A 56,117-nucleotide genomic window follows, 5' to 3' on the forward strand; every position below is an offset into this window, starting at 1 on the left:
TCCGGCGTCACGAAGATCAGGCAGCGCGCCGTGGTTGGCTGACCATCACGCACGGCCGTGTCGAAATCGACCCCGGTCGCGCGCAAGTCATGCGCGAACACTTCGCCAAGCTGATCGTCGGCGACCTGACCGATGAACGCGCAACGGCTGCCCAAAGCGGCCATCCCCGCCACCGTGTTCGCCGCCGATCCGCCGGAAACCTCACGCCCCGGCCCCATTTTCGCGTATAGCGCGTCGGCCTCTTCGGGCGAGAACATCAGCTGCATCGAACCCTTGGCAACGCCGATTTCCTCGATGAAGCTGTCCTCGGCCTGCGCCAGAATGTCGACGATGGCGTTACCGATGGCGACGACGTCATGGGTGATTGCGGTCACGTTGCTCTCCGAAAATGCCGAAAATGCTGAAAATGGATTGTCGCGCGCCTAGTGTAGGGCGCGCGTCGGCGCAACTGCGTTGACTTGGCGGCCCACCCCGGCCCATCCATGCCGCAATGCTGAATGCGCTGCTCCTTTCGATCCGCCAGCTGGGCGACCGACGCATCGTTGCGGTGTTTGCCAAATCGATGCTGGTGACGCTGGCGATCTTCGCGGCGCTCGGCGCGGGCTTGTGGCTCGGGACGGAAGCCCTTGTCGCGCGCTACTTCGCCGCCAGCCAGAGCACCGCCAGCCTCGCCGCCGCCGCCGCGCTACTCGTTGCCCTGCTCGGCGCGTGGCTGCTGTTCCGCGTCATTGCCATCGCCGTGATCGGTGTGTTCGCGGACGAAGTCGTCCACGCGGTCGAGGCGAAACATTATCCCGAACGCTTCGCCGCCGCCCGCGATGTCTCCTTTGCCCGTTCCGCCGCAATGGGCGCACGATCGGCGGCGCGCGCGGTCCTTGCCAACCTCGCTTTCTCCCCCGTCTATATCCTGCTGTTCGTCACCGGCGTCGGCACACCGATCGCGTTCTTTCTGGTCAACAGCTGGCTGCTGGGCCGCGACCTGGGCGACATGGTCGCGGTGCGCCACATGCCCGCCGCAGACCTGCGTCGCTGGCGCGCCACCACCCGCGTCACCCGTTTTGCCACTGGTGCCGCCGGAACCGCGCTGTTCTTCTTGCCCGTAGTCAATCTGATCGCGCCCATTGTCGGTGCGGCGATGGCGACGCATCTGTTCCACCGGAGAACCAAGTGAAACTGTTCGCAAGTGCCGCCGCGCTCGTCCTGCTCGCAGGCTGCACCGCCGGCAACACGCCCCCGCCCGGCCGCGCCGCGCCGATTCCAGTGCCACAGGGGATGTCGGCGCTCACCGGCGTGCTGGGTCAGAACAGCGCCGGTCTGGTCGCCCAGTTCGGCAAACCCACGCTCGACATCAGCGAGGGTTCGGCGCGCAAACTCCAGTTCACCGGTCCGATCTGCGTGCTCGACGCCTATCTCTACCCGCCCAAATCCGGGCGCGGCGACTCCACCGTCACCTTCGCCGAAACCCGCCAGCGCGACGGCTCGCCCATCGACCAGTCCAGCTGCGCCGCAGCGCTCAGGGCCAGCCGGGCGGGAAAATAATCGTCAGGCGTTAACCCCAAGCATCACGCGCCGAACATCGCCGCCTTCGCGCACGCTCAGCCACAGTAGATAGGGCAACAGAAATCCCGCCCCGCCCAGAAGCGCGACCGGTGCCAGCGCCAACCCAACCGCTGAAAAGCCGTTGCGCCACGCCGTCCACAGCGCCGACAGGATCAGGAAGCACAGAAAATCCAGATTGAACTGCCCGGGCCATACCAGCTGCGCGATGTCGCCGAAGAAGATCGGCAACAGGTTCAACCCATGCTCGCCGATCACCACCGCCGTATAGCCCGCCAGCACGATCCACAGCAGTACCAGCAACATTTGAAATCCACGCATCATCGCTCTCCCGATTGCAGCCGCATCATCGCCCATTCCGCCGCTTCGCGCACCACCGCATCGGGATCGCCCAGCAACCCCTCCACCACCGGCAACAATGCTGCATCCCCACTGTTCCCCGCCGCGATCAGGCAGTTGCGCACCATCCGGTCGCGTCCGATCCGCTTGATCGGTGATCCCGAAAACACCTGCCGGAATGCGGCATCGTCCAGCGCCAGCAAATCCGCCAGCGCGGGTGCAGTCAGCTCGGCGCGCGGCGCAAACGCGAGATTCGCCGCCGCCGCACTGGCGAACTTGTTCCACGGGCACACCGCCAGACAATCGTCACAGCCATAAATCCGGTTGCCGATCCGCTCGCGGAACTCGTGCGGGATCGGCCCTTTATGCTCGATCGTCAGATACGAAATGCACCGCCGCGCATCCAGTCGGTAGGGCTCGGGAAAGGCATCGGTCGGGCACGCACGCTGGCACGCATCGCATGACCCACAGGTATCGCTGCCCGCCACATCCGGCGCCAGTACCAGCGTCGTATAAATCGCTCCCAGGAACAGCCAGCTGCCATGTTCGCGGCTCACCAGATTGGTATGCTTCCCCTGCCACCCCAGCCCCGCCGCCTCAGCCAGCGGCTTTTCCATCACCGGCGCAGTATCGACGAACACCTTCAGATCGCACCCGGCCTCGCTCGCCAGCCATCGCCCCAGCGCCTTCAGCGCCTTCTTCACGACATCGTGATAGTCGGCCCCTTGCGCATAGACCGATATCCGCCCGCGATCCCCGACCCCTTCCAGTGCCAGCGGATTGACCGCAGGTGCATAGCTCATCCCCAGCGCGATCACCGACCGCACCTCCGGCCACAATCCGCCCGGACTTTCGCGGTGATGCGCGCGTTCCTCCATCCAGATCATGTCGCCATGCCGCCCCTCGGCCAGCCATTGCCGCAGTCGCTCGCCCGATCGCGGTGCCGCGTCCGCGCGCGCAATTCCGCACGCAGCAAAGCCCAACTCCACCGCCTTTTCGCGGATAGCGTCTTCGAGTGGCTTGCCTTCATACATCACCCCCCGCTACCACGGACGGACAATCGAGGGGATTCCTGTTGCGTAGTGAAATGGCGGTCACCGCCTCCGGTCTGGTGAAGCGGTTCGGGGACCGGCGCGTGGTCGATGGCGTGAACATCGCCGTCCCCACCGGCATGATCTATGGCGTCCTCGGTCCCAATGGCGCGGGCAAGACCACGACGTTGCGGATGCTGCTCGGCATTATCGAGCCGGATAGCGGCACCCGTACCCTGCTCGGCAACGCCAATCCCCGCGATGTCAGCGACCAGGTCGGCTATCTGCCCGAGGAACGCGGCCTATACCCATCGATGAAGACCGTGCAGGCGATCGCCTTCATGGGCGCGCTTCGCGGCCTCGACTGGAAGACCGGGCGCAAGCGCGGCGCGGAACTGATGGAAGCCGCCGGTCTCGGCCACGCCATCGACCAGAAGATCAGGAAACTGTCCAAGGGCATGGCCCAGCTCGTCCAGCTGCTCGGCTCGATCGTCCATCAACCCGACCTGCTCGTCCTCGACGAACCCTTTTCCGGCCTCGACCCCGTAAACCAAGAGCGCCTCGAAAAACTGATTCTGGCCGAGCGGGATCGCGGCGCGACGATCCTGTTTTCCACACATGTCATGGCGCATGCCGAGCGGCTGTGCGACCGCCTTACCATTATCGCCGGTGGCAAAGTCCGCTTCGAGGGCAGCATGACCGACGCCCGCGCCACGCTCCCGTTCAAGGCGCATTATGTGCCGCACCACCCGGACGAGAATATCCGCGCCCTCCTCCCCGCCGATGCCGACCGCGACGGCGACGGCTGGCGCTTCATCATGCCGGATGGCGGCATCGAATCCTTGCTGACCAAACTCATCGCCGCGGGCTATGGCATTTCCGGCCTGTCGATCGAGCGACCCACGCTCCACGACGTGTTTGTCAAGATCGTCGGCGCCGAAGCACTCGAAGCCGCCGCGCAGGAGACCGCAGCATGAGCAGCCTGCGCCGCCTCACCCGCCAGACCATGACCATCGCCCGTCGCGATTTCGTGGCAACGGTATTCACCCCCACCTTCCTGCTCTTCCTGCTCGCCCCGCTGATGATGCTGGCATTCGGCACCGTCGGTGGCATGGGTGCTGCGACGATGGCCAAGAGCGGCAACGAAAAGGCCCGCATCGTCCTGATCGGCAGCGGCGAGCGAACGCGCACCGCCATTCTGGTCGACCGCGACTTGCGCCAGATCTATCGAACCAGCGAACGCCCGCCTCAGCTGATCGTCGAGGCACCGGGCGAAAATGCCGAGCGACAGGCCCGCGCCTTGTTCGAGCGCAAGGATATCGAGGCGTCGGCGGTGCTCTACGGCCCGCTGGAAAAGCCGCAAATCCTTTATGGTCCCGCCGGGTCACGCACCGCCGATTACATGATCGTCCTCGCCGAACAGGTGCTGCTCGCCGAAAAAGCCGGGTCCACCGCCGCGCTCAGCGAGCCGACGAAAACCGCCGTCGTCCGCACTGGCACCTCCGCCAGCGGACAGGGGCAGGCCGGCTTCTTCACCGTGTTCGGCCTGTTCATCGTGTCGCTGATGCTCGCGGGGCAGGTCGTCGGGACGATGGCCGAGGAGCGCTCGAACAAGGTCATCGAAATCCTCGCCGCCGCCGTTCCGCTCGAAAGCGTGTTCTTCGGCAAGCTGCTCGGCATGTTCGGCGTGGCTTTGCTTTTCCTCCTGTTCTGGGGAACGGTCGTTCTCAATGTCGGCGCTTTGCTGCCCGCCAATTTCGCGCGCGCCTTCGCCGATGTCGGTCCGGCTGTCGGCCTGCCGACCTTCGCGCTGCTGTTCCTCGCCTATTTCGTGATGGCGTACATGCTGCTCGGCGCCGTCTTCCTCGGCATCGGCGCACAGGCATCGACCCAGCGCGAACTGCAAATGCTCTCGCTGCCGATCACGATCTTCCAGGTCGCCATGTTCGGCTTTGCCTCTGCTGCCGCCGCACAACCTGACAGCTGGGTCGCCACCGCCGCCGAACTCTTCCCGTTCAGCTCGCCCTTCGCCATGGCCGCCCGCGCCGCCAACTCCGCCGAACTGTGGCGTCACGGTCTCGCGCTCGCATGGCAAGCCCTGTGGGTGGTGATCACCGTCACCATCGCCGCCCGCCTGTTCCGCCGCGGCGTGCTGCAATCGGGCAGCCCGAAACTGTTCCGGCGGAAGAAGACCGCGGCCGCATAGCAACCCGCCGCACCACTATTGACATAATTGTCAGTTAAGGCACTCTCCAGTCAAACGACATCCGGAGAGTGGCAATCATGGCAACCCTTGCAAGCGAAGCGGCGACCACCGCCGACCCGCTCGACGTCACCCTTGCAAGCCTCTACCGCGACGACACCTGGCACGAACCCTTCCGCCAACTCCGCGCCACGGCACCGGTCTATCGCTGCGAAAACTCGCCCTTCGGCGCATACTGGTCGATCTCTTCCTATAAGCCGATCGTCGAGGTCGAATCGCTGCCAGAACTCTACTCGTCACAGGCGGGCGGCATCACCGTCGCCGATCTGGTCGAGGGAGATATCGCCATGCCGATGTTCATTGCGATGGACAGGCCCAAGCACACTGGCCAGCGCCGCACGGTCGCGCCCGCCTTCACGCCGTCCGAAATGGTGCGGATGAGCGCCGATATCCGCACCCGCACTGCCGAACTGCTCGACTCGCTCCCCGTCGGGCAGACCTTCGACTGGGTCGATACCGTCGCAATCGAGCTGACCACGCAGATGCTGGCGCTTCTGTTCGACTTCCCCTGGGCCGATCGCCGCAAACTGACCTATTGGTCCGACTGGGCCGGCGATATCGAGATCGCCAAGGACCCGGTGCGCAAAGAGGAACGTCGCAACATCCTGTTCCAGTGCGCCTCCGAATTCGGCGCGCTGTGGAATGCCAAGCTGGACAAGGAACCGACCCCCGACCTGATCTCGATGATGATCCATTCGGACGCTATGGCGGAAATGGACCAGATGGAGTTCCTCGGGAACCTCATCCTGCTCATCGTCGGCGGCAACGACACCACGCGCAATTCGATGTCGGCCTATGCCTGGGCGCTCGAACAATTTCCCGACGAGCGCGCGAAGCTCGAAGCCGATCCGTCACTGATCGCCAACGCGACTCAGGAAATCATCCGCTGGCAGACGCCGCTGGCGCATATGCGCCGCACGGCCACCGCCGATGCCGAACTGATGGGCCAACACATCCGCGAGGGCGACAAGCTCGTCCTGTGGTATCTTTCCGCCAACCGCGATGAGAGCGTATTCGAGAATGCCGACCGTATCATTGTCGATCGCCCGAACGCCCGCCGCCACCTCGCTTTTGGCCACGGCATCCACCGCTGCGTCGGCGCGCGGCTGGCCGAGCTTCAGATCGGCGTGCTGATGGAGGAAATGGCCAAGCGCCGTCTGCGCGTGAATGTCGTCGCGGAGCCGGAGCGCGTCGCTGCCTGCTTCGTCCACGGCTACAAGAAGATGCCAGTGGAACTGAGTCGCTATTGAGTGGCACCGGGCGGCATCGTGCCACATGATTTCGCCTTAGCTTCTTCGATCGCCGGTGGCCGCTTGCGCCCCATCGTCCAGTTGCCGTGCATCCGTACCAGCGGATTGGGCGCGCACCAGATCTCACCACTCTCGTCCAGCGCGGTGACCCAGATCAAATTATGCTCCTGCCCATAATCGATTACGGCAAAAGCATAGCCCGATCCCTTGTCGATGACATGGACCGGCAATGGTGGATCAAGTTGCTGAAAGGCCATGGATTTCGTCCTGGTTGCAATGATCGCATAAAGCGGCTGCGCGCCGAAGGTTCCGGCCCGTGAAACCAAAAGCGGCTCTCCGACGTATCTCAAGCAGCACGCTACAAGGATCGCCCTCATGCCCGTCACCCGCCGCCATCTGCTCGCCCTGACCGGCACCGGCGCGCTTGCCGTCACATTCGGCTGCACGGCGGAGGAAAGCGAGGCCGCCCAGCGCTTCGAAATCACCCGCACCGACGCCGAATGGCGCAGGCAGCTCACCCCGGCACAATATCGCGTGCTGCGACAGGAAGGCACCGAACGCCCCGGCTCCAGCCCGCTCGACAAGGAAAAGCGCACCGGCATCTTCGCCTGCGCCGGATGCGCGCTCCCGCTGTTCAGTTCGCGCACGAAGTTCGAGAGCGGCACCGGCTGGCCCAGCTTCTACGCGCCGCTTAAAACTGCCATACTCACCAAGACGGATCGCTCGCTCGGCATCGCTCGCACCGAAGTCATCTGCCGCCGCTGCGGCGGCCATCTTGGCCATGTGTTCGACGACGGCCCGAAACCGACCGGCAAGCGCTATTGCATGAACGGCGTGGCAATGACTTTCAGGGCCGCGTGATCAACTCGTCCCGCACCGGGGAGGGGAGAACTGATCCTCTTACTTCTGCAGCGAAGTTTCGATCCCGAACTGCGACAAGTCCACCGACGCGATCGTAATCGGCCCGAACGGGGCAACCTCAGGCTGAACCTCAGGCACGTTATTCGGTGCCTGGCCCGAATAAATGAAACCGTTCACCGGAAACGTCGAAGTCCCCAGCCCGCCATTGCTGGCGAACCATACCTTCACCCGGCTCCAGTCGCCGCGCTCGGACACGTCCACCGCGATCACATTCTTCTCGACCCCGCCGCGGCGCGACCAATTGGCATGGGTCAGCAGCACCTGGCGGTCGTTCAGCACCTTCGACACCATTGCGACATGGCCCAGCCGCATGCGCTGCGTCGGCGCGAACGACATCACCGCGCCCTCGACCGGCTCGTTGCCACGCTCGTAACGACCGGCAGCCTGACCCCACCAAGTATGGGCATTGCCGAAAATCTTCACGCCGGAAATCGCGCGGGCATAGGGCGCGCACTGCCAGAATTGCGCGTTGGCTGGGGCGATCGTCGCAAGGCAAAGCGCTGCCACCAGCGCAAATCGCGCTGTGAAATTACCGATTGTCATGTGGTCCCCTCGACCCCGAATCTCGTTGAGGGGGTGTTGGCAGAATGGTTCCGCCACTCCTACCCCACCGCGCCGGTTATCCGACGAAGCGTTTGATCGCGGCGATGACTGACAATCCGTTCATGTTCAACGTCCGCAAACCGGCCTTGTTGCCGAAATGACGCGCCCGCCTTTGGTTTCATCTGCAACAATTCCACTCGTCGCAACGCATGTTGCAACGCAACACTAACTATGATTCGATGCTGAACGGCGGACGACGCGGGGTTCAGGATGATGTTAACCATCCTGTGGCACGTTCGCAGTGAAGGGGAATTATCCGGGGTGGGAGTGTGGGACGATGAGTGCAAGGAGCAAGCCGGCTGAAGGGGCAATGACCCTCGCCGAGATGAAGGAATTCGCAGGATTCGCCGCGGCGACGCAGCGCTATATCCGCCGCTCGCTCGATGTCGGGCTGGATCGCCACGACGCGATGGAACTCTGGTCGCGCGACACCGTCGAGACCGCCAGCATCCGTGCCCAGGCGCACATGTACGACCGCATTCCCGAGATCCGCGCACTGATGCCCGACGACAGCGGTCTGGACGCGATGGAGCCGTTCATGGCCCCGCTCGTCACGATCTCCGCCTTCGATCTGGGACAGGGTCGGCTGACCAGCTTCTCGGCCTATCGCTTTCTCTATGAGCGCCTGATCGGTGCCGAGGCGCGTCCATGGCTGCCCGCCGCGTTCTGCGCCGCCGCCGCGCTCCCGCATCTTCATCCGGACCTGCGCCGCAAGCTGCTCCAGTCGATCAGCGAAGCCGCAGCAACCGCCTCCGGCTGGTCCAACCGCCAGCCCGTCTTCTTCCCGCAATGGGTCGAAAAGGTCGAAGCGAACGCCGCCTAAGCGTTTTTCCCGGCGGGCCTGCCCTAGCGGCAGGCCCGCCACCCCATTTCGCCGCGCGATGCCTGGTCGAAATGGAAATGGTCGCGGTGCGCCGCGTTATAGTCCGGCGACAGCACGGTTGCGAACACCCCGCATGCATCGTCCCGCACCGCTCGCAGGAAGCGCGCTTGCTTGTCATCCCCCGCCCAGTCGCCGACGACCGTGATCCGCGTGCCGTCGACCAACCGGAACGCCGCGATATCCACCGCGTCGGCCGTCGAATGCTCGCTCCAGCTGGCACCCTCACGATTATACATCCGGCGGCAGTTATAGCTGCCGAAATGCTCGATCTCCGCCACCCGCTGGCCCAATATGCGCTGAGCTGCCGGTTGCACCACCTCCCATTCCCACGCCGTCAGCGCCGCCGCGACCGGGCACGACACGCCCAGATCGGCGGGCGCAAACCCGATCCGCCGTGGCCCGCCCGCCGCGAACCGCACCGCATCGGCATAGCCACATTCGCCACCCTCACGTCGCTCTGGCAACACCGTGTAGCGCACCCCGGCCTTGTCCAGCACTGCCCGACACGCCGGAAAATCTCCGGTCAGCCCGGCCAGTTTCCGCCCCGTGAACAGCCCCACCGGCTGCCCCAGATCGAGGTCGGTCCAGGGCAAGTCCTGCGGCCGGTTCTTCGCCAGCGCATAGAGCAGCAACGCCAGCGTCAGCAGCAGCCCGGCAACCACGATCGCCCCCGCCCCGTGCCGCACGATCTTCATGCGCGCCCCGTTCTCATGCCCGCAGCGCCGCCTCGATCGGCTGAGAGGTTACCGGGTAACCCAGCCCCTCGGGGATGCACAGATGCTCAACCCCGGCGCGTTGCTCGGCCCAGGGCGTGATCGTCTGGACCGCGTGCGCCCGCGCATCCGCCACCGCCTCGGCGAAGCTGCCATATTGCGCCAGCCGTTCCAGATTGCGCCGCGTCGGAAAGATGATCCGCACCCGCCCCGCATCGGCATCGTCGAGCACCTGCTGCGCCGTCGCCCAGAACAGCTTGGCGCTCTCGTTCCCGTCGGCCACCGGCTCCCCCGCCCCCTCCGGCCAGCGCGCCAGATAGAATCGCGTGTCGAATACCCGATGCGCCACACCCGAATGCGGGAGCCACCGCGCAAACGGCACCAGCGCTTCCAGATCGAGATCGCATCCCGCCAGCACGACGCCTGGCGCTTCGCCCGCATAGAGCGCCGCCCGCGCGCGTTCGATGTCGAGGTCTCCACGCACCCCGATCGCCAGCCCCGCTTCCTCGATCGTCTCGCGGATCGCGGCGATGCGCGCGGCAATGTCGTCGGGATCGCCCGGATACCGCGCCGCCAGCGCCTTGTCCCCCGGATCGACTCGCCCGCCGGGAAACACCAAAGCCCCACCGGCAAAGCGCATCGCGGCGGACCGCTCGACAATCAGCAATTCGGGCGGTCCGGCGGCTCGCTCGCGCATCACCACCAAAGTCGCGGCGGGGATCGGCGGGGCTGGCGTATCGGTCATTGCGACAGGACTTAGGGGGCGGGCGACAGCTTTGAAAGCGCATCCACCGCTACGACGCGCTTAAAACAGTTTCTCCTGCGCCTCCGTCGCCTCGCGCGGGGCATTGCGAAACGCTGCGCCGCTATCGATCAGCGGGATATCCGGCCGCCGCCCACAGAACAGTTCGTCCACCGTCAAAATCTGCAGCCGCGCATAGCTCTTGCCGGTCGCCTCCGAATGAAACCGCCCCACCGCCGCCGCCTCGCGCAACATCGGACCAGAGGGTTGCGAGCGGCTGACGATCACCCCGATCGGTGCCTTTTCCCGCTCCATCACCGAATGCAGGTCTCGCACCATGCCCACGCCGACATGCTCGCCGCCCATGTGTCCTCGAACGCCGCGACCTGCGCATCGGACTCCGCACCGGTCGGCGAGCGGAACAGGATGTTATAGTTGGCATTGGAGTTGAACGGCGGGTCGAGGTAGATCAGATCGACGCTCTCATCCGGAAAATGCGCCCGCATTCGCAGACCGGGATTTGATCGGTTCTGGCGCGGTCTGCGAAGTACCGCCGTTGCATATCCGAAACGGCTTGTATTTTGAGTGGGTTAGTTCGATCCACAGTGGATCAATTGTGGCGCCATTACCGCGATAGCCATCCTACGCGGCGGCGCTTTGCTCGACACTGCCGCGCCCGCGCCGTTTCGCCCGGTACAGCGCCTGATCGGCCTCCATCAGCAACTGCTCCAGATCGCGGGTGCGATCGGTGGCGATGACGGTGCCGATACAGGTCGAGATTTCGATGACATGCCCGCCGATCGTGAACGGTCGCCGCAGCGTGGCGACAAGACGCTGGGCGAGCAGTTCGGACTCTTCGCTCCGCCGCAATCCGCTCTGGATGATGGCGAACTCGTCCCCGCCCAGCCGCGCGGCTATGTCCGCAGGCCGCAGTGCGTCGGACAATCGCTCGCCCACCGCCCCCAGCAACGCGTCGCCCACCGGGTGGCCGTAACGGTCGTTGACCGGCTTGAACCCATCGAGATCGAGATAATGGACGGCGATCGCGCCAGTGTCAGGCCCCAGCGTGAATGCCGCCTCGAACCATTCGCGCAGGCCCAGTCGGTTAGGCAACGCCGTCAGCCCGTCCTGTCGCGCCAGCGAGGCAAAGGTCACGCGCTTGCCGATTTCGGCCATCGTCGTGCGGTTTCGCGCGATCACATTCTGGGCGCCGCCCGCCAGCAATGCCGCCGCCGCGATGCTCATGCCCAGATAGAGTATGTCGCCCTTTATCGCCGCGATCACGATCGTCGGGCCGATCGCCAGCAACATGCTCGGGATGGCAATGCCCGGACGCAGCCCCACGCCGGCCGCCGCACCCGCGCAATAGCCGACCATCACACACACCGCGAGGACATGCGCCTCGGGCAGTGCGAGCGTAAAGACGCGCGCGCCGAACACCCCCAGACAGGCGGCAAAGGCGAGATAGGTCACGGCAAAGCGCCGCTCGATCAACCGCGCGCGCAACGGGGCAAGATTATCCGAAAGCGCCTCGCGCCGATACCATCCCACCGTCACCAACCGCGCCAGACTGGCCGCGATCCCGGCGACACCGGTGGCGATATGGACCGCGTCCAGATGGCGCGTGCCGATCAGCACGAACGCCAGCGTGAACACGGACGACATAATCAGCGGGGCCAGCGGAGTAGCGAACAGGCTGCGCACCAGTTCGACATAGACCACGTCATTCAACTTCTGCGCACGTTCAACCACCGCGCGGCTTCCTCCTGCGATCCGGCACCTTCATGCCATTCAGGAGGTTAACGTTATGGTGGCGTATCGATTGGAGGAGCGTTCGGGTTAGACTGAGCATGTTGCCTGCGCTACGCATGCTCATATGCGAGAACATGTTTGGCCCGCGTTTCCGCTGATGATCGCCGATCCCGCATGCGCATGTGAAAGCGGAATGCAGCCCAGCCGGGGAAAGCATCGTTGAGCGCGTTGCCTGGTCACTTGCGGACCCTGTTGCGCGACGCCCGCCAGCAGATCGCCGACGGCAATACAGCTGCCGCCCGGTCCCAGCTACGTAGCGCCGAAGCATTGGCACCCTCCCCCACCGCATGGCGAGCGATCGCCGACTTGTGGCATGCGGCAGGCGACGCCATAGCGGGCGGCGCGGCGCATTTGCGTGCGCTCAAGGCATCGACCGGCGACCCCGATCTGGTCACGGCGGCGGAAGCGTTGCGCCGCGACGAACTGGGCATCGCCGAACCGCTGCTCCGCGCGCGACTCAAGGCGCAGCCCACCGACGTCGCCGCGATCCGCATGCTCGGCGAACTGGCGACCCGGCTGGGGCGATATGGCGATGCGGAGAAGCTGCTGGTGCGCGCGCTGGAGCTGGCGCCCGCCTTCACCCCGGCGCGCCATAACCTCGCCGTCGTGCTGCACCGGCAGGCGCGATCGGAGGAATCGCTCGCCCATGTCGAGCAATTGCTCCACGAGGACGCGCGCAACCCCGCCTATCGCAATCTCAAGGCCGCGCTACTGGTGCGGATCGGCGATTACGACGCCGCGATCGATATTTATCGCGCCGTGCTGGCCGAGCTTCCGCGCCAGCCCAAGGTCTGGATGAGCCTTGGCCATGCGCTCAAGACGGTCGGTCGCGTGCCCGACAGCATCGCAGCGTACCGGACGAGCATCGAACAGCTTCCCACGCTGGGCGAAAGCTGGTGGAGCCTCGCCAACCTCAAGACATTCCGCTTCACGACGGACGATATCGCAGCGATCGAAGCGCAGCTCGCCGGTGCCGCGCTGACCCCCGACGATCGCTTTCATTTTGAGTTCGCGCTGGGCAAGGCGCTCGAGGATGCTGGCGACTACGCCGCGTCCTTCTCCCATTATGCGGCGGGCAATCGTCAGCGGCGCGCGCTGATTGAGTATGATCCCGAAGAACTGAGCGATCAGCGTCGTCGCGGCGAAGCGCTGTTCACCCCGGATTTCTTCGCGGCGCGGCCGGGGGGCGATCCCGCGCCCGACCCGATCTTCATCGTCGGATTGCAACGATCGGGATCGACGCTGGTCGAACAGATCCTCTCCAGTCATCCGCTGGTCGAGGGCACCATGGAACTGCCCGACCTGCCCGCCATCGCGCGCAAGCTGGCCGGCCGCAAACGCAAGGGCGAGACAACGCAATATCCCGAAATTCTCGCCGACCTGAGCGTCGAAGAACGCACCGCGCTCGGCCGCGAATATCTCGAGGCGACGCGCATTCAGCGCAAGACCGATCGCCCCTATTTCATCGATAAGCTGCCCAATAATTTCGCGCATGTCGGGCTGATCCGGCTGATCCTGCCGCATGCGAAAATCGTAGATGTGCGGCGGCATCCGATGGCGTGCTGTTTCTCCTGCTTCAAACAGCATTTCGCACGGGGTCAGGCGTTCAGTTACGACCTGACCGAACTCGGCCGCTATTACAGCGACTATGTCGGCATGATGGACACGATCGACCGTGCGCTCCCCGGCCATGTCCACCGCGTCCTTTATGAGGAACTTGTCGCGGATCTGGAGGGCCAGGTGCGCCGTCTGCTCGATTATCTCGCGCTGGAATTCGACCCCGCCTGTCTCGCCTTCCACCGCACCGAACGGGCGGTGCGAACGCCAAGCGCCGAGCAAGTCCGCCAACCGATCTATGCCGACGCGGTCGAACAATGGCGGCATTTCGCGCCGTGGCTGGGGCCGCTTGAAACCGCGCTGGAGCCGGTGCTGCGGCAGCGTTGATGCAGGCGCGCAACAGGTTCTGTACGATCGTATAGTTGTGTTGTGCGTCGCACAAGAATCCGCTTGACAGCATAACGGTAGCGTAACAGCTTTGTAACACAGCTTAACGGGGGGCCGTGTGATGACCGCTACTGTGGTGTCGAAATCGCTCTGGATGGCGGGGCTTCTCGCCTCTACCGCAATGGTCCCGGCAACGGCGCTGGCGCAAAGCGCACCGCCTGACGATGACGACGAGATCATCGTCACCGCGCAAAAGCGTGAGCAGAACCTCCAGGACGTCCCGCTCTCGATCACCGCGATCGGGACCGAGAAGCTTGAACAGCTCAACGTTTCCGACTTCGACGATTATGCCCGCTATTTGCCGTCGCTATCCTATCAGACCGCCGGCCCCGGCGCGTCGGCCGTGTACTTCCGCGGCATCGCCTCGGGCGAGACGATCAACCATTCGGGCCAGTTGCCCAGCGTCGGCACCTATCTCGACGAAGCGCCGATCACCACGATTCAGGGCGCGCTTGACATCCATGTCTATGACATCGCACGGATCGAGGCGCTGGCCGGACCGCAGGGCACGCTTTACGGTGCCAGCTCGCAGGCCGGCACCGTTCGCATCATCACCAACAAGCCGGACACCAGCGGCTTTTACGGATCGGCGGCCGGCGAGGTGAACTTCGTCGCGGATGGCGGCATCGGCTATGTCGGCGAAGGCTTCGTCAACTTACCCGTCAGCAGCAACATCGCGCTGCGCGTCGTCGGCTGGTACGAGAAAAAGGCCGGTTTCATCGACAACATCCCGGGCACGCGCGTCTTCCCGACGCTCAGCCCCGGCGGCGACATCCCCGGCACCAACACGGTAACCAACACCGCCTTTGTCGAGGATGACTATAACGAAGTCGAAATCTATGGCGGCCGCGCCGCGCTGAAGATCGACCTCGACGACAGCTGGACCGTGACCCCGCAGGTGATGGGACAGGTGCAGAAGACTCAGGGCACCTTCGCCTATGAACTCGGTCTGGGCGCGTACAAGGTTCAGCAGTACAATCCCGAATCCTCGCGCGACAAATGGATTCAGGCCGGGCTGACGATCGAGGGCAAGATCGGTAGCTTCGACGTCACCTATGCCGGCACCTATCTCGACCGATTGGTGACCAGCGCCAACGACTATTCGGACTATGCCTATTATTACGACGCGCTGTTCGGTTATGGTGCTTATTATGTCGACAACGCCGGCAATCCGATCTCGAACCAGCTGTTCGAGGGCCGCGACGCCTTTACCAAGCAAAGCCACGAGCTGCGCTTCAACTGGGAAAGCGGTCCGGCCCGGCTGATCTTCGGCGGCTTTTATCAGCGCCAGACGCATAATATTCAGCAGGTCTACAAGATTCCGGGCTTTGCGGACGCTTATGAAGTGCCCGGCTGGACCGACACGATCTGGCTGACCAAGCAATATCGCGTCGATCGCGACTATGCCGTGTTCGGCGATCTGACCGTCGATATTTCGCCAAAGGTCAGCGCGACGCTCGGAACGCGCGTGTTCAAGTACAAGAATTCGCTGGTCGGCTTCTTCGGCTATGGCGCAGGCTTCTCGAGCGGGACCGGCGAGGCGGCGTGTTTCGCGCCTTCCGTGGTCGCGGGCAGCCCGTGCACCAACCTCGACAAGGTGTCGGAGGATTGGGGCTTCATCCACAAGATCAACCTGACCTACCGACCGGTCGACGACGTCATGCTCTATGCCACCGCTTCGCGCGGTTTCCGACCCGGTGGCATCAACCGGCGCGGCACGCTGCCGCCATTCGGTGCCGACTTTATCGACAATTATGAGATTGGCTGGAAAACGAACTTCGGGCCGCTGCGCTTCAACGGCGCAGTGTACCAGCTCGACTGGACCAATATGCAATTCTCCTATCTCGGTGCCAACGGGCTGACCGAGATCAAGAATGCCGGCAATGCCCGCGTGCGCGGCGTTGAGGTCGAGTTTGCCGGTCGTCCGGCACCGGGTCTGACCTTCTCGGTCTCCGGCGCATATAACGACGCCAAGCTGGTCGGACCCTATTGCCTGATCTCAGGCATGGCGACCTGTACCGGGCCGGGCAATGTCGAGCTGGCCCCTGCGGGCACGCGACTGCCGATCACGCCGAAGTTCAAGGGCAACGCGCAGGTCCGCTACGAAATGCCGGTGGGCGGCGATGCCAAAGCCTATGTTCAGGGCGCGTTCGTCTATCAAAGCGAGGTTGTGTTCGACCTGCGCACCGCGGCGCGCGCCGCGTTCGGCACGCAAAAGGGCTATGGCACCTTCGACTTCTCGGCCGGGGGTGAGGTCGCCGGTCTAAAAGTCGATGTCTATTTGCGCAATGCGTTCGACGTCGTTGCCGGGGTCTATCGCACTGCGCAATGCGGCGTCGGCACGTGCGGCGGGACGCTCTATAATTACCCGATCCAGCCGCGAACCATCGGCATCAAGGTCGGCAAGGACTTCTAGGATTTACGCCACCGCCCCACCGGGCCATTCTCGGCGCGGGGGATAGAGATGAGCGCGGACAAGCGACCGTTTGGCATCTGGACCGCGACCGCGATGGTGGTCGGCGGGATGATCGGCGCGGGCATATTTCAGCTGCCCGCGCTGATCGCGCCCTATGGCTGGATCGCGGTCATTGCGTGGGTCATCAGCATCTCCGGCGCGCTCGCCATCGGCTATGTGATGGCCATGCTCAATCGGGCGATCCCCGACCAGACGGGCGCGGTTGCGGTGACCGGCGCAGTCTTGGGACCCGCCACAGGCGCGTTGGTCGGGTGGAGCTACTGGATTTCCAACTGGACCGCGGTGGCGGCGATTGCCGGATCGGCAGTCGGCTATCTGGGGGTGCTGGAGCCGTGGTTCGTGGCATCGCCGCTCAACAGCGCGATTGCGACGGCCGCGCTGATCTGGCTGTTCACCCTGACCAACATGGCAGGGGCTCGCCTGGCGGGGCGGATTCAGGTCGTGACGACCGTGCTGAAGCTCATCCCGCTGATCGTCGTGATCGGGATCGTGCTGTGGCTCGCCGGATCGGGTCGGGCGAGCGCACCGGTCTGGCCCGGCACCGGACCGGGCTATGGCGGGCTGACCGCGGCGGTGACGCTGACGCTATTCCCGCTGGTCGGCTTTGAAGCGGCGGGGCTGATTGCCTCGCGCGTCAGGGATCCGGCACGCAACGTGCTGCGCGCGACGATGATCGGCACGGCACTGGTCGGGCTGCTTTATATCGTCGTGAGCACGGGCATTGCATTCGGCCTTCCTGCCGACAAGGTTGCCGGATCGACCGCGCCGTTCGCACTGTTCGTCGAGACCTATTTGGGGAGCGGAGCGGGCAAGTTCATCGCTGCGTTCGCCGCGATCTCCGCGATTGGTGCGCTCAATTGCTGGGTGCTGGTGCAAGGCGAGTTGCCGCTGGGCATGGCGCGCGCGGGGCTGTTGCCGTCGTGGTTCGGCCGGGTCAATTCAAAGGATGCGCCGGTGGTGGGGCTAATATTGGCGAGCATCCTCGCCACGCTACTGGTCGCCTCCACCGCCGATCGGAGTCTCAGCAAAGCGCTGGAGTTTGCGATCCTGCTGACCACATCGTCGGCACTCTGGTTCTACCTCGCAATTTGCGTCGCCGGCCTGGTGCGCCGCGTGGCGCCAGTCCCCGCCGCGCTCGCTTTGCCCTTCTGCCTGTGGGCGCTGTGGGGCGCGGGGATCGAGGCAAGCGCATGGAGCCTCGCGCTGATGCTGACGGCGGTGCCGTTATACTGGTGGGCGCGGCGAGCGACTTGACGCTGCGGTAACACGGTGGCATTGGCCGCCCCGCTATGAACATCGTCCGCGCCACCAGCTATCGATATTACCGCGTCATCTGACGGGGCGATGTTGCGCGCCCCGGATATGGGGCGATCTTGCGTGAAATATTTCAGCTAAATTCCAGCATATCCGGTCGCTAAGCGCGCTCGCCCCGAACTTGTATTCGGGAGGGTAAAGCCAGTAGTTCTGGCAGCGGGACTGTAAATCCCGCCCTTCGGGGAGTGGAGCGTAACCACACCCTCCCACCAGTTTACCCAAACAACCGCCTCAACACTGACCGGTCCCGCAATATCTCATGCGCCGCATTATGCCCCGGCGCGCCGGTGACGCCGCCGCCGGGGTGCGTGCCCGATCCGCACATATAAAGCCCCTTGATCGGCCCGCGATAATCGCCGTGGCCCAGCATCGGGCGTGCCGCCCAAAGCTGATCCAGCGACATATGGCCGTGCATGATATCGCCGCCGATCAGCCCGAACTTGCGCTCCAGATCGAGCGGCGAATGGATTTGCGTCGCAATGATCGCCTTGCGGAAATTGGGCGCGTGCTTCGTGACCGTATCGATAATGACATCCGCCGCCTTTTCGCGCTCGTCGTCCCACGACCGACCGTCAGGCAGTACCGGCGCGAATTGCTGGCAGAACAGCGACGCGATGTGCATCCCCGGCGGCGCTAGGCTATCGTCGACGCTGGTCGGCAGCTTCATCTCGACGATCGGTTCGTCCGACCAGCCCTTGGCCTTCGCGTCGATGAACGCCTTGTCCATATAGTCCAGCGTTGGCGAGATGATGATCCCGGCGGTGTGATGCTCGGCTTTTTCCTTGCCGGGCAGCACGGTGAAATCGGGGAGTTCGGACAACGCGACGTTCATGCGGAACGTGCCCGATCCGGCCTTGAACCCGTCCATCCGCCGCGCGAACGCTGGCGCGAGGTCAGCGCGATCGATCAGTTGGCGATACAGCAACGCCGGCCCGACATTGGCCGACACGATATCTGCGACGATCTCCTCGCCGCTCTCCAGCCGCACGCCCGCGACCTTGCTGCCATCCACCAGCACCTTCGCAACCGGTGCGTCCACGCTGATCTCGACGCCAGCCTCGACACACGCCTCGGCCATATATTGCGTGATCGCGCCCATCCCGCCGACGCTGTGGCCCCACATGCCCTTCTTGCCGTTGATCTCGCCGAACACATGGTGGAGCAGCACATAGGCCGACCCCGGCGTGTCCGGGCTGGCATAATTGCCGACGACCGCGTCGAAGCCGAACGCGGCCTGGATGAACGGATGTTCGTACCAGCCGTCGAGAAACCCGCGCGCCGATTTGACGAACAGGTCCATCACGTCGCGCTGCGCCTCGATATCCATCCCCGCCAGCCGCTTGCCCTGAACCGCCGCCGCCAGCAGCGCACGCAGCCCGCCCCCGGCATTGGGTGGCGTCTTCAGCGCCATGTCGCGCAGCACCTCGGCCACCCGCTCCAGCGCTTCCTCATATTTCGGGAAGGTCTCGGCGTCCTTCTGCGAGAAGCGCGCAAACTCCGCCTGCGTCCGCGCGGTGCCACCGCCCAGCTTCAGATAGCCGCCTTCATGCGGAAAGAAATTGCTGATCGTCCGCTCGATAATCCGCCAGCCGCGCTCGTGCAGCCGCATGTCCTTGATGACCTTGGGCCGCAACAGGCTGACCGTGTAGCTGGCGGTCGAGTTGCGGAAACCGGGATGGAATTCCTCGGTCACCGCAGCGCCGCCGACGATCCCGCGCCGTTCGAGCACCCGGACCTTCAGCCCCGCGCGCGCGAGATAAAAGGCGCAGACCAGTCCGTTATGCCCGCCACCGATGATGAGTGCGTCGTATCTTTTGGTCATGCTTTCCCGCCCCTCAGATCAATCAATGCCGCGCGGCCGCCGCGACCACCCCGGTGCCGGCGCACGGTGCAGCCGCGCCTCCGGGATCAGCCCGCGAATCTTTCGTGCAAAGCTGCGCAGGCACACCTCGCTGTCGCCGATCGGCCCGACCGTGTAGCTTTTCGACGCCATGCCGCGCTGCACGTTGGTGATGAGCCAGGTATCCTCGGCATTGACCACGCGGTTGATCCGCCAATTGGCATAGCGGACCAGCTTCATCGTGCGATCCGCACCCGGCAGCGCGAACGCCATTTCGCGCAGCACGCAGCTGTTCGGCCCGGTCGGCAGCCACTGCATGAAATCGATCTGGTCGGCGTAAATGTCGAACGCCTGGTTCGGCCACAATTTATAATAGAGCCACAGCCGCTGATGGCTGTCGGGCAGATGCTCCACGCGCGGCAGATACTTCTGATAGACTGCTTCCCAGAAATTCGAGCGCGGGCTGTCGGCCAGATAGCCCGACATCTTGTCGACCCAGGGCTGCGCCTCGATTCCATAGCTCTTGCCGAACAGCCGGGTGAGGCCGGCGTGCGCGACCGGGATGTGCAGCCCGTCGGAATAATTGTCGCCGACATTCTTCCAGTTCACCTCGCGGTCGCGCAGCTTGACGGGACTGATCGTGCGCATGTCAGCGAACCGGTACGGCGCGATCTCGGCATCATAGGGCGCCATCATCGCCGCCACCGAAGGCCCACCGCGATCCTCCAGCCGAACAAACACGAACCCCTGCCACACTTCGACCTCGACCGGGGCCAGACCATTGTCCTTCAGCTCCAGGGTTGAATAATCGCCGCGCATCGGCACGCCGGTCAGCCGCCCGTCGGTCTCATACGACCAGGCGTGATAGGGGCAGATCAGCTTCTTCGCGCACCCGCTCGGCCCATCGACCAGCCGCATCGCGCGGTGGCGACAGACATTGGCAAAGGCGCGGATCAACCCGTCCTGCCCACGAATGGCGATCACGCTCTCGCCGATATAATCCAGCGTATGATAGTCGCCCGCGCCCGCGATATCGCTCTCGTGGCAGACGATCTGCCATGACGGGCGGATAACGCGATCGACCTCGACCTCGAAATATTCGGGGTCGGTATAGAGCCATCCGGGCAGGCTCAGATTGTCGTCGGGGTCGGTCCCCGCAGCGTCCGCGAAGCGATGGGCCATGGGTGGCTCCCGATGTTGTTGTACGATCGTATAACAGGGGCACGTGCAACGCAACCCGCATCTGCTATGGGAAGGACATGACCAGCCCCGCCTTTCGCCGCGCCGAACCCGATGCGCGCCGCCAGAGCCTGATCGAAGCCACCGCGCGCGTCCTCGCCGATCGCGGTGCGGCCGGCGTGTCGGTGCGCACGATCTGCGCGGAAGCCGCTGTCTCGCCGGGGCTGCTGCGGCATTATTTCGACGGCATCGATGCGCTGATCGCCGAAACCTATGCCTGGACCGGCGATGTCGTGGACGCAGCATTGCAAGCGGCGGTGGATTCGGCCGGAACCGACGCCCGCGCACGGCTGATGGCTTATGTCACCGCGAGTTTTCGCGCCCCAATCGCCGATGGCGGTTTGCTCGCTACCTGGATCGCCTTTTGGAGCCTGACGCGATCGAACGCGCGGATGGAGGCGATGCACCGCCAGGTCTATGCCGAATATCTGCAAGGGCTGGAGCGGTTGCTGGCCGAATGCGGCGTCGCGCGTGCCGACACGCGGATGAATGCGGTGGCGATGACCGCACTGGTCGACGGCCTGTGGCTGGAGCTGTGCCTCGCCCCCGGCACGTTCACGCCCGAGGAGGCCAGCGCCGCCGCCGAACGCTGGATCGCCAAGCTGCTGGACTAAGGGTCGCTTATTCTCTCCTTATTCTTAGCCCTCTCCCGCTCTTCGCGGGAGAGGGTTGGGTGAGGGCCTTCTTCTTGAACCTCGCCGCATGAAAAGAAAGAAGGAGACCCTCCCCAACCCCTCCCGCGAAAGCGGGAGGGGCTAAAGATTACTTCGCTAACTCCCGCAACACCGTCTCGAAAAACACGATCGACGGCCCGATCTCGCTCACCGGCGTGCGCTCGTTCAGACCATGCGCGAATGAGTCCGACGTCTTCATGAACCCCGGGCTGACCCCATAGCTCGGCACGCCGCGCGCGCGGAAATGCATCGAATCGGTCGCACCCGCCGACATGCTCGGCACCACCGGCACGCCGGGGAAGCGCGCATGGATCGCCTTCGTCACGACCTTCATCAAATCGGGACGCAGCGGCGAAGCGTCGCTGGCGACCGACCCGCTCCCGATCTCGCGGATCGTCATCGCCGGATCGCCCGCCACCTCGGCCAGCTTGGCCATCACATCGGCGACCTTCACGCCGGGAAAGATGCGACAGTTCACATTGGCGCTCGCCCGCTGCGGCAGCGCATTGGGCGCATGCCCCGCACTCGCCATCGTCGCAACGCAGGTGGTGCCGACCTGCCCGACATAGGCCGGGTCGGCGCGCAGCACCTTGAGCGCCTCCGGGTCAGCGGGGTTCGCAACAAAGCGCCGCATCGCCTCTCCTTTCGCCCCGCCGGTCTGGTCGGCGGCCGCCAGCAGCGATGCTTTGGTGATCTCGTTCAGCTGGCCGGGGAATTTATACGCCTCGATCTTTTCCAGCGCGCGGGCCAGCGAATAGATCGGGTTGGTCGCATCCGGCGCGCTCGAATGGCCGCCGGGATCGGTAAAGCCCAGCTCGAAATCGGCATAGGTCTTCTCCGCACCCTGCAACCCGAACACTTCCGGCTTGCCATCCTCGGCATATTTGCCGCCGCCGCCGTCGATATTGAGCAGCAATTCGGCCTGGTCATACTTCGCCGCGAGCATCGCCGTCGTCTTCATGCTCGTCTCTTCGTCGCCCGACAGCAGCATTACGATGTCGCGGCCGGGCTTGAAGCCCTTCGCCTTCAGCTGGATCAGCGTGGCAACCATGATCGACAGATCGGCCTTGTTGTCGCTCGACCCGCGTCCCCAGACGAAGCCTTTCTCGACCACGGCGGTGAACGGATCGCGCTCCCAATCGGCCGGTTTGGCCTCCACCACATCCATATGCGCGGAGATGAGGATCGGCTTGGCGCCGCCCTTCGCCTTGCCCGTCCCGCGATAGCGCGCCGCGAGCCAGGCCGTGTCGCCCACCTTCTCGATGATGATATCTTCCGGAGCGAACCCGCCTGCGACCAGCACCGATTTGAGGTAGGTCGCATATTCAAAGGTCTGGTTGCCCGCTCCGGCCACGGTGCGGAAACCGATGCTGCGCTTTAGCACGTCGAGCGCCTGCGCCTCGCCTGCTACTGACTTGTCCTGTGCGACGGCGGGTGTGGCGAGCGCGACCGCGAAAATGGCCGTCATTGCGATGCGCTTCATGCCCTTGCTCCCTTGTTACACGACTGTAAAACTAGCCGCGTCCGACGACAGGTCAACGGGGAAGCCAGATGACAGCACGATTCATTTACTGCGTCACGGCCTTCCTCCTGCTTCTCGCCACGCCTGCAGCGGCGCAGACCAGTTATGTCCATGCGGGCAAGCTGATCGACGTGCTGACGGACGCAGTCCGCACCGACCAGCTTATTACGATCCGGGACGAACGCATCGTCGCGGTCGGCCCGTGGACTGGCGCGCCGAGCGATGGCCCGGTGACCGACTGGTCGAAACTCACCGTCCTGCCCGGCCTGATCGACATGCACACCCATCTCGCCGACTTCGCCGACTCGAACCCCGGATCGGTGCTGATGCATTCGGCGGCAGAGGCGGCGCTGAAGGGGGCAGACAATGCGCGCGCGACGCTGCGTGCCGGCTTCACCACCGTCCATGACGTCGGCGCTTATCGCGGCCTGACCGATGTCGCCCTGCGCGATGCAATCAACGCCGGTTGGGTGCCGGGTCCGCGCATGAACGTCGTCGGCGCATACATCACCGTGCCCGGCGGCGGCGGCGACATCACCGGCTTCGCGCCCGATGTCGGCGTGCCCTCCGACATGCGCTTCGGCGTGTCCGCGACCCCCGACGATGTCCGCCGCAACGTCCGCTTCCTGCTCCAGAAGCGCGTCGATTCGATCAAGCTGATCGCCAGCGGCGCAGTGCTGGCGGTGGGCAGCGAGCCGGGTCGGCTGGAACTGTCCGTCGAACAGATCCGCGCTGCCGTCGAGGAAACCCGCGCGAACGGCGGCTACGTTACCGCGCACGCGCACGGGGCCGAGGCGATCAAGGTCGCGCTGCGCGAGGGCGTTCGCTCGATCGAACATGCCAGCCTGATCGATGCCGATGGGATCGCGCTCGCCAAGGCCAAGGGCGCGTGGCTGGTCATGGACATCTATAATGGCGACTATATCGACACCGAAGGCCGCAAGGCGGGTTGGCCCGCCGAATATCTGCGCAAGAATCTGGAAACCACCGACGCGCAGCGCGTCGGCTTTCGCGCGGCGGTAAAGGCGGGGGTGAAGATCGCCTATGGCACCGACGCCGGCGTCTATCCGCACGGCCAGAACGCTCGGCAATTCGCCTATATGGTCCGCTATGGCATGACGCCGATGCAGGCGATCCAGTCCGCCACGACCGTCGCCGCACAGGCGCTGCGCTGGGAAAAGGATATCGGTGCCATTACCCCGGGACGGTTCGCAGACATGGTCGCCGTAGCCGGCGATCCGCTGGCCGATATCGGTGTGCTCGAGGATGTGGCGGCGGTGATGAAAAGCGGTGTCGTGGTGCGCTGAAATCATCGCAGAAAACGCGAAAACCGCGCCGCATCCCGCGCATTTCTGCGGCTTGCATGATTCTCAACATGAAATGGTGCCGCTTACAGGACTCGAACCTGTGACCCCCGCATTACGAATGCGATGCTCTACCAACTGAGCTAAAGCGGCATACCCGGCGCGCCGCCGGGGAAGGTGGCGGCGCTTAACAGCCTCTTTGTTAGCTGACAAGCGTTGCCGAAGCGTTGAGATGCACCGCGCCTTTACGCAACATTTACCATGGCATGCGCAGACTCGCAGATGTTCAAGGGCAATGGCCCTTAGTGGAGCATGTGCATGGATACCGCCCGCGGACTCGACGACCGCCTCGATACCGGCCCGGATGACACCGAAGCGGACGATTCCGGCGTCAACGAACACCGGCTCGATATCGGCACCGATGAGCGGCGCATGCATGTGCGCGCGTATAATCATTGGGTGTCGCTGCTGCGCGGTCGCGCCTATCCGGCGATCGAAGATCTCGATCCCGAAAGCATTATCGATTTCGGCCCGCACAGCGTGCTGCTCGACTTTTCGGGCGGAATCGAGAACCCGGCAATTCGCTATCTCGGCCGTTCGCTGCGCGAGGAATGCGGCGTCGGTGCCGACATTGTCCATGTCGGCGAAGTGCCCAGCCGTTCTTTGCTGTCGCGGCTCACGGACCATTATCTTCAGATCATCGCCAACCGCGCACCGATCGGCTTCGAGGCCGAATTCGTCGGGCAACGCGGCCACAACACCCTCTATCGCGGCATCCTGATGCCCTATTCCTCGGACGAGGATGCCATCGATTTCATCTATGGCGTCATCAACTGGAAGGAAATGGTCGATGCCGAGACCCAGGCACGGCTGGAGCGTGAGGTCGAGGCGGCCCGCCGCGCCGTCCCGCTGCCGACCAGCGCCACGCCGGTATGGGCCGACGGCCCCAGCGCCGGGATCAGCGCCGACGTGCCTGAACCCGCGTTCGAGCATGACCTGGTGCCGCATGACGACGTCACCACGGTCCCGGAAACGCTCGCCGCCCGTCTGATGCTCGCGCGCGAAAGCGCCGCCGCCGCCCGCGCCGCCGATACGCGCAGCCGCTCGTCGCTCTATCGCGCACTGTCCCGTGCTTATGATTTCGCCTGCGCCGCCGACACCGATGCCGACAGCTATGCCGTGCTGCTTGCCGACGCCGACATCACGGTCCAGGCACGCGCGCCGATGACGGCGGCGGCCAAGCTCGTTTTCGGCACCGGCTATGACAAGACCCGCCTCACCGAATTCGCCGCCGTGCTCAGCCATGCGCAGCGTAACGAAGTACCGGAAGGCAGCCTCGACGCCTTCCTCACTGCCGCACCCGGCGGGATCAAGGCGGTGGTCAAGGCCGAACGCGCGCTGCGCAAGCCCGCTGTCCAGCCCGATCTGTTCGAGCGTGCACGCGAGGAATTGCGGTTGCGCCCCTCGCTCGGTCATGTCGAGATCGCGGCGGGCGACCATGAATTCGTGGTCCTGCTCGCGCGAGCCGGAACCGACGGCATGCTGGAGGTCGTCGCCAATCTCGACGACGACACCGCGCTGGCCGAGCGAGCAGTGCGCAAGGCGGCGGCTTGAACCTACAGCGCGACGCAGCTTTGTGACGGCACAAGCGACTTCACCGCAATTTAGTCTCAAATGTTACGGTGCGATGCAGCAAGCCTTGAGCCTTCGCGCGCACAGGCGCATAGCGCGGCACGATGAGCAAGACCCCGATCAAGTCGCTTGCCGAGGCTCTGAAGACCCGGCTTACCGATGGTGCACTCCCCGGAGAGCTTGAAGGCTTCGACGACGCCGCGCGCGCCGCCGCCGCCCGCTTTGTGGCGGAGGCCGCCGCCACCCGCGCCCCCGGCACCCCCGGCATCGCGCTGGAAACCGGCCTGAATGAAGACGGTCGCGCCATGCGCCTCGCCATCGTCAATGACGACATGCCGTTCCTGGTCGATTCGATCTCCGCCACCATCGCCGCGCACGACATCGCGATTCGGCGCGTGATTCATCCAGTGGTCGCGGTTGAGCGATCCGGCGACGGATCGCTCGCGGGCATCGGAAGCGGCGGAATGCGCGAATCGATGGTCTATATGGAACTGGAGCGCGCCGACGCCCGCGACCGCACCGGCCTCGTCCGCGATCTCGAACGCAACCTTCGCCATGTCCGTGCCGCCGTCACCGACTGGCCGGAATTGCGCCGCGCGATGAGCGAGGACACCAACCGCGTCGGCGATCCGGAGGGCGCATCGCTGCTGCGCTGGTTCCAGGGCGGCAGCATGACGTTGGTCGGGCATGAGAACTGGCACCGCGACGGCAGCATCACCGAACCGTCCGGCATTTGTCGCGCCGACCTCGATATGCCGTTGCTGGCGGAAGGGTCGCGCCAGCTCGCACTCGACTGGTTCGACAAGGGCGGTCAGCCACCGCTGTTGCTGAAGTCCAACGTCATTTCCACCGTCCATCGCCGCGCGCCGCTCGATCTGATCATCATACCGCTGCGTGACGGGGGTACGATCACCGGCCTGTCGATCCATGCCGGGCTGTGGACCAGCGCCGCGCTGCATTCGACGCCGGAGGAAGTACCGGTGCTGCGTTCGCGCATCGCCGCGCTCGAATCGAAATTCGGCTTCGATCCGCGCGGCCATACGGGCAAGGCGCTGGCGCACGCGCTGACCGGCTTGCCGCACGACCTGACCACCGCGTTTCAACCCGAGGCGCTGGAGGCGATCGCGTTGACCGCCATGTCGGTGACCGACCGCCCTCGCCCGAAACTGGTGCTGATCCGCAGCACGCTGGGCCGGCATCTGTTCGCGTTCGTGTGGCTGCCGCGCGACGATGTTTCCACCGGCCGCCGCGTCGCCATCGGCGAAATGCTGGAACGCAATGCCAATGCCAGCCAGCTCAGCTGGTCGATCGACCTTGACGATGGCCCGGTCGCATTGCTGCGCTACACGCTCGATCTGCGCGGCGAAGGGCGGATGCCCGATGCCGCCGCGCTCGATATCGAACTCGAACGCATGGTGCGCGGCTGGTTGCCTGCCGTTGAATCCGCACTGGCGGAAAGCGGCTTGGCACCTACTCGCGCCGCCCGGCTGGCACTGCGCTACGCCGCCGCCTTCCCGTTCGGTTACCGCAATTCCAGTACGCCGGAGGAGGCGGCGCGCGATATCGTCCGCATCGCCGGGCTTGGCGACACCGATGCCCGTTCGGTTCGCATCTTCGATTCCGGCGACAGCCTGCGCATCAAGCTCTATCGCCTCGGCGGCCCGCTGCCGCTGTCGGACGCGGTGCCGGTGTTCGAAAATTTCGGCTTCCGTGTGATCGAGGAAATCCCGACCGTCCTCCCCGGCGACCCCGCCGCCTATATCCATGATTTCGAGGTCACGCTGACCGGCAAGCTCAAGGGCGAAGTCGCGGTGGTCGAAGACGCCATCGCGGCGGTGCTTGAAGGCGCTGCCGAAAACGACGCCTTCAACCGTCTCATCGTCGAATCCGGCATCGCCCCCGCCTCGGTCGTGTTGCTGCGCGCGTGGTTCCGTTACCTGCGCCAGACCGGCCTGTCCTATGGTCTGGTTACGGTGGTCGAGGCTTTACGCCGCGCCCCCGCCGTCGCCGCCGCTTTGGTCGATCGCTTCGCCGCCGCGCATGATCCCGCGCGCACGGACGGCAGTATCGACGCGGTCAAGGCTGCCGACGCCGCTATCGCCGCCGGACTCGACGACGTTTCCGCGATCGACGACGACCGCATCCTGCGCGCGCTTTATGGGGTTATCCGCGCCACGCTGCGCACCAACGCCTTCGCCCCCGCCGCCGCCGAAGCGCTCGCGTTCAAGATGGACAGCGCGCTTGTCCCCGGCCTCCCCGCCCCGCTGCCGTGGCGTGAAATCTGGGTGTACTCCCCTCGCGTCGAGGGCATTCACCTGCGCGCCGGCCCTGTCGCCCGCGGTGGCTTGCGCTGGTCCGACCGCCGCGACGATTTCCGCACCGAAATTCTCGGGCTGATGAAGGCCCAGCGCGTCAAGAATGCCGTCATCGTCCCCACCGGGGCCAAGGGCGGCTTCTATCCCAAGAACCTGCCCAGCCCCGCACTCGACCGCGACGCTTGGTTCGAGGAGGGCAAGGAAAGCTACCGCATTTTTATCCGGTCGTTGCTGTCGATCACCGACAACATCGTGTCGGGCGCGGTCGTGCATCCTGACAGCGTCGTCATCCATGACGGCGAAGACCCCTATTTCGTCGTCGCGGCGGACAAGGGCACGGCGACCTTCAGCGACGTTGCCAACGCCATCGCCATCGACCGCAATTTCTGGCTGGGCGACGCCTTCGCCAGCGGCGGATCGGTTGGTTACGATCACAAGGCGATGGGCATCACTGCCAAGGGCGCGTGGATTTCGGTCCAACGCCACTTCCTGGAAATGGGCGTCGACGTTCAGACGCAGCCGATCAATGTCGTCGGTTGCGGCGACATGTCGGGCGACGTCTTCGGCAACGGCATGCTGCTGTCAAAGGCGCTGAAGCTGGTCGCCGCGTTCGACCACCGCCACATCTTCCTCGACCCCGCGCCCGATCCCGCTGCCAGCTGGGAAGAGCGCAACCGCATGTTTGCGCTCCCCCGCTCCAGCTGGGCCGATTACGATCCCGGCCTGATCTCGAAGGGCGGCGGCATTTACTCGCGCACCGAAAAGATCATCAAGCTGTCGCCGCAGATCCGCGAAGTGCTCGGCATCGAAGCGAGCGAGATGGAACCCGGCGCGCTGATCTCGGCGATCCTGAAGGCACCCGCCGACCTGATCTGGTTCGGCGGCATCGGCACCTATGTGAAGGCTGCCGCCGAAGCGCATGTCGAAGTCGGCGATCCCGCCAACGACCGGCTGCGCGTCAATGCCGAAGAACTGCGTGCCAAGGCCATTGGCGAGGGCGCAAACCTGGGCGTCACCCAAGCCGCGCGCATTTCCTTCTCGCTGCGCGGCGGACGCATCAACACCGACTTCATCGACAATTCGGCGGGCGTCGATTGCTCGGATAACGAGGTTAACATCAAGATCGCGCTCAACCGCGAGGTGATCGAGAACCGCTTGAAGATCGAGGATCGCAACACGCTGCTGGTGTCGATGACCGACGATGTCGCGCATCTGGTGCTTGAGGATAACCGCCTCCAGACGCTCGCGCTCTCCTTCCTCGAAAATGACGGCGCGGTCGCCGTGCCCAGCTTCGTGCGCCTCACCGAAATCCTCGAGAGCTCCGGCCGCCTCGACCGCGCGGTCGAGGGGCTGGCGACCAACGAGGATTTCTTGCGCCGTGCGCAGGAGGGTCGCGGCCTGACCCGGCCCGAGTTGGCGGTACTGCTCGCCACGTCGAAACTGGCGCTGCAGGACGCGATCGAGGACGGCGGCCTCGGCCTCGACCCCGAGCTCGAACCCGATTTGATCGCCGCTTTCCCGACAGCCATGCAGAAGAAGTTCCGCAAGGCGATCGAGGAACACCGGCTGCGCGGTGAGATCGTGGCGACCAAGCTCGCCAACCGCATCGTCAACCGGCTCGGCGTGCTCCACCCGTTCGAGCTGGCTGAGGAGGAAGGCGCATCGCTGCGCGACATCGCCATGATGTTCGTCGTCGCTGAACGCCTGTTCGGTCTCCAGCCGCTGTGGGAAGCGATTGAGACCGGCGCGATGAGCGAAAGCGCGCGCATCGCCCTGCTCGAGGAAGTCGCCGTCGCCACGCGTTCGCAAATCGCCGATCTGTTGCGCGTATGCCGCCCCGGCGACTCCCCGGCGGAGGTCATCGCGCGCCTCAAACCCGGCATCGCTGCGCTCGACCGGCAAGCCAAGAAGCTGCTCAAGGAAGAGGCGCGCGCGCAATCGGGCCGCATCGCCATGCGGCTGGAGGAAGCCGGCGCGCCGCACGATCTGGTCGTCAAGATCGTCCGCATCTTCGAGCTCGACGGCGCGGTCGGCCTCGCCGATCTTGGCCAGCGGCGCGGCATCGACGAAACCGAACTGACCCACGCGTTCACGCAACTGGGTCAGGCCCTAGGTCTCGACTGGGCACAGGCGGTGGCGGCCCGCGTCGTCGCGGGCGATCCGTGGGAACGCCTGCTGATCGCCGGTCTCGCCCGCGATTTTCAGCAGTTGCGCCTCGAATTTCTGGCTCGCAGCACGGGCGACGATCCACGCGCCGCAGTCGGCTCCTGGCTCGCCGAACAGGCACCGCGCGTCGCCCAGTTCGCCGCAGTGGTGGATCGCGCGCGCAAGGCACCGGCACCCAATGCCGCGATGCTGGCGCAGATCGCGGGACAGGCGCGCGTACTTTTGGGACGCTGACAATAGGCGATGCTCGCAATCGCAGCATTTACGGTTAGGTAAAGCATTACAACGGGCGTAAACACCGGCCGCGCGCCCGTGCGCACCACTTGGAGACGTGTCGTCGAAACGCGCCTGATCTTGGCTTATGGCCTGCTCGCTATCCTTGCAGTTGGCGGAGCCGTGTTCGCGCGGATGATGTGGTATCGCTCGCGCGGGCAACGCATGGCCCGTGACAGGAAGCGCGATCAGGCGCGCGCCGAGACTCGCCGCGAACAATATAAGCGCGATCAGGCCGAGAGCTGAAAGCCGGACTTCGCGCCGTGTGCGTTGCAATTGCGAATCGTTCTCGCTAATCCCGCGAACGACTCGCAACTGGAACGCGCCGCTTCATGCATGGAACGACCCCGGCCCCCCGCAAACGCAGCCGGAAATCCTTCTGGCTGAAGCAGCTGCACACCTGGCACTGGATCAGCTCGGCGGTCAGTCTGGTCGGGCTGCTGCTGTTCGCCATCACCGGCTTCACGCTCAATCACGCCGCCGAGATCGAAGGATCGCCAACAGTCGTTGAGCAAAAGGCGCAACTCCCCGCCCCGTTGCTCGCCACGATCAAACCCGATGACGCGCCGGATGCGAAAAAGCCGCTCCCCACCCCGGTCGCCGACTGGGTTAAAACCAACCTCCCCGTGACCCGCGCCACCGGTATCGCGGACTGGTCATCCGGCGAAATCTACCTCGCCCTTCCCCGCCCCGGCGGCGACGGCTGGGTGGCGATCGACCGCGAGACCGGCGAGATTACCACCGAAGCCACCGATCGCGGCTGGATCGCGTGGCTGAACGATCTGCACAAGGGGCGCAACAGCGGCACCGTGTGGAAATGGTTCATCGACATCTTCGTGCTCGCCTGTGTCGTGTTCTCGCTGACCGGCCTCGTGCTGCTGCAAATGCACGCGAAGAGCCGCCCCAGCACCTGGCCGCTGGTCATCGCCGGTCTCGTCATCCCCGCCATCCTCGCCATTTTCTTCATCCATTGACGGAGCATCCCATGCACATCCGCCTCACCGGCCTTACCGCCACCGCGCTCGGCGCTGGCCTGTTCGCACCCGGCATGGCCGCCGCGCAGACCCTCGATGTCAGCGTCACCATCCCGCGCCTGACCGTCGCCGAATATCACCGGCCCTATGTAGCGATCTGGCTGGAGAAAGAGGGCAGCCCGGCAAAGTCGCTGGCCGTCTGGTACGACGACGACATGAAGGCGAACGAAGGCACCAAATGGCTGCGCGACGTCCGCCAGTGGTGGCGTGCCTCGGGCCGCACGATGCGCTTCCCCGCCGCCGGTGTCACCGGCGCGACCAAGGCACCCGGCACGCACAAGGTCAGCTTCAAGCCGCCGCTCTCGCCCGGCAACTATACATTGGTGGTCGAGGCCGCACGCGAAGTCGGTGGCCGCGAACTGCTCCGCCTGCCCTTCTCGCTGCCCAAGGGCGGGACCGTCCGCGCCGCCGGAAAATCCGAACTGGGTGCCGTCACGCTCACCATCAAGCGCTAACAGGGGAACGCAATCATGAAACTCCGCAACACGCTGATCGCCGCCGCCGCGACAGTCGCCATCGCCATTCCCGCCACCGTGCAGGCGCATCGCCAGTGGATGCTGCCCTCGCTCACCGTCGTCTCGGGCGAGGGCGACGATGTCTGGGTCACGGTCGACGCCGCCGTCTCCAACGACCTGTTCTACTTCGAACATCAGCCGCTGCGCGCCGATGTCAGCGTCCTCCTGCCCGACGGCACGCCGGGTGAGATCAAGAACAAGGGTCAGGGCCGCTATCGCTCGACGTTCGACGTCCAGATCCAAAAGCGTGGCACCTACAAGATCTTCTATGCCACCGACGGCGTGATGGGCACGTACAAGCTGAACGGCGAGGAAAAGCGCCTGCCGCGCGGCACCACCACCGCAACGCTTGCCGCAGCCATTCCTGCCGGTGCCACCGACGTTCAGACCAGCGAGAGCAGCAACCGCAACGAAATCTTCGTCACCGCTGGCGAACCGACCGACACCGTGTTCAAACCGACCGGCAAGGGTATCGAACTGGTCCCCGTCACCCACCCCACCGACCTTGTCATGGGTGAGGACGCGACCTTCCAGTTCCTGCTCGACGGCAAGCCTGCTGCGGGTCTGCCGGTTACCGTCATCCCCGGCGGCATCCGCTACCGCGATCAGCTCCGGCAACAGGATTTGAAGACTGGCGCGGACGGCAAGGTCACGGTCAAATGGACCGACCCCGGCATGACCTGGATCAACGTCACCACCCCGCGCACCGAGCGTGAGGAGGGCGCCCCCCCTGCCCCCGGCGGTCGCCGTGCCAGCTATGTGACGACGCTTGAGGTGATGGCGCCCTGACGCCGCCGCGCCCGGAACCCCGCATCGCCATCCCCGCCACCCTGTCCGCCGCTGCCTTCCACCGGCGGCGGGCACAGGCGGGGGTGCGTGAGCTCGACGGCGTGACGATGGGGACCAGCTGGTCGGCAAAGATCGTCGATCCGCCGCGCGGCATCGCGGCGGAAATCGCCACCGTCCTCGACACCGTCATTACCCAGATGAGCCAGTGGGAGTCCGCGTCGCAGCTCAGCCGCATCAACGCCACCACCCCCGGCAGCTGGCACCCGATCGCCCCCGAATTCGCGCATGTCATGACCGCCGCGCTCGACATCGCCGATCGATCCAACGGCGCGTTCGATCCCGCTATGGGCGTTCCCGCCAATCTCTGGGGCTTCGGCCCGTCCGGCCCGCGCAGTGACACCCCCACCGAAGCCGAAATCACCGCCGCCCATACCGCCTCGGGCCGCGATGCGCTCGACTTCGATCCGCTGCTGCTTCGCCTTCGCCGCACCCGCGCCGTCCGGCTCGACCTGTCCGGCATCGCCAAGGGTTACGCCGTCGACACCGTCGCCGCGCGTCTCCGCGCGCTCGGCTGCGCTGATTTCCTCGTCGAGATCGGCGGCGAGCTGGTCGGTGCAGGCATTCAGCCCGATGGCCAGCCGTGGTGGGTCGATCTGGAGACCCCGCCCGGCACTGCGTTTGCCCCGCTACGCATCGCCCTGCACGGCATCGCCGTCGCCACCAGCGGCGACTACGCCCGCGCGTTCGAGGCGGACGGCACCCGCTATGCCCACACGATCGATCCGCGCACCGGGCGACCCATCACCAACCATGTCGTATCGGTCACCGTCATCCATAACCAATGCATGCATGCCGACGCCTGGGCCAGCGCGCTCACCGTCCTCGGCCCGGATGAGGGAATGGCGCTGGCAGAGCGCGAAGGGCTGGCGGCGCACATGCTCGTCCGCAAGGCCGGGCAGCCCCGAGAGCTGCTCTCGCTCGCGCTGCTGGGCATGCTCGGCTGAACTCTAAGCCATAGGCTGACTGCAAACGGGGCACTTATCGACGATCGCACTGCTCATCGGCCATTTACGTGATGCCACCCGCTCATTTCCCAAACTGACGCCGCAATTTGCGCAGCGCATGAAAATCAGCGGCGCGATGTTTAATACCGGAATCGTAAGCGACCACACCGATTGGAACAGCAGCATCTCCACCAATGGGAGAAACGGCGTGAAATTGGCCATAGTGATGGCAGTTTTCAGAAGTGTTCGTTTCACCTTCATTGCATCACTATGCCGCGCTAGGCCTAAGGTGGGAACGTCGGATTTCAGCTTAGACGTGCGCGCACTGAAGTGACGGTCAGGCGTCCGCCCAGCGCCGCAACAAATTGTGATAAACCCCCGTCAACTCGATCACCGACCGATCGGCCCCGCCCAGCTGCCCGGTCAGCCGCTGCACATTCTGGTCCAGGTCGAACAGGATTCGCCGCGCGCCATCGTCGCGGACCATCGACTGCAGCCAGAAGAAGCTCGCCACCCGCACCCCGCGCGTCACCGGCGTCACATGGTGCAGGCTGGACGAAGGATAGACCACCGCATGTCCGGCGGGCAGTTTCACGCGCTGCACCCCGAAATGATCCTCGACCGTCAGCTCACCGCCATCATAGGCCGCCGGGTCGTCCAGAAAGATCGTGATCGACAGGTCGCTGCGAATGCGGAACTCGGTCCCGCGCTGAATGCGGATCGCATTGTCGACATGCGTCCCGAACGTCTGTCCCTCGCCATAACGGTTGAACAAGGGTGGAAACACCTTCAGCGGCAGTGCTGCCGCGAAGAACAGCGGCGAGCGGCCCAGCGCATCCAACACGATCGCGCCTGCCTCGCGTGCCGCCGCGCTCCCCTCGGGCAGTTGCTCGTTCTTCTTGACCAGCGCCGACTGATGGCCCGATGTAACGTTGCCATCCACCCATTCGGCGGCGTCGATGATTCTCCGCACCCGCGCAACCGCGTCGACATCGAGCAGTTCGGGAATGGCGATCATCATCGGTAGCGCATAACCTTCATCCGTTGGAGCGGGCAATGGGCCGGAGGGTAAGAACGACCCACCACCCGCTCCACCCCCTTGTCAGAAGCGGTATCCCACGGTCAGCACCGCCGCCCGCGCATCGCCGGGGGTCGCCCAGCCATTGTTGCGAATGCGCGTATAATATAGCTCGTCGGTGAAGTTCTTGACGTTCACCAGCACGCTGAAATCCGCGTTGATGTCGTACGAGATCGACGCATTGTGGACCCAGTAATCGTCCGATCGATAGACGGTCGCGGAGGCCGCCGTCGGCAGGTTCAGCGCAAAGCTGCCCTGATAGGTCACCCCGTATCCCAGCTTCAGCCCGAACGGCAGCGTATAGGTGGTATAAAGGCTGCCCGAATGCTTCGGCGTGTTCTGCAACTCTGCACCCGCCGCCGGATCGGGCGCGCCCACTGCGACCGACCGGATCAGCTTCGGTTCCAGATAGGTATAGTTCGCGGTGATGGACCATGCCGAGGTGATGTTGCCGCTGGCGCTCAGCGCGATGCCGTCGACCCGCGAATGGCCATCGAGGACGTTATCGGGCAGCGTCGGATCGTTCGACGGCACCTTGTATTTGTCGCGCTCGTTGCGGAACACGGCAGCACTGAACAGCGCCCCGCCGATCTCGGCCTTCGCGCCGATCTCGTAATTCTTGGCACTCTCCGGCGCGACATTGCAAGTCAGCGCCGTGCACGCCCCGTTGACCGCGCTCTGCGATGGGGTCTCGGAACTGCCATGCGCAATGTACAGGCTGACCGCCTCGACCGGCTTGAACACCAGCCCGACGCGATAGGTGAACAGGTCCGCCTCGTTGCGGAAGCGCGGACCGGTGACGATCGCACCCTGTGGCACGGTCACCGTCGCGGCGGCACCGACATCGGTCTGGTAATTGCCGCTGTTATTCTCGTAACGGACGCCGCCATTGATCTCGAACTTGCCGAACTTCATCGCGTCGAACAGGTACACCGCATAGTTGGTCACCTCGCCGCGCTGGCGACCGCTCTCGAAATAGTTCACCGGGCCGGTATAGATGTTGCTGCCATAGGTGAAGCCCGCTGGACCGGGGACGACGGCGTTCGGGTTAGAGAAGTTAATCAGCGGGAAGGTCGCATTGGCGACCGTGCCATTGGCATTGCGATAGACGTTGCCGGTCGAGAGCTTGTACGTCTCCCACCCCGCCGATGCGCCGATCACCAGGCTGTGCTCGATCGCGCCGGTACTGAACCTCGTCGACAGATCGACCTGATTGTACATCAGCTCGCTGGTCGTATCGCGCAGATTGCCGCGCGGGCCACCGATCAGATAGTATCCGACCGGCACCGTCGCCGGACATGCCGCACCCGCCGCCGTGATCCCACCGGTCAGGCAATAAGTGCCCTGTGGCGGCCCGACGATCGACAGCTGCGACACGCTTTGCCAGCGGGTCAGGTTGCGGATCGACAGCGTATCGCTGAATTCGTGGGCGGCGGTGATCGTCGCCTGATCGACCGTCACTTCCTGCGTATCGACGTTGCGATACCCGAAATAATCGCTGCGATCGATGCCCGGCAATGCGCCGTCGAAGAACGCGTTCTTGTAATAGGGCACGCCATATTGCGGAACGTTGGTGTCCTCCTGATGCAGATATTGCAGCGTCAGGCTGGTCGGCCCCTCGACCCCGATCGTCACCGACGGGGCCACGCCCCAGCGCTCGTAATTTTCGACATCGCGCCCCGGGACGTCGTTCTGATGCACCATCGCGTTAAGCCGCACCGCGATCTGCTCGCTGACGCGGACATTGGCGTCCACCGCGCCGCGATAGTACTCGTCGGTGCCGACCCCGGCCTGCACCGCAACCTCGGTCTCTGTCTTGGGCCGCTTGGTCACGATGTTGATCGATCCGCCGACCGATCCAGAGCCATTATAGACCGAGTTCGCGCCATTGGTGACCTCGACCTGCTCCAGGTTGAACGGATCGCTGCGCGAATAGGGCGCGCTGTCGCGCACGCCGTCGGTGGTGATGTCGGATGAAGCCGAATAGCCGCGCAGCGTAATCTGGTCGCTCGGCGCGATCCCGCCCTCCGCCGCGCCGAAGGTGATGCCGGGGACCGTCGACAGCACGTCGCGCAGGGTGAGCAGATTCTGTTCCTCGATCACCTTGTTGGTGATGATCGTCACCGTCTGCGGCGTGTCGCGCACCGGACGGGTGGCCTTGGGGCTTTCCTGTTCTGACCGAACTTCCTGCCCGGTTACGACGACATCGTCGCCCTCACGCGCATCGTCCGACGCCGCGACGGGATCAGCGGCATAGGCCGGTGCCGAGGCCACGAAGCCGATCGCGGCCAACGCGAGAAATGCGGGCGCAGCCTTACGGCCATCGAGCAGAATTTGTGTCATGGAATGCCCCTTCTTTGTCGGGGCCGACAGCTATTGAGAGTCGTTCGCAGTGTCAACGCTGTTGCGAATCATTTTCACCTTGTCGCAATTTGTCGCAGCCGCGAACAGCCAGCTGCGGATCGCACTCGCCAGATTGGACGGGTCGGGGGTAGTGATGCGCAAATGGTCGATCTCCGCCACCAACGCGCTCAGCGGCAGGTCACACGCCCGCGCCGCATCCTCCAGCGCGGTCCAGAACATCGGCTCTAAACTGATCGAGGTGGCGTGTCCGGCAATGGTGATGCTGCGCTTTACCGGCCCGGCAAAACCGCCGGGGGGTTGAGAAACAGGAACGGTCATGCGTTAAGGCTCGCAATTTGCTCTCGGATGCGAAAGAGCAGCGCGGTCGCTGTGCCATAACTATGGGACATGTGCTCGGGCGTATATATAGTCAGCGCGTTCATGACCGCCGCTTCCGCGCGCATGAGATCCGGCAGCGGATCGTCGCACAGGGCGGCCATACTCAAATACGAGATCCCCAAATTCTTCATCGTCCTTGCCCAACCAACAGGCATGGCGTCGCGGGTGCGGACGGTCAGCGTGTCTTCATAGACAGCGACCGCCTGCACCAGCAACGCCAGCCCCGCCTTTCCCCCGATCCGCGCACCCTGTGTCTGGAGCGCCATGGCAAGATTGTTCTGCGTCATCGCCCAGTCAGCGGGCATGGCGTCGCGGGTGCGGACGGTCAACGCGTCTTCATACGCCGCAACCGCGCGCGCCAGCAGCACCACCCCCGCCTCTCCCTCGGTCCATTCACCCTGCGTTGAGAGGGCGTTGGCGAGATTGTTCTGCGTCGCCGCCCAGTCGGCGGGCATCGCGTCACGGGTGCGGACGGTCAGCGCGTCTTCATACGCCGAAACCGCGCGCGCCAGCAGCGCCACCCCAACCTCCCCCCCGGTCCGCGTACCCTGCCCGCGGAGCGCGATGGCAAGATTGTTCTGCGTCATCGCCCAGTCGACGGGCATCGCGTCACGGGTGCGGACGGTCAGCGTGTCCTCATATGCCGCGACCGCGCGCGCCAGCAGCAGCACGCCCGCCTCCCCCCCGGTCCAATCGCCCAGAATCGAGAGTGCAGCAGCTAGATTGTTCTGCGTCGTCGCCCATTGGGCGGAGGCGGTTTCGCTTGTGTAAATGGTCAGCGCACCCTCATACGCCGCAACCGCGCGCGCTAACAGCGCCACCCCCGCCTCGCCCCCGCTCCGCTCGCCCTGCGTCTGAAGAGCGTTGGCGAGATTGTTTTGCGACATCGCCCAGTCGGTGGACATGGCGTCGCTTGTGCGGACGTCAAGTCCATCCTCATACGCTGCGACCGCGCGGGCTAGCAGCGCCAGCCCCGCATCGCCCCCGGTCCGCGCGCCCTGTGTCTGGAGGGCGTTCGCCTTATCGTTCAATCCCGTGGCGCGTTCAGCCGAGGTTCGAGCAATCGCGATACAACAATCGGCCAACTCTATCGATATATCCAGTTCAAACCGCAGCCCTTGGCGTAGGCCCAACTCATACCATTGATCCTGTTCCGCACGCAGCGCGCTGAACTCAAGCTGGCGCCCATCCTCCACCCGCATCCGCTCGCATATCCAATTCGCCGCTGCTGCCGCGTCGAATCCAACGCGGGCCTGCTCGATATTCGCCTCGATCAGGCGCAGACCGATCTGACGGGCGGCATCCTGTTGCATCTGCCATTCTCGAAATGCATCCGCACCCACTCTGGCGCCCGCATCGAAATCCTCCCGCGCATTGGCTTCGGCCATTTCCCGCAGCGCACGGTCCACCAGTTCACCCAGATTGGTACCCCGTCCCGCTGCATCGCGGATGCGTATGAAACTGTCGATTGCCGGGCCAAGTGCCGTCAATGCCGCGTCGGCATCCGACACATTCTCGGCCACGCGACGGGCCAGCGCGATCAACTCCTGTTCGTCCACCCGTTGCGCCCGGGCCTCGGCCCGGCGCGCGTCGACCAGTTCATTCACCAGCGCTAGCACTTCCTCGCTGCGCGCATCCGTCCGCCGCTGAAAGGCCTCATCCCGCGTGCGATCCTCGGCCTGTCCCGCCTCAATCCGCCCCACCGCATCGACCACCACCGCGCCGTCCGCGCGCAGTTCCGCCAGCGCCTCGAACGTCAGAATCCGGAACGCCCGCTCGCCCTCGGGCCGGTCCCCGTCCGCCTTCAACGCATCGGAAAAATGCTCACGGAACGTCAGATGCCATGGTGCGCGGCCGTGCATGCCCTCGACGAACAACGTCGCCATCTGCGCGGGAATTTCCAGCCCCCATGCGGCAAGGTCGGCGACGATCAGCTCGTTATAGGCACGCCATGCCGCCGCCTCCCCGTCGCGCGTGCGCGCCGCATATAGCGCATCGATCCGCGCCATCGTCGCGTCGAGCGGCAGATGCTCGCCGTCCCAGCGGAAATCGGCAAACTGCCCCTCGCCGCACAGCGCCTTCAACGCTCGCGGTGCTTCCTCCTCCGGAAACAACGCGATCGCCGCCGCCGCCATTTCGCGCATCGCCGCGACATAGGCCATGTGCGTGGCGCGCAGCACATCGTGATTGGCGGGTGTCTTGCCTTGCTGCCACCACCCGGCAACACGGGCCACCGCTGCCCGCCGCCCCGGCTCCATGAAATTGGTCAGGATGCCGCATCCGACATTCAGCACCGCGCCGCCCAGCAATGTTGCAGTGAACGGCTCCGGCATCGATCCCTCCGCGCACAGGCTAACCGTCGGTCGATGCCCCACGCAAGTCGATTTACCCCTCCAGATCGAACAGCGACGCGAGCTGTTCGACCATGGTCCCCGCCAACTGATCGGCATCCATGATCGTCACGGCGCGGCTGTAATAACGCGTCACATCATGCCCGATGCCGATCGCGACCAGACCGACTGGCGATTTCTGCTCGATCCACCCGATCACCTGCCGCAAATGCCGCTCCAGATAGGAACCGCTGTTCACGCTCAGCGTCGAATCGTCGACCGGGGCACCGTCACTGATGACCATCAGGATCTTGCGATCCTCGGGCCGCGCGATCAGGCGGCTATGCGCCCATAGCAGCGCCTCGCCATCGATATTCTCCTTGAGCAGCCCTTCGCGCATCATCAGGCCAAGCGATTTTTTCGCGCGTCGCCACGGCTCGTCCGCCTGTTTATAGACGATGTGCCGCACATCGTTCAGCCGCCCCGGCTGTGGCACCCGCCCCTCACCCAGCCATTTCTCGCGGCTCTGGCCACCCTTCCACGCACGCGTGGTGAAGCCCAGAATCTCGGTCTTCACCCCGACCCGCTCCAGCGTTCGCGCGAGGATATCCGCGCTGATCGCCGCGATCGAAATAGGCCGCCCGCGCATCGACCCCGAATTGTCGATCAGCAGCGTGACGACGGTGTCCTTGAACTCGGTATCCTTCTCGACCTTGTACGACAGCGACTGCATCGGATTGACCACCACCCGCGCCAGCCGCGCGGCGTCGAGCAATCCTTCGTCCTGATCGAAATCCCAGCTGCGGTTCTGCTGCGCCATCAACCGCCGCTGCAACCGGTTCGCGAGCTTCGTCACCACGCCCTGCAGATGCACCAGCTGCTGGTCGAGATAGGCGCGCAGCCGGTCCAACTCTTCCTCGTCGCACAGGTCGGTCGCCGCGATCACCTCGTCATAGGCCGTGGTGTACGCCTTATAGTCGAACTGCATCGGCAGCTCGGACCACGGGCGGTTGGGGCGAACGGGCATCAACCCCTCCTCGCCATCCTCGCCCGGCTCGCCCTCGGCATCGTCGAACTCGCCGTCCTGCTGCTCGCTCTCGCCGTCCTCGCTTTCGGACTCGCTCTGCTCGCCGCGTGCTTCGACCTCGCCGTCGCCGGTTTCGCCGTCCTGCTCGCCGTCCTCGCCTTCGTCCTGCTCCTGCTCCTCGGTGCCCTCGTCCTGATCGCCACCCTCGTCCGACTCGTCTGGCACCAATTCGCCTTCGGTCAGCTCCAGATCTTCGAGCAGATTGCCGACCAGCTTGGCGAACGCCGCCTGATCGTCGATCGCCAACGCCAGCGCATCCAGATCGGCACCACCGCGATCCTCGATCCAGTCGCGCACCAGCGCCAGCCCCATCGCCGCCTCGGCAGGTGCCTCTCGCCCGGTCAGCCGCTCACGCACCAGCAGCTGGATCGCGGTCGACAACGGCACTTCATCCCGGTTACGCGCACGATTGATCGGGTCGGACCGCATCCGCATCTCCAGCGCCCGGTCCAGATTGTCCGCGATTCCCGCATAGCCACGCGACCCCAGCGCCTCGACCCGCGCCGTCTCCACCGCATCGAACACCGCCCGCGCCACGGCCTCCTTCGGCGCGGCCTTCATGTGCGTCGTGCTGTTGTGCAGCCGCATTCGCAGCGCAAAGCCATCGGCGAACCCGCGCGCCTCCGCCACCTGCTCCGGCGGCAGATTGCGCCCCGGCATCGGCACCTTGATATGCCGCCCCGACTGCACCGGTGCGTCGGCGGTAAAGGCGAGTTCGACCTCCGGCTCGTGCGAGAGTGCACGCGCGGTGCCCGCAAGCACGGACTTGAACTGGTCGAGGGGGGTGTCGGTGGCCATTTAGGGGCTTACGCCTTCCCCACAACGCTCTCCGGCAAATCCTTCCCGAACACCCGCTGATAATATTCCGCCACCAGCGGCCGCTCGGCCTCGTCGCACTTGTTCAGGAAGCTCAACCGGAACGCGAACCCGACATCCTTGAAAATCTCGGTATTCTGCGCCCAGGTGATGACCGTGCGGGGGCTCATCACCGTCGAGATATCGCCGTTGACGAACCCGCGCCGCGTCAGGTCGGCGACACGGACCATGTTGTCGACCATCTCCTTGCCGCCCGGCTTGTCATATTCACCGCTCTTGGCGAGCACGATCTGGGCCTCGACCGCGGCGGGCAGATAGTTCAGCGTGACGACGATGTTCCAGCGGTCCATCTGACCCTGATTGATTTGCTGCGTGCCATGATACAGCCCGCTGGTATCGCCAAGACCCACGGTGTTGGCGGTGGCGAACAGGCGGAACCACGGGTTCGGGCGGATCACGCGATTCTGGTCGAGCAGGGTCAGCTTGCCCTCGGTCTCCAGCACGCGCTGGATCACGAACATCACGTCGGGGCGGCCCGCATCATATTCGTCGAATACCAAAGCCGTCGGCGTCTGGATCGCCCATGGCAACAGGCCTTCGCGGAACTCGGTGATCTGCTGTCCGTCCTTCAACACGATCGCGTCGCGCCCGATCAGGTCGATGCGGCTGATATGGGCGTCGAGGTTGATGCGGATGCACGGCCAGTTCAGCCGCGCCGCAACCTGTTCGATATGCGACGACTTCCCGGTGCCGTGATAGCCCTGGATCATCACGCGGCGATTGTGCGAAAAGCCCGCCAGAATCGCCAGCGTCGTATCGGCATCAAACACATAGGCCGGGTCGAGATCGGGGACGCGCTCGTCCGCCTCGCTGAACGCGGGGCACTCCATGTCGATATCGAGGCCGAACACATCGCGCACGCTCACCGTCTTGTCGGGCGCGTCGAGGATCGTGGTTTCCCGGCTGTCGGGCTGGGTGTTGGGAATGTTGGTCATCGCTGAGTCCTATAGTGGACTATCCCCTAGCCGTTCGCCCGGAATGAAGTCGAGATGCGAATCACACCGGGTACCATTTCTCCGGTAGCGAGAAGAGCTCGACGAATCGCCGCGCCAGATCGCGGTCGCCGGTCAGGCGCAGCGTCCCGGCGGCTTCGGCATCCTCGAATGGTCGCTTGCCATAGACCAGCCCGATAAAGGTCGTGGTGTCGGTCTCGAACGTCACATCCGCAGCATGGGTCTCGCCGCGCTCGATCGCCAGTTCGCTGACGTCGAGCCGGCCGACGAACGAACCGCCGGGAAAGCGAAAGGCAAGCGTCATGCGCAGGTCGGGCCGGTCGGGGGCAACCATCGTGCGCAGCGACAACATCGCCGAAACGGGCGACAGCGGGAGCGTCGGATCGTGCAAGGGCGACCGTGTTGCCCACCGCCCCATCGTCTGAAAAATCGGCTCGCTTTCATACCCCCACGGCGTCAGTTCATAGACTTGCACATTGGCGGGTGGCGGCAGCTTGCGGCGGCTAAGGATGCCCGATCGTTCGAGTCCGTCGAGCCGCTGAGTCAGCACATTCGCACTGATTCCGACCAGATCGGCCTTCAACTCGCCGAACCTGCGCGCGCCCAGCATCAATTCGCGCATGATGAGCAACGACCACCGCTCGCCCACGAATTCCAGCGCCAGCGCCGTACCGCACGCATCGTCATACCACCTTCTTTGCGTCGTTTCGTCGTTTTTGGTTATTTTTCCTGACTTCATGGTTGCTTTAAATAACTCATGCGGGCATCAAGTTCAAGCAAGCGATTCGCGGAACAGCGCAACGCCCGTCGAAGGAGCCGACCCATGCCGAAGATGATTTTCGTGAACCTGCCCGTCGCCGATGTGGCGAAATCGACCGCTTTCTATGAAGCGTTGGGCTTCACCAAGAACCCGCAGTTCAGCAACGAGGTCGCATCGGCGATGAACTGGTCGGACACCATCACGCTGATGATTCTGGGCCATGATTTCTATCAGACCTTCATCCCGCACAAGACCATCGCCGACACATCGACGACCAACGCGGCACTCATCTGCCTGTCGTTCGACGACCGCGCCGGGGTGAATGCCATCACCGATGCCGCGGCCAGGGCAGGCGGCAAGGCCGATGTGCGCCCGCCACAGGACATGGGCTTTATGTACAGCCGCGCATTCGAGGATCTCGACGGCCATCTGTTCGAGCCGATGCACATGGACATGGAAGCGGCGATGGCTGCCTTTCCAGACGGCGCCGCGCACGAACCGGCCTGACGCCCACGATATCAGGAGAGCGAGAATGCCCAAAATCACCCCCTGCATCTGGTCGAATCACACCGCCGAGGAACAGGCGAATTTCTACGTAAGCCTGCTGCCCGATGGCAAGATCACGCGGGTTGAGCGCACGCCGACCGACACGCCTTCGCAAAAGGCCGGTGCCGTCATCGTCGTGATGTTTCATCTCGGCGGACTCGATTATGTCCTGCTCAACGGCGGCCCGATGTTTCAGCAGTCGGAGGCGGTCAGCCTGATGATCCATACCGACGATCAGACCGAAACCGACCGGATCTGGAACGCGATCGTCGGCAATGGCGGCGCGGAAAGCATGTGCGGCTGGTGCAAGGACAAATGGGGTTTCAACTGGCAGGTCACGCCGAACCGGCTGATGGAACTGGTTTACGACAACCCCGACCCCGCCAGCGCCAAGCGTGCGATGGAGGCGATGATGACGATGCAAAAGATCGATATCGCCGCGATCGAAGCCGCTGCGGCCGGACAGGAGGCGTAACATGACCGTCGAGATCACCGGCTTCGACTGGGTTCCCGATTTCGCCAAGGGGTTCGTCCGCGACCTGCGCCCGCGCTGGGCGTGCGAGGAAATCGGGCTGCCCTATGAAATGCGGCTGCTCAACGCCGCCGCCCCGCGTCCCGACAGCTATTTTCAGGAACAGCCTTGGGGACAGGTGCCCGCAATGGTGGACGAACAGTTGCACCTGTTCGAGAGCGGCGCGATCCTGCTCCATCTGGGCGAAAAGGACGAACGGCTGCTGCCGCGCGCGCCACAGGCCCGCGCCACTGCGATCAGCTGGCTGTTCGCCGCCTATAACAGCGTCGAGCCGCTAATGTTCGAGCTGTCGAACATCGAGATTTTCGCGGCGGGCGAGCAATGGGCCGAACTGCGCCGCCCCAGCCTGATGGACTTTGCGGGCAAGCGCTTCGATCGCCTCGCCGCCGCAATGGCGGGCCGCGACTGGCTCGCCGGCCAGTTCAGCATCGCCGACATCGCCATGGCGACGGTGCTGCGTCAGGTCGAAGGCAGCGGCCTGATCGAGGATCGCCCGGTGCTCATGGCGTATCTGCAACGAGCTATCGCAAGACCCGCGTTCAAGGCGGCACTCGCCGCGCAACTCGCCGATTTCAAACCCGCGCCCGCAGGCGTATCCTGATCTTATCACGAGGAGAGAAACCATGACCTATGTCGAAGGATTCCTGACCCCCGTCCCCACCGCCAACAAGGATGAATATCAAAAGCACGCCGAGGGCGCGGTGGACCTTTTCCGCAGCCTGGGCGCGACCCGCTTCGTCGAAGCGTGGGGCGACGACGTGCCGGACGGCAAGATCAACGATCTGAAGAAATCGGTGAATCTGAAGGATGATGAGACCGTGCTGTTCAGCTGGCTCGAATATCCGGACAAGGCGACCCGCGACGCCGCGAACGAAAAGATGATGAACGACCCCGACATCGCGGCATCGATGGGCGACATGCCGTTCGACGGCAGCCGCATGATCTTTGCCGGGTTCGAATCGATCGTCGATACCGGCGCGCCCGCGACCCCCGGCTATGTCGACGGCTATGTGCTTCCCGTGCCCGCGGGCAACAAGGAAGCGTACCGCGAAATGGCGCAGGACATGACGGCGCTGTTCGAGGAGTTCGGTGCGCTGCGCGTGGTCGAGGCGTGGGGCGAAGACACGCCCGACGGCAAGGTCACCGACTATAACCGCGCCACGCTGAAGAAGGACGACGAGGCGGTGGTCTATAGCTGGGTCGAATGGCCCGACAAGGCGACCCGCGACGCCGGCTGGGCCAAGATGATGGAAGACGAGCGGATGAAGCCCAAGGGCGAGCCCCCGTTCGACGGCAAGCGCATGATGTGGGGCGGCTTCGCCCCGATCCTCGACGCAAAGAGCTGAGCCCAATTCCCTCTCCCTTTGGGAGAGGGAGGGAGCGCCATCGGCGTGGAAGGGTGAGGGCGAACGGTGGTAAGGCAGGTCGCCCTCACCCCCCACTCGGCTCCACCGAGCGGGTCCCTCCCTCTCCCGATGGAAGAGGGTATTTGCGATCGCATCACCTGTTGAAAAAAACGGAGACCCATCATGACCAATCGCCATGGCAGCTGGATCTGGTACGAACTGATGACCCCCGACGCTGCGGCCTCGAAAGCATTCTACGACACGGTCGTCGGCTGGAACATCGACACCGACTCCGCGACGCCCGGCGATGTCGAATATCGCATGATCGTGGCATCCGACGGCAATGCCGGGGGCATGCTGACGCTCAATGCCGATATGCTCGCGGGCGGCGCAAAGCCGGGCTGGCTCGGCTATGTCGGCGTCGATGACGTCGATGCGACCGTCGAAAACCTCAAAGCAGCGGGCGGCGCGATTCACATGCCGCCGCACGATATCCCCGGCGTCGGTCGCATGGCGATGGTCGCGGATCCGCAGGGCGTTCCTTTCTATGTCATGCGCGGTGCCAGCGACGAAGACAGCACGGCATTCCAGCGCATGGGTCTTGGCCATGTCAGCTGGAACGAGTTGCAGACCAGCGACGCGACTGCGGCATTCGATCTCTACAATACGCTGTTCGGCTGGGAAAAAGCCGGCGGCATTCAGATGCCCTGGGGCGAATACAGCTTTTTGCGCAACAAGGACGCGGGCGAGGCAATGGATGCCGTGTGGGGCGCGATGATGCCGCGCGAAAAGCCCGAGCACCCGGTCGGCTGGACCTTCTATTTCCGCGTGCCCGATATCGAGGCGGCGCATGCGACGGTCAGCGAACTCGGCGGCACCCCGCTCACCGATCCGATGGAAGTCCCCGGCGGCGAGCGCGTGTTTCACGCCACCGATCCGCACGGCGCAGTCTTCGGGCTGGTTGCGCCCAAATGACCCGCCGCATCATCGGCGGCGCCTTTATCAGCCTAGACGGCGTGATTCAGGCACCCGGCGGCCCGGAGGAAGATCCCACTGGCAGCTTCCCCTATGGCGGCTGGCTGGCGACGATGTTCGACGAAGCGCTGGGCAACCAGATCGACAGCTTGTTGAAGCCGCCCTACGATCTGCTGCTCGGCCGCCGGACCTATGACATCTTCGCCGCGCACTGGCCCTTCAACACCGACGCGCCGGAAATTGCCGAGCCGTTCAACCAGTGCCGAAAATATGTGATGACCCGGTCGGACATGGCACTCGACTGGCAGAACAGCGAATGCGTGCCCGATCTCGATGCGCTGGCGGCGATCAAAGCCGGGGACGGACCGAACATCGTGATTCAGGGCAGCTCGACGCTCTACCCGCAACTGCTCGAACGCGGCCTGATCGATCGCCTGATCTTGATGATCGCACCGGTCGTACTGGGCACGGGCAAGCGCCTGTTCGGCGACGGCACCCCCGCCGGAAAATGGAGACTGATCGAGCATCGTACCGGCAGCGCCGGCATGTCGATGGCGACCTACGAACCCGCTGGCGCGATCGAAACCGGCTCCTTTGCGTCGGACGAACCGTCACCGCAGGAACTGGCGCGGCGGGAGAAACTGAAGGCCTAAGGCTGACCGCCAAATCTTGACAGAATCTCCTATTGTGGTAGTAGGAGAATAGATGCGCGATGCGGACCCCGTCCCCGCCACCACCGCCGGACACCCGGTCTGGCAACGCATCCGCCATTACCAGATCGGTCCCCCCGAAGCGGCGCTCTCCTTTACCGCCCGCCTTGCGCGCGAGAATGGCTGGAGCGCCACGATGGCGGCGCGGGTGATCGACGAATATCGCCGTTTCGCCTTCCTCGCCGTGACCGGCGATACCCAGATCACGCCCTCCGACGCCGTCGATCAGGCGTGGCACCTCCACCTCACCTACACCCGCGATTATTGGGAGCGCTTCTGTCCCGAAGTGCTCGGCACACCGCTCCATCACGGCCCCACTGCGGGCGGCGCGGAGGAACAGCACCGCTTCTTCCGCCAATATGCCGACACGCTCGCCCGGTACGAAGCCGCGTTCGGCGCACCGCCCCCTTCCGACATCTGGCCAGCGGCCGCACGGCGACTGCTGGACGATCCCCGCGCACGGCGGGTGCATCCGCGCGATGCGATCATCCTGTCCCGCCCGCAGGCCGCTCTGGTCCTGCTGATGTTTGCGGGACTGATCGCACTCGCGCTTTTTCTGGGAGTAAGCTGACATGCCCTTCGGCCCCTTTGACTGGACCGGCGGACCGTTTCTCACGCTTTATGGCGCGCTGCTGGTGATCGTCGTCATCCTCGGCTTCGTCATTCCCGCCCGATTGCGCCCCGATGGCCGCGACCAGCGCGTCCGCGATCCCGATCAGCTCGCCTATCTCGCAGGTGGGCGCACACGCCTTGCCGACAGCATCGTCGCCCGCCTGCTCGCCGGCGGCGCACTGGCGATGCACGGCAAGAACAAGTTCGACATCCTCTCGCGCAGCGGCACGCGACCAGCCGACACCGGCGTCCTCGCGCTCAGCCCGCCGCTCGACTGGCCCCGCATCGAGCAAACGCTGCGCCCCACCGCCGACACGCTGGGCGAGCGGCTTCAGGCGATGGGCCTGATGCTCGACCGCGGCCAGCGCGCCAGCCTGCGCTATTGGGCGCTGCTGCCCTATCTTACGCTGCTGATGTTCGGCGTGACCAAATGGCTGATCGGCGATGCGCGCGAACGTCCGGTCGGCTTCCTGACCATCCTGCTGATCGTGACCGCGGTGTTCGCGCTCATCCGCGCGCTCAGCATCCCGAAACTGACGGTCGCCGGTGCCGACGCGCTGACCGAAGCACAGGCGGACGCCGATCGCATCCGCCGCGCGCCGCTCCACGAGGAGATGGGCATGGCGGTCGCGCTGTTCGGCACCGGCGTGCTGGTCGGCTCCGAACTCGATGCCTTCCACAAGATGCGCGCCTCCAGCGGGGACAGTGGCGGCGGCGGCGACAGTTCATCCGGTGATGGGGACGGCGGCGGTGGTGGCTGCGGCGGTTGCGGCGGCGGCGGAGACTAGCGCGACTTACGCGAAAGCAGGCGATGCTTTCAGCTGCTGATATGCCGCAATCGTCGCCTGCAACGCACCCTCATGGCTGCGGTCGCCGCCATTGCGATCCGGATGGTACTTCCGTACCAGCTCCGAATAGCGCCGCCGCAGCGTCATTCGGTCCGCGTCGACGTCCAGCGCCAGCGCCTTCAGCGCCTCGCGGTCCTTGCCCGACAGCGGCTTCCCATCCTTCCGCTCCGCCGGCATCGCGTTTCGCCAGCGCGCGCTGATCGCATCCAGCGGATCGTGGAAATCCGCCCATTTGGGTGGCCGGTCGGCACCGCCGCTGCCGTTGAACGCCCGCGTCTCGCTCGCCCAGCCGCCGAACGGCTTTTGCGCGTCATGGATTTCCTCCGCGCTCATGCCCGTGAAATAATTATAGCCCGAATTGAACGCCCGCACATGATCGAGGCACAGCCAGCGATACTCGCCCGGCGCATCGCTCGGCCGCGCCCCGGCGACCAGCGGCGCCCGAAACTCGCCCGGCTCCGCGCATCCCGGCTCGGCGCACAGCCGTCCGGGCGCTTCGACCCGACCGTGAAAGCGCGAAGTAGGGCGGTCCTTTGGCGGCTGACGAGACACTCGAACTCCGGGCAAAAAGCTGCCTATATAGGTGCGATGACAAACCCTGCCACTGGCCCGACGGCCGCTGAAATCACCGCCCGCCTAACCGACCAGCTCAGCCCGTCGCGGCTGGAGGTCATCAACGACAGCGCCAAACATCGCGGCCATAGCGGCGACGACGGCAGCGGCGAATCGCACTTCACCGTCGTCATCGAAAGCGCGGCGTTCGCGGGCAAGTCCCGCCTCGACCGCCAACGCCTCGTCAACCGCGCGCTCGGCGACCTGATGATCGAGCGTATCCACGCCATGGCAATCCGCGCCACCGCTCCGGGGGAAGCATGACCGACGACCTGTTCATCCACACGATTCAGCCCGTCACCCACGATCTCGGCGGGTTCAAGGTCCATCGCACCTTGCCCTCGCGTCCGCGCACGATGGTCGGCCCGTTTATCTTCTTCGATCAGATGGGGCCGGCGCATCTGGACGTCGGCACCGGCATCGACGTGCGCCCCCACCCGCACATCAACCTCGCCACGGTCACCTATCTGTTCGCGGGCGCGATCGACCATCGCGATTCGCTCGGCACCTTCGCCACGATCGAACCCGGCGCGGTGAACCTGATGACCGCCGGCAACGGCATCACCCACAGCGAACGCTCGCCCCAGTCCGAACGCGACGCCGGCCCCGATCTGTCCGGCATCCAGACCTGGCTCGCGCTCCCCGAGCGGTTCGAGGAAATGGACCCGGCGTTCGAGCATGTCGCCGCCGCCGACCTGCCCACCGTCGAATATGGCAAGGCAAAGGCCCGCATCATCATGGGCAGCCTGTGGGGCGCGACTGCGCCGACCACCACCTATGCCGGGACGATCTACGCCGACATCATCCTGGATGCCGATGGCAGCGTGCCGATCGACGCCGAAGCAGACGAACGCGCACTGTATGTCGCATCCGGCGAGGCGATGCTCGACGGCATGACCCTCGAACCGCAAACCCTCTACGTTCTCAAACCCGGCACCGCCGCCACGCTCCGCTCCCGCAGCGGCGGACAGGTCATGCTGTGCGGCGGCGAAGCCTTCACCACCCCGCGCCATGTCTGGTGGAACTTCGTTTCCTCCGACCGCGACCGTATCAATCAAGCGAAGGAAGACTGGAAAGCGGGTCTGTTCCCCAAAGTCCCCGGCGACGACAAGGAATGGATTCCGATTCCCGAAGTCCCGAAAACGGTGAGCTATCCATGACCCTGCAACGCATCCCGCTCCCCACCGGCGTCGAACTGGACGTCGCCACCGCTGGCGATCCCGCCGCGCCCGCGATCATTCTCCTCCACGGCTTCCCGGAGTCGCACCGCACCTGGCGGCACCAGATTCCCGAACTTGCCAAAACCCATTTCGTCATCGCCCCCGATCAGCGCGGTTTCGCCCGCTCGTCCAAGCCGGAAGGCGTCGAAAACTACACCCCCGACAAGACCGTCGCGGATCTGCTCGCGCTCGCCAGCCATTTCGGCAAGGACCGCTTCACCTTGGTCGGCCATGACTGGGGCGGCGCGATCGCGTGGATGGCCGCGCTCCAGCATCCCGACCGGATCGAGCGGCTCATCATCGTCAACGCGCCGCACCCGTTCGTCTTTCAGAAGTCGCTCTACGACGATCTGCCCCAGCGCGCCGCCAGCCAGTATATCCGCGCCTTCCGCAACCCGGACATCGAGAAGCACGTCGCCGCAATGGGCCTCGGCAATTTCTTCGACACCAGTTTCGCCAAACATGCCGACCCCGCGTTGCTCGCCCCCGAACGCGACGCCTATCTCGATGAATGGAGCCAGCCCGGCGCGATGACCGCCATGCTCAACTGGTATCGCGCCAGCGCCATCGTCGTCCCCGCGATGGACGAGACCCCCGACCGCCCCGCTTTTCTCGACGCTCCCTTCCCGCCGCTGCGCATGCCGGTGCTGGTCATCTGGGGCACCGGCGACACCGCGTTGCTCCCCGTCCAGCTGGAAGGGCTCAACGCGCTGGTCCCCGACCTGAAGATCGTCAAAATCGACGCGGGCCATTTCGTCCCGTGGGAAAAGCCCGAGGCGGTGACCACCGCGATCCACGACTGGCTGCCCTAACGGCTCCGCCGCATCCCCGGCTTCTTCACCACAGCCGTGTCCGCTACCAACCGCGCATAATCCACGCTCTCGACGGCAACCAGCGCGACCCGCGCCTCGCCATCCTGATGCAGGCCCCAGCCGAACTGCTTCACCAGCGGTGACGCCCGCAAACACGCCTGCGGCTTCGCAAAAAACTCGACCCGGCTCTTGTCTCCGCCCCGCGCGACATGCGCCGCGTGCAACAAATCGTCGCTCGTCATCGCATAGGGCTTGTCCAGCAACAGCGCATATTGCGCCCCCGCCACGCTGTGCGGTTTCTCCGGCACCGTGCCCACGCTTACCGGAGAGTCCGGCGACACCGTGATCAGCGTATCGCGATAATTGGTCGTGTTCATACCAGCCACTCCACCCACGCCCCATGCGCATGCGCCCGCGCCAGCAAGTGCGGCGCGCCATCCCCCGGCCAAAACCGGACGACCAGTTCATGCTGAAACGTCTCACGATTGGCCTCCAGCGCAATCCACGCCAAGGGCCGCTCCGCCATCGCCCGCGCGCCCGCAGCCTCCATCGCCGCCATGATCCGCGCCTGCCCAGCACCCCCGACATATTGCCACACGATCGAGTGCATCAGCACGCGGGTCGTCCCCGCAACCTGCGGCGCGGCCAGTGCCGCCTCGACGAAATCGGCGGCATCCGCCTCCACCAGATCGGGCGCACGCACCCGCGCCGCCGCCGCCGCAGCCTCCAGTCGCGCAAAGCGCACCCCATGCTCCGGCCACACATAAGCCTTCAACCGCAGCAACGCCGCCGGATCGGTCAAATCGACCGGCGCAACATCGCACCCCCGCAACGACTCAAAAACCGGCGCACCAGCGGGCGGCGGCGAACCGCGCCATTCCGGCGCAATCGTCATCACCGCGTCCTCCGGCCCGACCTCAACCCCGCCCAGTTCGTACCGATAGCGGTCCATCATCAAATTGATGCCCGCGCTCGATCCGATCTCGATTGCCTCGAACCGCCCCGGCAGCCCCTGCGCGATCAACCACAGCAACGCCGCCGCGTAATTCGCCGACCGCCCCGCCTCGTTCGTCTGCGGCGGCCCGTCCAGCCACGGCAGCAGTGCGGCATCGTGCCGCGCAATCGCTCCGGCAATCAACGCCTCCGCATCCACCTTCTCACCCGCATAAAGCGGTGCAAGCGCCGGTTCCGCCCCCGAAAGATGCAACGCATGCAACCCGCCCGTGACACGCAGCGGTAGCGCGTCGGCCATCGGCTTGCCCGGCCATTCGCGCACCGCCTTCAGGAACACGCCCGGCCCGTCGAGGTTCGCCAGCACCGCCGCCACCACATCCGCCGTGATGGTCGCCCCATTGGCCCGGCAATAGCTCACCTGATTGGCAAACGCCGCGCGCACGTCCTGCGAAGTCGTCCAGTCCTTCATGCGCCACCTCCTCACCCTTGTTGCGCCAGCGCCACCCCCCAAGTAAAGGCGCGCAACCTATGAGCGACCCAATCATCCTCGCCGTGCCAAAGGGGCGCATCCTCGAAGAGGCCTTGCCCCTGCTCGCGCATGCGGGAATCATGCCCGAAACTGCGTTCATCGACCCGGACAGCCGCGCGCTGCGCTTCAGGACCAACCGCCCCGACATCGACTTGATCCGCGTGCGCGCGTTCGACGTCGCCACCTTCGTCGCCCACGGCGCGGCGCAACTCGGCATCGTTGGCTCCGACGTGCTCGATGAATTCGCCTATTCCGAACTCTACGCGCCCGTGGATCTCGGTATCGGCGCGTGCCGCCTGTCGGTGGCCGAACCCGCCGAACTCGCCGCGACCGACGATCCGCGCGGCTGGAGCCACGTTCGCGTCGCCACCAAATATCCCGGCCTCACCCGCCGCCATTTCGAGGCACGCGGTGTCCAGGCCGAATGCGTCAAGCTGAACGGCGCAATGGAGCTCGCCCCCCTGCTCGGCCTGGCTCCGCGCATCGTCGATCTCGTTTCTTCGGGCCGCACGCTCAAGGAAAACGGGCTGGTCGAGGTCGAGGTGATCGCGCAAGTCACCAGCCGCCTGATCGCCAACCGCGCCGCGTTCAAAACGCGGGCTGAAGTCGTGCCGCTGGTCGATGCCTTCCGCCGCGCCGTGGAAGCGAAAGCGTGATCAAGCTCTCCACCTCCGAACCCGGCTTCGCGCAAGCCTTTCGCGAGCTGGTCGATGCCCGCCGCGAGGCCGATGCCGATGTCGCCCGCGACGTCCGCACCATCGTCGCCTCGGTCCGCGACGAGGGCGACGCCGCGCTCAACGCCTTCACCAAGAAATTCGACAAGCACGACCTGAACGACTCCGGCTGGCGCATCGAAAAGGCCGACTGCACCGCCGCACTCGACGCGCTCGACCCAAATCTCCGCGCCGCGCTGCAACTCGCAGCCGACCGCATCACCGCGTATCATGAGAAGCAGCGCCCCGCCGACAGCGACAGCATCGACGATGCCGGTGTTCGAACCGGCGCACGCTGGACCGCGGTCGATGCGGCGGGCGTCTACGTGCCCGGCGGCCGCGCCGCCTACCCATCCTCCGTGCTGATGAACGCGATTCCCGCAAAGGTCGCGGGCGTAGACCGCCTCGTCATGGTCACGCCGACGCCCAACGGTGAGATCAACCCGCTCGTCCTTGCAGCCGCCGAAATCGCGGGCGTCGATGAAATCTGGCGCGTCGGCGGCGCGCAGGCCATTGCCGCACTCGCCTACGGCACCGGACGCATCGCCGCTGTCGATGTCATTACCGGGCCCGGCAACGCCTGGGTGGCAGAGGCCAAGCGCCAGCTTTACGGCGTCGTCGGCATCGACATGGTCGCCGGCCCGTCCGAAATCGTCGTCGTCGCGGACGGCAAGAACGATCCCGAATGGATCGCCGCCGACTTGCTCAGCCAGTCCGAACACGACCCCACCAGCCAGTCGATCCTGCTCACCGACGACGCAATCTTCGCCGGCAAAGTCGCCGAAGCCGTGGATCGCCAGATCGGCACGCTCTCGACCAAGGCGGTTGCCCGCGAAGCATGGGACGCCAACGGCGCGATCATCATCACCGCCTCGCTCGACGAAGCGATCCCGCTGGTCAACCGCCTCGCTCCCGAACATCTCGAACTCGCCTGCGACGATCCCGACGCGCTGTTCGCCCGCGTTCGCCACGCTGGCTCCGTGTTCCTCGGCCGCATGACGCCCGAGGCGATCGGCGACTACGTCGCCGGGCCCAACCACGTCCTCCCCACCGGGCGCCGCGCGCGTTTCGCCAGCGGGCTGTCCGTCCTCGATTTCATGAAGCGCACCAGCTTCCTCGCCCTCGACGCCGCCGGTCTCGCCGCCATCGGCCCCGCCGCCGTCGCCTTGGCCGAAGCCGAAGGCCTGCCCGCCCATGCCCGGTCGGTGGCGCTGCGCCTAGGAAGTTCGTGATGGAAGCGGTAAATTGGTCTCTTGATGACGGTGAGGAACTGGCGGCACTTTATCCCAAGACCTTCCTGATCGCACCAAGAGAAACCCGTGTCCGGCTAGAGCCTGGCGAGTATGCCAAGGCGATCTTTAGGTTTCCAAGCGCCCAGCATGAGAATGGTGAGGCAGTTGAGCGGATGTGGCTCATCGTGCATTCCAACGACAACGGTCGATATATCGGTCGCCTAGCAAACGAACCAGCAAGCAAGCCTGATGATTTACGGCTTGCTCATGGTGCATGGATCGAATTTGAGGCGCGCCACATCATCAATTGGGAAAACGCCAGCGAAGAGAGTCGGGCGGCTGTCGAGAATCCAGACGCAGATTTCTGGACGGGTGTTTAAGGTCCGTTCCGAACACTCGCACCGTCTCGCCATCTGAATTGCCAAAGAGATAAAC

The 56,117-nt window shown here is 64.8% G+C and carries 57 protein-coding genes and 1 tRNA gene (1 of these 58 running past the window's edge); 33 read left to right on the forward strand and 25 right to left on the reverse strand.

Going from position 1 to position 56,117, the window contains the following annotated elements; all coding sequences use genetic code 11:
* Window positions 1-374: the 5' portion of an adenosine kinase gene (locus U1702_RS09340; RefSeq protein WP_332723743.1), read on the reverse strand. The gene continues 622 nt to the left of window position 1, outside the view; only the first 374 of its 996 coding nucleotides appear in the window; the start codon lies at window positions 372-374; its stop codon lies beyond the left edge, outside the window.
* A gap of 116 nt (window positions 375-490) precedes the next feature.
* Between U1702_RS09340 and U1702_RS09345 the strand changes: the two genes are divergently transcribed.
* Window positions 491-1,171, forward strand: coding sequence for an EI24 domain-containing protein (locus U1702_RS09345; protein WP_332723744.1), 681 nt, complete (start codon window positions 491-493; stop codon window positions 1,169-1,171).
* Window positions 1,168-1,539, forward strand: coding sequence for a hypothetical protein (locus U1702_RS09350; RefSeq protein ID WP_332723745.1), 372 nt, complete (start codon window positions 1,168-1,170; stop codon window positions 1,537-1,539). The genes U1702_RS09345 and U1702_RS09350 overlap by 4 nt, the downstream gene beginning before the upstream one ends.
* A gap of 3 nt (window positions 1,540-1,542) precedes the next feature.
* On the opposite strand, the gene U1702_RS09355 is transcribed toward U1702_RS09350, so the two are convergent.
* Both U1702_RS09355 and queG read right to left on the reverse strand, forming a co-directional pair.
* Complete coding sequence (locus tag U1702_RS09355) at window positions 1,543-1,863, reverse strand: hypothetical protein (RefSeq protein ID WP_332723746.1); 321 nt, start codon at window positions 1,861-1,863, stop codon at window positions 1,543-1,545.
* A 14-nt stretch (window positions 1,864-1,877) separates the two neighbouring features.
* The gene (gene queG, locus U1702_RS09360) at window positions 1,878-2,930 is read right to left on the reverse strand and encodes a tRNA epoxyqueuosine(34) reductase QueG (protein ID WP_332723747.1); all 1,053 of its coding nucleotides are present in this window, start codon (window positions 2,928-2,930) and stop codon (window positions 1,878-1,880) included.
* A 53-nt stretch (window positions 2,931-2,983) separates the two neighbouring features.
* On the opposite strand from queG, the gene U1702_RS09365 reads away from it, so the two are divergent.
* The 3 genes from U1702_RS09365 to U1702_RS09375 all read left to right on the forward strand — a co-directional run bounded on the left by U1702_RS09365 (window position 2,984) and on the right by U1702_RS09375 (window position 6,440).
* Entirely contained in the window at window positions 2,984-3,904 is a 921-nt protein-coding gene (locus U1702_RS09365; protein ID WP_332723748.1) for an ABC transporter ATP-binding protein, read from the forward strand.
* Entirely contained in the window at window positions 3,901-5,133 is a 1,233-nt protein-coding gene (locus U1702_RS09370; RefSeq protein ID WP_332723749.1) for an ABC transporter permease, read from the forward strand. Before U1702_RS09365 ends, U1702_RS09370 begins: the two co-directional genes overlap by 4 nt.
* A 77-nt stretch (window positions 5,134-5,210) precedes the next feature.
* The gene (locus U1702_RS09375; RefSeq protein ID WP_332723750.1) at window positions 5,211-6,440 is read left to right on the forward strand and encodes a cytochrome P450; all 1,230 of its coding nucleotides are present in this window, start codon (window positions 5,211-5,213) and stop codon (window positions 6,438-6,440) included.
* Here U1702_RS09375 and U1702_RS09380 read toward each other — a convergent pair.
* Window positions 6,434-6,697 (reverse strand): hypothetical protein, encoded by a 264-nt coding sequence (locus tag U1702_RS09380; protein ID WP_332723751.1) that lies wholly within the window; start codon window positions 6,695-6,697, stop codon window positions 6,434-6,436. The two genes, U1702_RS09375 and U1702_RS09380, sit on opposite strands and share 7 nt — an antisense overlap.
* Window positions 6,698-6,815: 118 nt before the next feature.
* Between U1702_RS09380 and msrB the strand changes: the two genes are divergently transcribed.
* Window positions 6,816-7,301, forward strand: coding sequence for a peptide-methionine (R)-S-oxide reductase MsrB (msrB, locus tag U1702_RS09385; protein ID WP_332723752.1), 486 nt, complete (start codon window positions 6,816-6,818; stop codon window positions 7,299-7,301).
* Between the two features lie 39 nt (window positions 7,302-7,340).
* Here the strand turns inward: msrB and U1702_RS09390 are convergent, their stop codons facing one another.
* Window positions 7,341-7,904: a CHAP domain-containing protein gene (locus U1702_RS09390; protein WP_332723753.1), complete on the reverse strand. Its 564-nt coding sequence runs from the start codon at window positions 7,902-7,904 to the stop codon at window positions 7,341-7,343.
* 337 nt (window positions 7,905-8,241) lie between these two features.
* On the opposite strand from U1702_RS09390, the gene U1702_RS09395 reads away from it, so the two are divergent.
* Window positions 8,242-8,787: a hypothetical protein gene (locus U1702_RS09395; RefSeq protein ID WP_332723754.1), complete on the forward strand. Its 546-nt coding sequence runs from the start codon at window positions 8,242-8,244 to the stop codon at window positions 8,785-8,787.
* Window positions 8,788-8,810: 23 nt separating this feature from the next.
* Here the strand turns inward: U1702_RS09395 and U1702_RS09400 are convergent, their stop codons facing one another.
* The 5 genes from U1702_RS09400 to U1702_RS09420 form a co-directional block, all read right to left on the reverse strand.
* Window positions 8,811-9,542 (reverse strand): extensin-like domain-containing protein, encoded by a 732-nt coding sequence (locus tag U1702_RS09400; RefSeq protein WP_332723755.1) that lies wholly within the window; start codon window positions 9,540-9,542, stop codon window positions 8,811-8,813.
* Between the two features lie 13 nt (window positions 9,543-9,555).
* Window positions 9,556-10,305 carry an NUDIX hydrolase gene (locus U1702_RS09405; RefSeq protein WP_332723756.1) on the reverse strand — a complete coding sequence of 250 codons (750 nt, stop codon included), beginning with the start codon at window positions 10,303-10,305 and terminating at the stop codon, window positions 9,556-9,558.
* Window positions 10,306-10,365: 60 nt separating this feature from the next.
* On the reverse strand, window positions 10,366-10,641 hold the full coding sequence (locus tag U1702_RS09410) for a hypothetical protein (protein WP_332723757.1): 276 nt from the start codon (window positions 10,639-10,641) through the stop codon (window positions 10,366-10,368).
* A complete protein-coding gene (locus tag U1702_RS09415; RefSeq protein ID WP_332723758.1) occupies window positions 10,617-10,808 on the reverse strand; it encodes a hypothetical protein in 192 nt (63 codons plus the stop codon). The genes U1702_RS09410 and U1702_RS09415 overlap by 25 nt, the downstream gene beginning before the upstream one ends.
* Window positions 10,809-10,944: 136 nt before the next feature.
* Complete coding sequence (locus U1702_RS09420) at window positions 10,945-12,054, reverse strand: diguanylate cyclase domain-containing protein (protein WP_332723759.1); 1,110 nt, start codon at window positions 12,052-12,054, stop codon at window positions 10,945-10,947.
* Window positions 12,055-12,294: 240 nt separating this feature from the next.
* Here U1702_RS09420 and U1702_RS09425 point away from each other — a divergent pair, with 240 nt between their 5' ends.
* The 3 genes from U1702_RS09425 (at window position 12,295) to U1702_RS09435 (ending at window position 17,848) form a co-directional block, all read left to right on the forward strand.
* Entirely contained in the window at window positions 12,295-14,058 is a 1,764-nt protein-coding gene (locus tag U1702_RS09425) for a tetratricopeptide repeat-containing sulfotransferase family protein (protein WP_332723760.1), read from the forward strand.
* Between the two features lie 121 nt (window positions 14,059-14,179).
* Window positions 14,180-16,534 carry a TonB-dependent receptor gene (locus U1702_RS09430; RefSeq protein ID WP_332723761.1) on the forward strand — a complete coding sequence of 785 codons (2,355 nt, stop codon included), beginning with the start codon at window positions 14,180-14,182 and terminating at the stop codon, window positions 16,532-16,534.
* A 48-nt stretch (window positions 16,535-16,582) separates the two neighbouring features.
* A complete protein-coding gene (locus tag U1702_RS09435; protein ID WP_332723762.1) occupies window positions 16,583-17,848 on the forward strand; it encodes an amino acid permease in 1,266 nt (421 codons plus the stop codon).
* 274 nt (window positions 17,849-18,122) lie between these two features.
* Here U1702_RS09435 and U1702_RS09440 read toward each other — a convergent pair whose 3' ends face one another.
* Together U1702_RS09440 and U1702_RS09445 are read right to left on the reverse strand one after the other, a co-directional pair.
* Entirely contained in the window at window positions 18,123-19,730 is a 1,608-nt protein-coding gene (locus U1702_RS09440) for a phytoene desaturase family protein (protein WP_332723763.1), read from the reverse strand.
* An 18-nt stretch (window positions 19,731-19,748) separates the two neighbouring features.
* Window positions 19,749-20,930, reverse strand: a complete 1,182-nt coding sequence (locus tag U1702_RS09445; RefSeq protein WP_332723764.1) for an aromatic ring-hydroxylating oxygenase subunit alpha — start codon at window positions 20,928-20,930, stop codon at window positions 19,749-19,751.
* Between the two features lie 77 nt (window positions 20,931-21,007).
* On the opposite strand from U1702_RS09445, the gene U1702_RS09450 reads away from it, so the two are divergent.
* Window positions 21,008-21,601 (forward strand): TetR/AcrR family transcriptional regulator, encoded by a 594-nt coding sequence (locus U1702_RS09450; protein WP_332723765.1) that lies wholly within the window; start codon window positions 21,008-21,010, stop codon window positions 21,599-21,601.
* A gap of 148 nt (window positions 21,602-21,749) precedes the next feature.
* Here U1702_RS09450 and U1702_RS09455 read toward each other — a convergent pair whose 3' ends face one another.
* Entirely contained in the window at window positions 21,750-23,144 is a 1,395-nt protein-coding gene (locus U1702_RS09455; protein ID WP_332723766.1) for a M20/M25/M40 family metallo-hydrolase, read from the reverse strand.
* 68 nt (window positions 23,145-23,212) lie between these two features.
* On the opposite strand from U1702_RS09455, the gene U1702_RS09460 reads away from it, so the two are divergent.
* Window positions 23,213-24,490, forward strand: a complete 1,278-nt coding sequence (locus U1702_RS09460) for a Xaa-Pro dipeptidase (RefSeq protein WP_332723767.1) — start codon at window positions 23,213-23,215, stop codon at window positions 24,488-24,490.
* A 74-nt stretch (window positions 24,491-24,564) separates the two neighbouring features.
* Here the strand turns inward: U1702_RS09460 and U1702_RS09465 are convergent.
* Window positions 24,565-24,640, reverse strand: a tRNA-Thr gene (locus U1702_RS09465).
* A 165-nt stretch (window positions 24,641-24,805) separates the two neighbouring features.
* Here U1702_RS09465 and U1702_RS09470 point away from each other — a divergent pair.
* From U1702_RS09470 to U1702_RS09500, 7 genes are all read left to right on the forward strand, one after another.
* Window positions 24,806-26,101 carry a PAS domain-containing protein gene (locus tag U1702_RS09470; RefSeq protein ID WP_332723768.1) on the forward strand — a complete coding sequence of 432 codons (1,296 nt, stop codon included), beginning with the start codon at window positions 24,806-24,808 and terminating at the stop codon, window positions 26,099-26,101.
* Between the two features lie 122 nt (window positions 26,102-26,223).
* On the forward strand, window positions 26,224-30,834 hold the full coding sequence (locus U1702_RS09475) for an NAD-glutamate dehydrogenase domain-containing protein (protein WP_332723769.1): 4,611 nt from the start codon (window positions 26,224-26,226) through the stop codon (window positions 30,832-30,834).
* Window positions 30,835-30,912: 78 nt separating this feature from the next.
* Window positions 30,913-31,119, forward strand: coding sequence for a hypothetical protein (locus U1702_RS09480; protein WP_332723770.1), 207 nt, complete (start codon window positions 30,913-30,915; stop codon window positions 31,117-31,119).
* Between the two features lie 86 nt (window positions 31,120-31,205).
* A complete protein-coding gene (locus U1702_RS09485; protein ID WP_332723771.1) occupies window positions 31,206-31,847 on the forward strand; it encodes a PepSY-associated TM helix domain-containing protein in 642 nt (213 codons plus the stop codon).
* An 11-nt stretch (window positions 31,848-31,858) separates the two neighbouring features.
* Entirely contained in the window at window positions 31,859-32,362 is a 504-nt protein-coding gene (locus U1702_RS09490; RefSeq protein ID WP_332723772.1) for a DUF2271 domain-containing protein, read from the forward strand.
* Between the two features lie 15 nt (window positions 32,363-32,377).
* Complete coding sequence (locus U1702_RS09495) at window positions 32,378-33,211, forward strand: DUF4198 domain-containing protein (protein ID WP_332723773.1); 834 nt, start codon at window positions 32,378-32,380, stop codon at window positions 33,209-33,211.
* Window positions 33,212-33,294: 83 nt separating this feature from the next.
* Window positions 33,295-34,215, forward strand: a complete 921-nt coding sequence (locus U1702_RS09500; protein WP_332723774.1) for an FAD:protein FMN transferase — start codon at window positions 33,295-33,297, stop codon at window positions 34,213-34,215.
* A gap of 3 nt (window positions 34,216-34,218) precedes the next feature.
* On the opposite strand, the gene U1702_RS09505 is transcribed toward U1702_RS09500, so the two are convergent.
* The 8 genes from U1702_RS09505 to U1702_RS09540 all read right to left on the reverse strand — a co-directional run bounded on the left by U1702_RS09505 (window position 34,219) and on the right by U1702_RS09540 (window position 44,020).
* A complete protein-coding gene (locus U1702_RS09505) occupies window positions 34,219-34,437 on the reverse strand; it encodes a hypothetical protein (protein WP_332723775.1) in 219 nt (72 codons plus the stop codon).
* A 115-nt stretch (window positions 34,438-34,552) separates the two neighbouring features.
* Window positions 34,553-35,236, reverse strand: a complete 684-nt coding sequence (locus U1702_RS09510; RefSeq protein ID WP_332723777.1) for a Fe2+-dependent dioxygenase — start codon at window positions 35,234-35,236, stop codon at window positions 34,553-34,555.
* Between the two features lie 81 nt (window positions 35,237-35,317).
* Entirely contained in the window at window positions 35,318-37,636 is a 2,319-nt protein-coding gene (locus tag U1702_RS09515) for a TonB-dependent receptor (protein WP_332723779.1), read from the reverse strand.
* Between the two features lie 30 nt (window positions 37,637-37,666).
* Window positions 37,667-37,975, reverse strand: a complete 309-nt coding sequence (locus U1702_RS09520; RefSeq protein WP_332723781.1) for a ribbon-helix-helix domain-containing protein — start codon at window positions 37,973-37,975, stop codon at window positions 37,667-37,669.
* A complete protein-coding gene (locus U1702_RS09525; RefSeq protein WP_332723783.1) occupies window positions 37,972-40,368 on the reverse strand; it encodes a tetratricopeptide repeat protein in 2,397 nt (798 codons plus the stop codon). Before U1702_RS09525 ends, U1702_RS09520 begins: the two co-directional genes overlap by 4 nt.
* 52 nt (window positions 40,369-40,420) lie before the next feature.
* Window positions 40,421-42,250, reverse strand: coding sequence for a cobaltochelatase subunit CobT (gene cobT / locus U1702_RS09530; RefSeq protein WP_332723785.1), 1,830 nt, complete (start codon window positions 42,248-42,250; stop codon window positions 40,421-40,423).
* 8 nt (window positions 42,251-42,258) lie between these two features.
* On the reverse strand, window positions 42,259-43,263 hold the full coding sequence (cobS, locus tag U1702_RS09535) for a cobaltochelatase subunit CobS (RefSeq protein WP_332723787.1): 1,005 nt from the start codon (window positions 43,261-43,263) through the stop codon (window positions 42,259-42,261).
* A gap of 61 nt (window positions 43,264-43,324) precedes the next feature.
* A complete protein-coding gene (locus U1702_RS09540) occupies window positions 43,325-44,020 on the reverse strand; it encodes a winged helix-turn-helix transcriptional regulator (protein WP_332723789.1) in 696 nt (231 codons plus the stop codon).
* Window positions 44,021-44,104: 84 nt separating this feature from the next.
* Here U1702_RS09540 and U1702_RS09545 point away from each other — a divergent pair, with 84 nt between their 5' ends.
* The 8 genes from U1702_RS09545 (at window position 44,105) to U1702_RS09580 (ending at window position 49,550) form a co-directional block, all read left to right on the forward strand.
* The gene (locus U1702_RS09545) at window positions 44,105-44,548 is read left to right on the forward strand and encodes a VOC family protein (RefSeq protein ID WP_332723791.1); all 444 of its coding nucleotides are present in this window, start codon (window positions 44,105-44,107) and stop codon (window positions 44,546-44,548) included.
* Between the two features lie 25 nt (window positions 44,549-44,573).
* Window positions 44,574-45,062, forward strand: a complete 489-nt coding sequence (locus U1702_RS09550; protein ID WP_332723793.1) for a VOC family protein — start codon at window positions 44,574-44,576, stop codon at window positions 45,060-45,062.
* A gap of 1 nt (window position 45,063) precedes the next feature.
* Window positions 45,064-45,720 carry a glutathione S-transferase family protein gene (locus U1702_RS09555; protein ID WP_332723795.1) on the forward strand — a complete coding sequence of 219 codons (657 nt, stop codon included), beginning with the start codon at window positions 45,064-45,066 and terminating at the stop codon, window positions 45,718-45,720.
* Window positions 45,721-45,742: 22 nt separating this feature from the next.
* Window positions 45,743-46,465: a DUF1428 domain-containing protein gene (locus U1702_RS09560; protein WP_332723797.1), complete on the forward strand. Its 723-nt coding sequence runs from the start codon at window positions 45,743-45,745 to the stop codon at window positions 46,463-46,465.
* A 183-nt stretch (window positions 46,466-46,648) separates the two neighbouring features.
* A complete protein-coding gene (locus tag U1702_RS09565) occupies window positions 46,649-47,440 on the forward strand; it encodes a VOC family protein (RefSeq protein WP_332723799.1) in 792 nt (263 codons plus the stop codon).
* On the forward strand, window positions 47,437-48,093 hold the full coding sequence (locus U1702_RS09570) for a dihydrofolate reductase family protein (protein ID WP_332723801.1): 657 nt from the start codon (window positions 47,437-47,439) through the stop codon (window positions 48,091-48,093). The genes U1702_RS09565 and U1702_RS09570 overlap by 4 nt, the downstream gene beginning before the upstream one ends.
* Window positions 48,094-48,145: 52 nt before the next feature.
* A complete protein-coding gene (locus U1702_RS09575) occupies window positions 48,146-48,721 on the forward strand; it encodes a glycine-rich domain-containing protein (protein WP_332723802.1) in 576 nt (191 codons plus the stop codon).
* A gap of 1 nt (window position 48,722) precedes the next feature.
* Window positions 48,723-49,550 carry a TIGR04222 domain-containing membrane protein gene (locus U1702_RS09580; protein ID WP_332723804.1) on the forward strand — a complete coding sequence of 276 codons (828 nt, stop codon included), beginning with the start codon at window positions 48,723-48,725 and terminating at the stop codon, window positions 49,548-49,550.
* A gap of 6 nt (window positions 49,551-49,556) precedes the next feature.
* Here the strand turns inward: U1702_RS09580 and U1702_RS09585 are convergent, their stop codons facing one another.
* A complete protein-coding gene (locus U1702_RS09585; RefSeq protein WP_332723806.1) occupies window positions 49,557-50,162 on the reverse strand; it encodes a J domain-containing protein in 606 nt (201 codons plus the stop codon).
* 36 nt (window positions 50,163-50,198) lie between these two features.
* On the opposite strand from U1702_RS09585, the gene U1702_RS09590 reads away from it, so the two are divergent.
* The 3 genes from U1702_RS09590 to U1702_RS09600 are packed head-to-tail and all read left to right on the forward strand — an operon-like array spanning window position 50,199 to window position 52,254.
* Window positions 50,199-50,486 (forward strand): BolA family protein, encoded by a 288-nt coding sequence (locus U1702_RS09590; RefSeq protein WP_332723808.1) that lies wholly within the window; start codon window positions 50,199-50,201, stop codon window positions 50,484-50,486.
* A complete protein-coding gene (locus U1702_RS09595; RefSeq protein ID WP_332723810.1) occupies window positions 50,483-51,382 on the forward strand; it encodes a pirin family protein in 900 nt (299 codons plus the stop codon). The genes U1702_RS09590 and U1702_RS09595 overlap by 4 nt, the downstream gene beginning before the upstream one ends.
* The gene (locus U1702_RS09600; RefSeq protein WP_332723812.1) at window positions 51,379-52,254 is read left to right on the forward strand and encodes an alpha/beta fold hydrolase; all 876 of its coding nucleotides are present in this window, start codon (window positions 51,379-51,381) and stop codon (window positions 52,252-52,254) included. Before U1702_RS09595 ends, U1702_RS09600 begins: the two co-directional genes overlap by 4 nt.
* On the opposite strand, the gene U1702_RS09605 is transcribed toward U1702_RS09600, so the two are convergent.
* Together U1702_RS09605 and U1702_RS09610 are read right to left on the reverse strand one after the other, a co-directional pair.
* Complete coding sequence (locus U1702_RS09605) at window positions 52,251-52,631, reverse strand: DUF6157 family protein (protein WP_332723814.1); 381 nt, start codon at window positions 52,629-52,631, stop codon at window positions 52,251-52,253. The two genes, U1702_RS09600 and U1702_RS09605, sit on opposite strands and share 4 nt — an antisense overlap.
* Window positions 52,628-53,677, reverse strand: coding sequence for a DUF2332 domain-containing protein (locus tag U1702_RS09610; protein WP_332723816.1), 1,050 nt, complete (start codon window positions 53,675-53,677; stop codon window positions 52,628-52,630). Before U1702_RS09610 ends, U1702_RS09605 begins: the two co-directional genes overlap by 4 nt.
* A 59-nt stretch (window positions 53,678-53,736) precedes the next feature.
* On the opposite strand from U1702_RS09610, the gene hisG reads away from it, so the two are divergent.
* The 3 genes from hisG to U1702_RS09625 are packed head-to-tail and all read left to right on the forward strand — an operon-like array spanning window position 53,737 to window position 56,062.
* On the forward strand, window positions 53,737-54,393 hold the full coding sequence (hisG, locus tag U1702_RS09615) for an ATP phosphoribosyltransferase (RefSeq protein ID WP_332723818.1): 657 nt from the start codon (window positions 53,737-53,739) through the stop codon (window positions 54,391-54,393).
* Window positions 54,390-55,682 carry a histidinol dehydrogenase gene (hisD, locus tag U1702_RS09620; protein WP_332723820.1) on the forward strand — a complete coding sequence of 431 codons (1,293 nt, stop codon included), beginning with the start codon at window positions 54,390-54,392 and terminating at the stop codon, window positions 55,680-55,682. Before hisG ends, hisD begins: the two co-directional genes overlap by 4 nt.
* Window positions 55,682-56,062, forward strand: coding sequence for a DUF2314 domain-containing protein (locus tag U1702_RS09625; RefSeq protein WP_332723821.1), 381 nt, complete (start codon window positions 55,682-55,684; stop codon window positions 56,060-56,062). The genes hisD and U1702_RS09625 overlap by 1 nt, the downstream gene beginning before the upstream one ends.
* Window positions 56,063-56,117 lie beyond the last annotated feature (55 nt).

Origin of the sequence: Sphingomonas sp. LT1P40 (assembly GCF_036663835.1) — a bacterium.
Lineage (GTDB): Bacteria > Pseudomonadota > Alphaproteobacteria > Sphingomonadales > Sphingomonadaceae > Sphingomonas.

Excerpts from the sequence above, each read along its gene's own strand:
- U1702_RS09345 (WP_332723744.1), top strand. The coding sequence starts at position 491 with ATGCTGAATGCGCTGCTCCTTTCGATCCGCCAGCTGGGCGACCGACGC.
- U1702_RS09560 (WP_332723797.1), top strand. The coding sequence starts at position 45,743 with ATGACCTATGTCGAAGGATTCCTGACCCCCGTCCCCACCGCCAACAAG.
- U1702_RS09545 (WP_332723791.1), top strand. The coding sequence starts at position 44,105 with ATGCCGAAGATGATTTTCGTGAACCTGCCCGTCGCCGATGTGGCGAAA.
- U1702_RS09440 (WP_332723763.1), bottom strand. The coding sequence starts at position 19,730 with ATGACCAAAAGATACGACGCACTCATCATCGGTGGCGGGCATAACGGA.
- U1702_RS09470 (WP_332723768.1), top strand. The coding sequence starts at position 24,806 with ATGGATACCGCCCGCGGACTCGACGACCGCCTCGATACCGGCCCGGAT.
- U1702_RS09595 (WP_332723810.1), top strand. The coding sequence starts at position 50,483 with ATGACCGACGACCTGTTCATCCACACGATTCAGCCCGTCACCCACGAT.
- U1702_RS09410 (WP_332723757.1), bottom strand. The coding sequence starts at position 10,641 with ATGGTGCGAGACCTGCATTCGGTGATGGAGCGGGAAAAGGCACCGATC.
- U1702_RS09450 (WP_332723765.1), top strand. The coding sequence starts at position 21,008 with ATGACCAGCCCCGCCTTTCGCCGCGCCGAACCCGATGCGCGCCGCCAG.
- U1702_RS09555 (WP_332723795.1), top strand. The coding sequence starts at position 45,064 with ATGACCGTCGAGATCACCGGCTTCGACTGGGTTCCCGATTTCGCCAAG.
- U1702_RS09515 (WP_332723779.1), bottom strand. The coding sequence starts at position 37,636 with ATGACACAAATTCTGCTCGATGGCCGTAAGGCTGCGCCCGCATTTCTC.
- U1702_RS09565 (WP_332723799.1), top strand. The coding sequence starts at position 46,649 with ATGACCAATCGCCATGGCAGCTGGATCTGGTACGAACTGATGACCCCC.
- U1702_RS09355 (WP_332723746.1), bottom strand. The coding sequence starts at position 1,863 with ATGTTGCTGGTACTGCTGTGGATCGTGCTGGCGGGCTATACGGCGGTG.
- U1702_RS09370 (WP_332723749.1), top strand. The coding sequence starts at position 3,901 with ATGAGCAGCCTGCGCCGCCTCACCCGCCAGACCATGACCATCGCCCGT.
- cobS (WP_332723787.1), bottom strand. The coding sequence starts at position 43,263 with ATGACCAACATTCCCAACACCCAGCCCGACAGCCGGGAAACCACGATC.
- U1702_RS09365 (WP_332723748.1), top strand. The coding sequence starts at position 2,984 with ATGGCGGTCACCGCCTCCGGTCTGGTGAAGCGGTTCGGGGACCGGCGC.
- U1702_RS09525 (WP_332723783.1), bottom strand. The coding sequence starts at position 40,368 with ATGCCGGAGCCGTTCACTGCAACATTGCTGGGCGGCGCGGTGCTGAAT.
- U1702_RS09505 (WP_332723775.1), bottom strand. The coding sequence starts at position 34,437 with ATGGCCAATTTCACGCCGTTTCTCCCATTGGTGGAGATGCTGCTGTTC.
- msrB (WP_332723752.1), top strand. The coding sequence starts at position 6,816 with ATGCCCGTCACCCGCCGCCATCTGCTCGCCCTGACCGGCACCGGCGCG.
- U1702_RS09445 (WP_332723764.1), bottom strand. The coding sequence starts at position 20,930 with ATGGCCCATCGCTTCGCGGACGCTGCGGGGACCGACCCCGACGACAAT.
- U1702_RS09520 (WP_332723781.1), bottom strand. The coding sequence starts at position 37,975 with ATGACCGTTCCTGTTTCTCAACCCCCCGGCGGTTTTGCCGGGCCGGTA.
- U1702_RS09600 (WP_332723812.1), top strand. The coding sequence starts at position 51,379 with ATGACCCTGCAACGCATCCCGCTCCCCACCGGCGTCGAACTGGACGTC.
- U1702_RS09510 (WP_332723777.1), bottom strand. The coding sequence starts at position 35,236 with ATGATGATCGCCATTCCCGAACTGCTCGATGTCGACGCGGTTGCGCGG.
- U1702_RS09550 (WP_332723793.1), top strand. The coding sequence starts at position 44,574 with ATGCCCAAAATCACCCCCTGCATCTGGTCGAATCACACCGCCGAGGAA.
- queG (WP_332723747.1), bottom strand. The coding sequence starts at position 2,930 with ATGTATGAAGGCAAGCCACTCGAAGACGCTATCCGCGAAAAGGCGGTG.
- U1702_RS09580 (WP_332723804.1), top strand. The coding sequence starts at position 48,723 with ATGCCCTTCGGCCCCTTTGACTGGACCGGCGGACCGTTTCTCACGCTT.
- U1702_RS09460 (WP_332723767.1), top strand. The coding sequence starts at position 23,213 with ATGACAGCACGATTCATTTACTGCGTCACGGCCTTCCTCCTGCTTCTC.
- U1702_RS09415 (WP_332723758.1), bottom strand. The coding sequence starts at position 10,808 with ATGCGGGCGCATTTTCCGGATGAGAGCGTCGATCTGATCTACCTCGAC.
- U1702_RS09605 (WP_332723814.1), bottom strand. The coding sequence starts at position 52,631 with ATGAACACGACCAATTATCGCGATACGCTGATCACGGTGTCGCCGGAC.
- U1702_RS09475 (WP_332723769.1), top strand. The coding sequence starts at position 26,224 with ATGAGCAAGACCCCGATCAAGTCGCTTGCCGAGGCTCTGAAGACCCGG.
- cobT (WP_332723785.1), bottom strand. The coding sequence starts at position 42,250 with ATGGCCACCGACACCCCCCTCGACCAGTTCAAGTCCGTGCTTGCGGGC.
- U1702_RS09375 (WP_332723750.1), top strand. The coding sequence starts at position 5,211 with ATGGCAACCCTTGCAAGCGAAGCGGCGACCACCGCCGACCCGCTCGAC.
- U1702_RS09570 (WP_332723801.1), top strand. The coding sequence starts at position 47,437 with ATGACCCGCCGCATCATCGGCGGCGCCTTTATCAGCCTAGACGGCGTG.
- U1702_RS09395 (WP_332723754.1), top strand. The coding sequence starts at position 8,242 with ATGAGTGCAAGGAGCAAGCCGGCTGAAGGGGCAATGACCCTCGCCGAG.
- U1702_RS09380 (WP_332723751.1), bottom strand. The coding sequence starts at position 6,697 with ATGGCCTTTCAGCAACTTGATCCACCATTGCCGGTCCATGTCATCGAC.
- U1702_RS09490 (WP_332723772.1), top strand. The coding sequence starts at position 31,859 with ATGCACATCCGCCTCACCGGCCTTACCGCCACCGCGCTCGGCGCTGGC.
- U1702_RS09400 (WP_332723755.1), bottom strand. The coding sequence starts at position 9,542 with ATGAAGATCGTGCGGCACGGGGCGGGGGCGATCGTGGTTGCCGGGCTG.
- U1702_RS09390 (WP_332723753.1), bottom strand. The coding sequence starts at position 7,904 with ATGACAATCGGTAATTTCACAGCGCGATTTGCGCTGGTGGCAGCGCTT.
- U1702_RS09540 (WP_332723789.1), bottom strand. The coding sequence starts at position 44,020 with ATGAAGTCAGGAAAAATAACCAAAAACGACGAAACGACGCAAAGAAGG.
- U1702_RS09625 (WP_332723821.1), top strand. The coding sequence starts at position 55,682 with ATGGAAGCGGTAAATTGGTCTCTTGATGACGGTGAGGAACTGGCGGCA.
- U1702_RS09610 (WP_332723816.1), bottom strand. The coding sequence starts at position 53,677 with ATGAAGGACTGGACGACTTCGCAGGACGTGCGCGCGGCGTTTGCCAAT.
- U1702_RS09435 (WP_332723762.1), top strand. The coding sequence starts at position 16,583 with ATGAGCGCGGACAAGCGACCGTTTGGCATCTGGACCGCGACCGCGATG.
- U1702_RS09590 (WP_332723808.1), top strand. The coding sequence starts at position 50,199 with ATGACAAACCCTGCCACTGGCCCGACGGCCGCTGAAATCACCGCCCGC.
- U1702_RS09430 (WP_332723761.1), top strand. The coding sequence starts at position 14,180 with ATGACCGCTACTGTGGTGTCGAAATCGCTCTGGATGGCGGGGCTTCTC.
- U1702_RS09575 (WP_332723802.1), top strand. The coding sequence starts at position 48,146 with ATGCGCGATGCGGACCCCGTCCCCGCCACCACCGCCGGACACCCGGTC.
- U1702_RS09405 (WP_332723756.1), bottom strand. The coding sequence starts at position 10,305 with ATGACCGATACGCCAGCCCCGCCGATCCCCGCCGCGACTTTGGTGGTG.
- U1702_RS09495 (WP_332723773.1), top strand. The coding sequence starts at position 32,378 with ATGAAACTCCGCAACACGCTGATCGCCGCCGCCGCGACAGTCGCCATC.
- hisG (WP_332723818.1), top strand. The coding sequence starts at position 53,737 with ATGAGCGACCCAATCATCCTCGCCGTGCCAAAGGGGCGCATCCTCGAA.
- U1702_RS09455 (WP_332723766.1), bottom strand. The coding sequence starts at position 23,144 with ATGAAGCGCATCGCAATGACGGCCATTTTCGCGGTCGCGCTCGCCACA.
- U1702_RS09485 (WP_332723771.1), top strand. The coding sequence starts at position 31,206 with ATGCATGGAACGACCCCGGCCCCCCGCAAACGCAGCCGGAAATCCTTC.